Annotated in this window: 58 protein-coding genes and 1 pseudogene (2 of these 59 running past the window's edge); 28 read left to right on the top strand and 31 right to left on the bottom strand. The window is 64.9% G+C overall.

Annotated features, from left to right (window positions below):
- The 9 genes from G6N44_RS14540 to G6N44_RS14500 all read right to left on the bottom strand — a co-directional run.
- Nucleotides 1–538, bottom strand: the 5' portion of a protein-coding gene (locus G6N44_RS14540; protein ID WP_163665081.1) for an alpha/beta hydrolase. It extends 401 nt beyond the left edge of the window; 538 of the gene's 939 nt are visible here — the first part of the coding sequence; its start codon is at nt 536–538; its stop codon lies beyond the left edge, outside the window.
- Between the two features lies 1 nt (nt 539).
- A complete protein-coding gene (locus G6N44_RS14535; protein WP_163665079.1) occupies nt 540–1,403 on the bottom strand; it encodes an SDR family oxidoreductase in 864 nt (287 codons plus the stop codon).
- Nucleotides 1,400–1,891 (bottom strand): polyketide cyclase, encoded by a 492-nt coding sequence (locus G6N44_RS14530; RefSeq protein ID WP_163665077.1) that lies wholly within the window; start codon nt 1,889–1,891, stop codon nt 1,400–1,402. Before G6N44_RS14530 ends, G6N44_RS14535 begins: the two co-directional genes overlap by 4 nt.
- A 68-nt stretch (nt 1,892–1,959) precedes the next feature.
- Nucleotides 1,960–3,018, bottom strand: a complete 1,059-nt coding sequence (locus G6N44_RS14525; RefSeq protein WP_179964381.1) for an acyl-CoA dehydrogenase family protein — start codon at nt 3,016–3,018, stop codon at nt 1,960–1,962.
- Nucleotides 3,015–4,133: an acyl-CoA dehydrogenase family protein gene (locus tag G6N44_RS14520; protein WP_372508267.1), complete on the bottom strand. Its 1,119-nt coding sequence runs from the start codon at nt 4,131–4,133 to the stop codon at nt 3,015–3,017. The genes G6N44_RS14525 and G6N44_RS14520 overlap by 4 nt, the downstream gene beginning before the upstream one ends.
- Nucleotides 4,130–4,906 (bottom strand): crotonase/enoyl-CoA hydratase family protein, encoded by a 777-nt coding sequence (locus tag G6N44_RS14515; protein ID WP_163665073.1) that lies wholly within the window; start codon nt 4,904–4,906, stop codon nt 4,130–4,132. The genes G6N44_RS14520 and G6N44_RS14515 overlap by 4 nt, the downstream gene beginning before the upstream one ends.
- A complete protein-coding gene (locus tag G6N44_RS14510) occupies nt 4,903–6,342 on the bottom strand; it encodes an aldehyde dehydrogenase family protein (RefSeq protein ID WP_163665071.1) in 1,440 nt (479 codons plus the stop codon). The genes G6N44_RS14515 and G6N44_RS14510 overlap by 4 nt, the downstream gene beginning before the upstream one ends.
- 9 nt (nt 6,343–6,351) lie before the next feature.
- Nucleotides 6,352–7,485: a zinc-binding dehydrogenase gene (locus G6N44_RS14505; RefSeq protein WP_163665069.1), complete on the bottom strand. Its 1,134-nt coding sequence runs from the start codon at nt 7,483–7,485 to the stop codon at nt 6,352–6,354.
- Between the two features lie 11 nt (nt 7,486–7,496).
- On the bottom strand, nt 7,497–9,083 hold the full coding sequence (locus G6N44_RS14500) for an acyl-CoA synthetase (RefSeq protein WP_163665067.1): 1,587 nt from the start codon (nt 9,081–9,083) through the stop codon (nt 7,497–7,499).
- 103 nt (nt 9,084–9,186) lie between these two features.
- Between G6N44_RS14500 and G6N44_RS14495 the strand changes: the two genes are divergently transcribed.
- From G6N44_RS14495 to G6N44_RS14485, 3 genes are read left to right on the top strand one after another with little or no spacing between them, the layout of a single operon-like run.
- On the top strand, nt 9,187–11,112 hold the full coding sequence (locus tag G6N44_RS14495) for a flavin-containing monooxygenase (RefSeq protein ID WP_163665065.1): 1,926 nt from the start codon (nt 9,187–9,189) through the stop codon (nt 11,110–11,112).
- Nucleotides 11,109–11,996, top strand: a complete 888-nt coding sequence (locus G6N44_RS14490; protein WP_163665063.1) for an SDR family NAD(P)-dependent oxidoreductase — start codon at nt 11,109–11,111, stop codon at nt 11,994–11,996. Before G6N44_RS14495 ends, G6N44_RS14490 begins: the two co-directional genes overlap by 4 nt.
- 44 nt (nt 11,997–12,040) lie before the next feature.
- Entirely contained in the window at nt 12,041–13,303 is a 1,263-nt protein-coding gene (locus G6N44_RS14485) for an HNH endonuclease signature motif containing protein (protein ID WP_163665061.1), read from the top strand.
- A gap of 9 nt (nt 13,304–13,312) precedes the next feature.
- Here the strand turns inward: G6N44_RS14485 and G6N44_RS29775 are convergent, their stop codons facing one another.
- Nucleotides 13,313–13,909: a Dabb family protein gene (locus G6N44_RS29775; RefSeq protein ID WP_308213882.1), complete on the bottom strand. Its 597-nt coding sequence runs from the start codon at nt 13,907–13,909 to the stop codon at nt 13,313–13,315.
- A gap of 487 nt (nt 13,910–14,396) precedes the next feature.
- Between G6N44_RS29775 and G6N44_RS14475 the strand changes: the two genes are divergently transcribed.
- Nucleotides 14,397–15,602 (top strand): NADH:flavin oxidoreductase, encoded by a 1,206-nt coding sequence (locus G6N44_RS14475; RefSeq protein ID WP_163665059.1) that lies wholly within the window; start codon nt 14,397–14,399, stop codon nt 15,600–15,602.
- Here G6N44_RS14475 and G6N44_RS14470 read toward each other — a convergent pair.
- The 4 genes and pseudogenes from G6N44_RS14470 to G6N44_RS29875 all read right to left on the bottom strand — a co-directional run.
- On the bottom strand, nt 15,579–16,502 hold the full coding sequence (locus G6N44_RS14470) for a LipP1 family hormone-sensitive lipase (protein WP_163665057.1): 924 nt from the start codon (nt 16,500–16,502) through the stop codon (nt 15,579–15,581). The two genes, G6N44_RS14475 and G6N44_RS14470, sit on opposite strands and share 24 nt — an antisense overlap.
- Nucleotides 16,499–17,338, bottom strand: coding sequence for an IclR family transcriptional regulator (locus tag G6N44_RS14465; protein WP_179964380.1), 840 nt, complete (start codon nt 17,336–17,338; stop codon nt 16,499–16,501). The genes G6N44_RS14470 and G6N44_RS14465 overlap by 4 nt, the downstream gene beginning before the upstream one ends.
- A 68-nt stretch (nt 17,339–17,406) precedes the next feature.
- A complete protein-coding gene (locus G6N44_RS14460) occupies nt 17,407–18,054 on the bottom strand; it encodes an IclR family transcriptional regulator (protein WP_235682734.1) in 648 nt (215 codons plus the stop codon).
- 165 nt (nt 18,055–18,219) lie between these two features.
- Nucleotides 18,220–18,369 (bottom strand): annotated as a pseudogene (locus G6N44_RS29875) (IclR family transcriptional regulator); the annotation flags it as partial.
- A 112-nt stretch (nt 18,370–18,481) separates the two neighbouring features.
- On the opposite strand from G6N44_RS29875, the gene G6N44_RS14455 reads away from it, so the two are divergent.
- The 5 genes from G6N44_RS14455 (at nt 18,482) to G6N44_RS14435 (ending at nt 23,096) form a co-directional block, all read left to right on the top strand.
- The gene (locus G6N44_RS14455) at nt 18,482–19,681 is read left to right on the top strand and encodes a sulfotransferase family protein (protein ID WP_235683086.1); all 1,200 of its coding nucleotides are present in this window, start codon (nt 18,482–18,484) and stop codon (nt 19,679–19,681) included.
- Entirely contained in the window at nt 19,678–20,922 is a 1,245-nt protein-coding gene (locus G6N44_RS14450) for an alkyl sulfatase dimerization domain-containing protein (RefSeq protein ID WP_163665051.1), read from the top strand. The genes G6N44_RS14455 and G6N44_RS14450 overlap by 4 nt, the downstream gene beginning before the upstream one ends.
- Complete coding sequence (locus G6N44_RS14445; protein ID WP_163665049.1) at nt 20,919–21,668, top strand: SDR family NAD(P)-dependent oxidoreductase; 750 nt, start codon at nt 20,919–20,921, stop codon at nt 21,666–21,668. The genes G6N44_RS14450 and G6N44_RS14445 overlap by 4 nt, the downstream gene beginning before the upstream one ends.
- A 76-nt stretch (nt 21,669–21,744) precedes the next feature.
- Nucleotides 21,745–22,719, top strand: coding sequence for a zinc-dependent alcohol dehydrogenase (locus G6N44_RS14440; RefSeq protein ID WP_276040182.1), 975 nt, complete (start codon nt 21,745–21,747; stop codon nt 22,717–22,719).
- Nucleotides 22,719–23,096: a nuclear transport factor 2 family protein gene (locus G6N44_RS14435; RefSeq protein WP_235682733.1), complete on the top strand. Its 378-nt coding sequence runs from the start codon at nt 22,719–22,721 to the stop codon at nt 23,094–23,096. The genes G6N44_RS14440 and G6N44_RS14435 overlap by 1 nt, the downstream gene beginning before the upstream one ends.
- Nucleotides 23,097–23,186: 90 nt before the next feature.
- Here the strand turns inward: G6N44_RS14435 and G6N44_RS14430 are convergent, their stop codons facing one another.
- The 4 genes from G6N44_RS14430 to G6N44_RS14415 all read right to left on the bottom strand — a co-directional run bounded on the left by G6N44_RS14430 (nt 23,187) and on the right by G6N44_RS14415 (nt 27,919).
- On the bottom strand, nt 23,187–24,656 hold the full coding sequence (locus G6N44_RS14430) for an FAD-dependent oxidoreductase (protein WP_163665043.1): 1,470 nt from the start codon (nt 24,654–24,656) through the stop codon (nt 23,187–23,189).
- A complete protein-coding gene (gene bphC / locus G6N44_RS14425; RefSeq protein WP_163665041.1) occupies nt 24,653–25,561 on the bottom strand; it encodes a biphenyl-2,3-diol 1,2-dioxygenase in 909 nt (302 codons plus the stop codon). The genes G6N44_RS14430 and bphC overlap by 4 nt, the downstream gene beginning before the upstream one ends.
- A gap of 13 nt (nt 25,562–25,574) precedes the next feature.
- Entirely contained in the window at nt 25,575–26,756 is a 1,182-nt protein-coding gene (locus G6N44_RS14420) for an acyl-CoA dehydrogenase family protein (protein ID WP_163665039.1), read from the bottom strand.
- Nucleotides 26,757–26,854: 98 nt separating this feature from the next.
- Nucleotides 26,855–27,919 carry a ferredoxin--NADP reductase gene (locus G6N44_RS14415; RefSeq protein ID WP_163665037.1) on the bottom strand — a complete coding sequence of 355 codons (1,065 nt, stop codon included), beginning with the start codon at nt 27,917–27,919 and terminating at the stop codon, nt 26,855–26,857.
- Between the two features lie 146 nt (nt 27,920–28,065).
- Here G6N44_RS14415 and G6N44_RS14410 point away from each other — a divergent pair, with 146 nt between their 5' ends.
- From G6N44_RS14410 to G6N44_RS14390, 5 genes are read left to right on the top strand one after another with little or no spacing between them, the layout of a single operon-like run.
- Nucleotides 28,066–29,664, top strand: a complete 1,599-nt coding sequence (locus tag G6N44_RS14410; RefSeq protein WP_163665035.1) for a flavin-containing monooxygenase — start codon at nt 28,066–28,068, stop codon at nt 29,662–29,664.
- On the top strand, nt 29,664–30,467 hold the full coding sequence (locus tag G6N44_RS14405) for a mycofactocin-coupled SDR family oxidoreductase (protein ID WP_163665033.1): 804 nt from the start codon (nt 29,664–29,666) through the stop codon (nt 30,465–30,467). The genes G6N44_RS14410 and G6N44_RS14405 overlap by 1 nt, the downstream gene beginning before the upstream one ends.
- On the top strand, nt 30,464–31,297 hold the full coding sequence (locus G6N44_RS14400) for a mycofactocin-coupled SDR family oxidoreductase (protein WP_163665031.1): 834 nt from the start codon (nt 30,464–30,466) through the stop codon (nt 31,295–31,297). Before G6N44_RS14405 ends, G6N44_RS14400 begins: the two co-directional genes overlap by 4 nt.
- A gap of 21 nt (nt 31,298–31,318) precedes the next feature.
- Entirely contained in the window at nt 31,319–31,795 is a 477-nt protein-coding gene (locus G6N44_RS14395) for a nuclear transport factor 2 family protein (protein ID WP_163665029.1), read from the top strand.
- Nucleotides 31,796–31,804: 9 nt separating this feature from the next.
- Nucleotides 31,805–32,578 (top strand): hypothetical protein, encoded by a 774-nt coding sequence (locus tag G6N44_RS14390; protein WP_163665027.1) that lies wholly within the window; start codon nt 31,805–31,807, stop codon nt 32,576–32,578.
- A 10-nt stretch (nt 32,579–32,588) separates the two neighbouring features.
- Here the strand turns inward: G6N44_RS14390 and G6N44_RS14385 are convergent, their stop codons facing one another.
- On the bottom strand, nt 32,589–33,461 hold the full coding sequence (locus G6N44_RS14385) for an IclR family transcriptional regulator (protein ID WP_163665025.1): 873 nt from the start codon (nt 33,459–33,461) through the stop codon (nt 32,589–32,591).
- 118 nt (nt 33,462–33,579) lie between these two features.
- Between G6N44_RS14385 and G6N44_RS14380 the strand changes: the two genes are divergently transcribed.
- Complete coding sequence (locus tag G6N44_RS14380; protein ID WP_163665023.1) at nt 33,580–34,224, top strand: TetR/AcrR family transcriptional regulator; 645 nt, start codon at nt 33,580–33,582, stop codon at nt 34,222–34,224.
- Here the strand turns inward: G6N44_RS14380 and G6N44_RS14375 are convergent.
- Nucleotides 34,221–35,063, bottom strand: coding sequence for an alpha/beta fold hydrolase (locus G6N44_RS14375; RefSeq protein ID WP_163669948.1), 843 nt, complete (start codon nt 35,061–35,063; stop codon nt 34,221–34,223). The two genes, G6N44_RS14380 and G6N44_RS14375, sit on opposite strands and share 4 nt — an antisense overlap.
- A 264-nt stretch (nt 35,064–35,327) precedes the next feature.
- Here G6N44_RS14375 and G6N44_RS14370 point away from each other — a divergent pair, with 264 nt between their 5' ends.
- The 8 genes from G6N44_RS14370 to G6N44_RS14335 are packed head-to-tail and all read left to right on the top strand — an operon-like array spanning nt 35,328 to nt 44,504.
- Nucleotides 35,328–36,098 carry an MlaE family ABC transporter permease gene (locus G6N44_RS14370; RefSeq protein ID WP_163665020.1) on the top strand — a complete coding sequence of 257 codons (771 nt, stop codon included), beginning with the start codon at nt 35,328–35,330 and terminating at the stop codon, nt 36,096–36,098.
- Entirely contained in the window at nt 36,095–36,955 is an 861-nt protein-coding gene (locus tag G6N44_RS14365; RefSeq protein ID WP_163665018.1) for an MlaE family ABC transporter permease, read from the top strand. Before G6N44_RS14370 ends, G6N44_RS14365 begins: the two co-directional genes overlap by 4 nt.
- A 12-nt stretch (nt 36,956–36,967) precedes the next feature.
- Nucleotides 36,968–38,155 (top strand): MCE family protein, encoded by a 1,188-nt coding sequence (locus G6N44_RS14360; protein ID WP_163665016.1) that lies wholly within the window; start codon nt 36,968–36,970, stop codon nt 38,153–38,155.
- The gene (locus tag G6N44_RS14355; protein WP_163665015.1) at nt 38,152–39,183 is read left to right on the top strand and encodes an MCE family protein; all 1,032 of its coding nucleotides are present in this window, start codon (nt 38,152–38,154) and stop codon (nt 39,181–39,183) included. Before G6N44_RS14360 ends, G6N44_RS14355 begins: the two co-directional genes overlap by 4 nt.
- Nucleotides 39,183–40,265 (top strand): MCE family protein, encoded by a 1,083-nt coding sequence (locus G6N44_RS14350; protein WP_163665013.1) that lies wholly within the window; start codon nt 39,183–39,185, stop codon nt 40,263–40,265. Before G6N44_RS14355 ends, G6N44_RS14350 begins: the two co-directional genes overlap by 1 nt.
- Nucleotides 40,262–41,719 carry an MCE family protein gene (locus G6N44_RS14345; RefSeq protein WP_163665011.1) on the top strand — a complete coding sequence of 486 codons (1,458 nt, stop codon included), beginning with the start codon at nt 40,262–40,264 and terminating at the stop codon, nt 41,717–41,719. The genes G6N44_RS14350 and G6N44_RS14345 overlap by 4 nt, the downstream gene beginning before the upstream one ends.
- On the top strand, nt 41,716–42,948 hold the full coding sequence (locus tag G6N44_RS14340; RefSeq protein ID WP_163665009.1) for an MCE family protein: 1,233 nt from the start codon (nt 41,716–41,718) through the stop codon (nt 42,946–42,948). Before G6N44_RS14345 ends, G6N44_RS14340 begins: the two co-directional genes overlap by 4 nt.
- On the top strand, nt 42,948–44,504 hold the full coding sequence (locus G6N44_RS14335; protein WP_163665007.1) for an MCE family protein: 1,557 nt from the start codon (nt 42,948–42,950) through the stop codon (nt 44,502–44,504). Before G6N44_RS14340 ends, G6N44_RS14335 begins: the two co-directional genes overlap by 1 nt.
- Before the next feature lie 84 nt (nt 44,505–44,588).
- Here G6N44_RS14335 and G6N44_RS14330 read toward each other — a convergent pair whose 3' ends face one another.
- Nucleotides 44,589–45,101: an Rv2253/PknI dimerization domain-containing protein gene (locus tag G6N44_RS14330; protein ID WP_179964379.1), complete on the bottom strand. Its 513-nt coding sequence runs from the start codon at nt 45,099–45,101 to the stop codon at nt 44,589–44,591.
- A 142-nt stretch (nt 45,102–45,243) separates the two neighbouring features.
- On the opposite strand from G6N44_RS14330, the gene G6N44_RS14325 reads away from it, so the two are divergent.
- The 4 genes from G6N44_RS14325 (at nt 45,244) to G6N44_RS14310 (ending at nt 47,435) form a co-directional block, all read left to right on the top strand.
- Nucleotides 45,244–45,624 (top strand): hypothetical protein, encoded by a 381-nt coding sequence (locus G6N44_RS14325; protein ID WP_372508266.1) that lies wholly within the window; start codon nt 45,244–45,246, stop codon nt 45,622–45,624.
- Nucleotides 45,625–45,742: 118 nt separating this feature from the next.
- The gene (locus G6N44_RS14320) at nt 45,743–46,075 is read left to right on the top strand and encodes an Rv2576c family protein (RefSeq protein WP_235682732.1); all 333 of its coding nucleotides are present in this window, start codon (nt 45,743–45,745) and stop codon (nt 46,073–46,075) included.
- A gap of 104 nt (nt 46,076–46,179) precedes the next feature.
- Nucleotides 46,180–46,839: an Rv1363c family protein gene (locus tag G6N44_RS14315; protein WP_235682731.1), complete on the top strand. Its 660-nt coding sequence runs from the start codon at nt 46,180–46,182 to the stop codon at nt 46,837–46,839.
- On the top strand, nt 46,836–47,435 hold the full coding sequence (locus G6N44_RS14310) for a twin-arginine translocation pathway signal (protein WP_163665005.1): 600 nt from the start codon (nt 46,836–46,838) through the stop codon (nt 47,433–47,435). Before G6N44_RS14315 ends, G6N44_RS14310 begins: the two co-directional genes overlap by 4 nt.
- A gap of 110 nt (nt 47,436–47,545) precedes the next feature.
- Here the strand turns inward: G6N44_RS14310 and G6N44_RS14305 are convergent, their stop codons facing one another.
- Genes G6N44_RS14305 through G6N44_RS14295 form a run of 3 tightly spaced genes read right to left on the bottom strand, consistent with a single transcriptional unit; the run spans nt 47,546 to nt 49,927 of the window.
- Entirely contained in the window at nt 47,546–49,309 is a 1,764-nt protein-coding gene (locus G6N44_RS14305; RefSeq protein ID WP_163665003.1) for an HNH endonuclease signature motif containing protein, read from the bottom strand.
- A 56-nt stretch (nt 49,310–49,365) separates the two neighbouring features.
- Nucleotides 49,366–49,692 (bottom strand): hypothetical protein, encoded by a 327-nt coding sequence (locus G6N44_RS14300; protein WP_163665001.1) that lies wholly within the window; start codon nt 49,690–49,692, stop codon nt 49,366–49,368.
- 10 nt (nt 49,693–49,702) lie between these two features.
- Complete coding sequence (locus G6N44_RS14295) at nt 49,703–49,927, bottom strand: hypothetical protein (RefSeq protein ID WP_170309397.1); 225 nt, start codon at nt 49,925–49,927, stop codon at nt 49,703–49,705.
- A gap of 96 nt (nt 49,928–50,023) precedes the next feature.
- Here G6N44_RS14295 and G6N44_RS14290 point away from each other — a divergent pair, with 96 nt between their 5' ends.
- Entirely contained in the window at nt 50,024–51,271 is a 1,248-nt protein-coding gene (locus G6N44_RS14290) for a TetR/AcrR family transcriptional regulator (protein WP_163664997.1), read from the top strand.
- Here G6N44_RS14290 and G6N44_RS14285 read toward each other — a convergent pair.
- The 7 genes from G6N44_RS14285 to G6N44_RS14255 form a co-directional block, all read right to left on the bottom strand.
- Nucleotides 51,238–51,507: a DoxX-related protein gene (locus G6N44_RS14285; protein WP_163664994.1), complete on the bottom strand. Its 270-nt coding sequence runs from the start codon at nt 51,505–51,507 to the stop codon at nt 51,238–51,240. The genes G6N44_RS14290 and G6N44_RS14285 overlap by 34 nt on opposite strands.
- A gap of 16 nt (nt 51,508–51,523) precedes the next feature.
- Nucleotides 51,524–53,008 (bottom strand): flavin-containing monooxygenase, encoded by a 1,485-nt coding sequence (locus tag G6N44_RS14280; protein ID WP_163664992.1) that lies wholly within the window; start codon nt 53,006–53,008, stop codon nt 51,524–51,526.
- Nucleotides 53,009–53,062: 54 nt separating this feature from the next.
- Nucleotides 53,063–53,359: a CDGP domain-containing protein gene (locus tag G6N44_RS14275; protein ID WP_163664991.1), complete on the bottom strand. Its 297-nt coding sequence runs from the start codon at nt 53,357–53,359 to the stop codon at nt 53,063–53,065.
- 84 nt (nt 53,360–53,443) lie between these two features.
- Entirely contained in the window at nt 53,444–53,713 is a 270-nt protein-coding gene (locus G6N44_RS14270; RefSeq protein ID WP_163664989.1) for a DUF3303 domain-containing protein, read from the bottom strand.
- On the bottom strand, nt 53,710–55,089 hold the full coding sequence (locus G6N44_RS14265; protein ID WP_163664988.1) for a cytochrome P450: 1,380 nt from the start codon (nt 55,087–55,089) through the stop codon (nt 53,710–53,712). The genes G6N44_RS14270 and G6N44_RS14265 overlap by 4 nt, the downstream gene beginning before the upstream one ends.
- Before the next feature lie 46 nt (nt 55,090–55,135).
- On the bottom strand, nt 55,136–55,660 hold the full coding sequence (locus G6N44_RS14260; RefSeq protein ID WP_163664985.1) for a septum formation family protein: 525 nt from the start codon (nt 55,658–55,660) through the stop codon (nt 55,136–55,138).
- Nucleotides 55,657–55,738, bottom strand: partial view of an alpha/beta hydrolase family protein gene (locus G6N44_RS14255; protein WP_163664983.1) — the 3' end only. The gene runs 545 nt beyond the window's last position; the window shows 82 of its 627 coding nt (coding positions 546–627); its start codon lies off the right edge, out of view; it ends in the stop codon at nt 55,657–55,659. Before G6N44_RS14255 ends, G6N44_RS14260 begins: the two co-directional genes overlap by 4 nt.

The following is a 55,738-nucleotide window of genomic DNA, read 5'->3' as shown; positions in this document are numbered from 1 at the left end:
CCTGGGCGAAGATTCGTGGACCGCCATGATCGCGGGCCGCCAATGCCACTGCCGCAGCGAGCGATCCGCCGGCGCTGTCGCCGACGACCGCCAGCCGTCTCGCATCAAGGTTCAGTTCGTCGGAGTGCGCGGCGATCCATTCGGTGGCCGCGTAGGCGTCGTCGAATTGAGCCGGCGGCGGCGATTCCGGTGCGAGCCGGTATTCGACGGCCACCACCGCGGCGCCGCTGGCGTGTGCCAGTTCGCGCGCCAGCGGCTCGAACGAACGATTGGAACCCATCACGAGCCCGCCGCCATGCAGGTACACGAGCACCGGCAGCCCGGGCTCGCAGCTGGGCCGATAGAGGCGTAGCGGTATCGGACCACCCGGACCCGTGGCCGTCAGGTCTTCGATGCCCGCCATGGCCGGCATATCGGGCAGCGGTGCGGATTCGAGGCCGGCCCGCACGGACGGCAGGCCGCGGGCCCGCATGGGAGCGATCTCGCCGAACGAAGAAACTCGTGCGGCGGCGTCGGGATCCATTGGTGGATAGGTCATTTCAGGTCTGTGCCGGGTCGAAACGGCGCTCGGTCCGTAACCGGGGAGCGTCCTGGTTGCTCAACACCCGGGCCCGCTCGGCCATCGCCGAGCCGACGTAATCGGGTTGGGTGAGCAGATAGAACCGGCCATCGGCGGCCTGTTCGAATACCACCTCGGCTGCGGCCAGCGGATCCATCGCCTCGGCCTTGATGTCGAGCATGGCGGCGCGTTGTCCTTCGGCCGCAGCGGCATCGCCGGACTGGACCCCGCCAGCCGACTCGAAGATGTCGGACACCACGGCACCTGGTAGCACCGCCTGCACGTGCACATGGTGGTCATGGCCGGCGGATTGCACTTCCAGATGCAGACATTCGGTCAGGGCCAGAACGGCATGCTTGCTCATGATGTAGGGCGCCTGCAACGGGACGACGGCCACACCACCGATCGAGGACAGGTTCCATACCCAGGCTGGTGCGTCGGTGGCCATCATCTTCGGCAGGAATGCCTTGATGCCGTGGAACACTCCGCTGATGTTGATGTCGACGACACGTTGCCAGTTGTCGACCGGGGTGTCCCACAGATATCCGAACTGCTCGATGCCTGCGTTGTTCACCAACAGGCGTACGGGACCGAGGTCGCGGTAGACGTCGTCCGCCAGTGCCTGCACGGCATCGGCGTCGCGCACATCGCACACCACGTCGGTCGCCATCCCGCCGGCGGCCACAATCTCGTCTTTCAGGCCCGCGATGGCGTCGGCGTTGATGTCGACCAGCACCACCGTCATACCCAACCGGCTGGCATGTCGCGCGAGGCCGGCACCGATCCCGGCGCCGGCACCCGTGATGACGGCGACTCCGCCGGCGAAGACCTCTCGGGCTTTCACGCGGATTGGGCGCCGGCGGCCGCGGCCTTGGCGGTGTGCTCGGCGAGCGGGATCGAGTCCTCGGCGTCGAGCACGACATTCAGCGAGGTGAACACCAGACCGTCTTCCGACTGCCGGATCCCGGCATCGACGACTCCGCTGGACACCGCGAACGGAACGTTGTTGGTGATCTGGTTGACGAACAGATAGAAGCGGACGTTGGTGACCGCGCCGTCGACTCCAGTCCGGAACACGTTGGTCGCGTGATGACGGCACGGGTACGGGTTCTCGTTGCGGTGCTCGATGAGCCAGGCCAAGGTCTCGGCCTTACCGTGCAGTTCTGCAGCCAGCAGGTGCTCGAACGGGCAGGCACCGGAGTCTGAGCGGCTCAGGTACTCCATCTCGTCGGCGAGGCGGGCGCCCACTTCATCGAAGTGGCCCTGGTCGTAGTGGTACCAGAAACCGGAGATGAACTCTTGGACGTCGGGCAGGGCGATCTGGTTGCTCATGCCGGCAGTCAACCCGTGATGTGGCGCCGGTAACAGCACCGGTGACCGGTCAGCGGAACACCGAACCACTATGGGCCAGCGATCAACGACCAGAGCTGTTGTCCGCCTGCCGCAACGGCCGCCGCCGCAACTTGATCGTCCCAGAAGCGCACCGAGCCGAATTCCGAGCGCCAGGCCAGAGCTGCGCGGGTGTACTCGTGCAAACGATGCTCGTGGGTGGTGCCGATCGCGCCGTGCACCTGGTGCGCGTTGCGGGTCACGACCGAGGCGGCATGCCCAGAGCAGGATCGCGCGGTCGCGATCTGGAAGTCCAGTTGAGCTGACTGCCAGTCCGTTTCGATGGCAATGTGCAGCGCAGCCTCGGTGGCGGCTCGCGCCAGCGCCGACTCTGCAGCCGCATCCGAGATCAGGTTCTGAATCGCCTGGAACTTCGCCAGCGGGCGCCCGAACTGCACCCGTGACGCCACGTGTTCGATGGACAGTGCCACAGCACGATCGAGCGCCGCGCACACCTGGATCGCCCGTACCATCGCCGATTTGCGGCCGAGCTGGTCGACCAGTCCGGTGGGCACCGGATGGCCGGTGACTCCTGCGGTATCGACGCTGATGGTGTCCCGCGGCTCGCCGATCAGGTTGGTACCGACGGCCAGCGACAGTTCCGCGGTGTCGAGCTCGGTGAGCCGGTATTCGTCGCCGGCAGGCCAGAGCACGACGACCCGTTCCGCGTCAGCGGCCCAGGGCACAGGCGTCGTGGATTCGCCGCTGCGTGGCGCCACATACACCGTTCGCACGGCGTCATCGACGGGTCGGCCAAGGGTCTCCAACAGCCAACAGGCCAGTAAGTCGTGTTCGGCCAGTGGGATGCGGACACCGTGACGGACTGCGGCCCTGAGCAACTCGGCAGCCTCGAGCCAACCCGCACCGCTGCCACCGGATTCCTCGGCGCCGGTCAGGCGGACCAGTCCGAGGGAGTCGAGCCGCTGCCACAGTTCGCGGTCGTACTCGACGCGTTCGCCGGAGCCTCCGGTGGGTGCGGTCTGGCGGTATCCGAAGACGTTGTCGATCATGGTCGCCAGATCGGGGTCCACGGTGGACCGCGTGCTCGGGGCGAGTTCGCCGGTGTTCATCGCATACCCAATCCCCGCGCGATGACACCGCGCAGTACTTCGTTGGTTCCGCCGCGCAACGTGAAGCCGGGGCGCTGGTCCACCGCGGTGGCGACCAGACGCACCCACTCAGCGTCCCTGGCGACGTCATCTCCGGTCTGCCGGTCTGCGTAGTCGGCGATGTCGCCTTCGACCGTGGTGCCGAGGACCTTGACGACCGCTGCCGGAACATCGGGATTCTCACCGCGCTCCAGGGCGCCGGCCACCGCGGTTGACATGTGATGCAGTCCGGCGACTCGCGCCACCAGACGCCCCACCTGTTCATCTGGTGATTCGCCCTGCGCGGCAAGGTGTTCGACATGCCGCGTCAGGAGCGGGAAGGTCGACAGGAATCGTTCCGGTCCGCTCCGCTCGAAGCTCAGTTCTGAGGTGACCTGGGTCCAGCCGCGGCCGATCTCGCCGAAGACCATGGCATCGGGAACAAACACCTCGTCGAGCACGACCTCGTTGAAGTGATGGCCGCCGTTCATCGAGATGATCGGGCGGACCTGCACGCCCGGGGCGCGCAGGTCGACGATGAACTGGCTCAACCCGGCATGCCGGTGCGACGGATCGACCGGTTCGGTGCGGGCCAGCACGATGAAGGCATGAGCGCGGTGCGCCCCCGAGGTCCACACCTTGGTACCGGTGATCGACCACCCGCCATCGACCCGTACCGCACGGGTGCGGACGCTCGCCAGATCCGAGCCGGAATCCGGTTCGCTCATCCCGATTCCGAAGAAACACTCACCACGCACGATGCGAGGTAGGAACTCTGACTTCTGCTCTTCCGTACCGTATTTCAGGAGCGACGGCACGATCTGGCGATCGGCGATCCAGTGGGCGGCAACCGGGGCGCCCGCGGCCAGCAGTTCTTCGGTCACCACGAACCGTTCCTGAAACGAGCGGCCATGACCGCCGTAGTGCACGGGAACGGTCATGCCCAGCCAGCCCTGCTTCGCCAGGGATGCGGTGAAATTCTCGTCCCATCCGCACAGCCAGGCATCGACGGAAGGCTTGAATGCACCGGCGGCCAGCTGGTCGGCCAGGAAGCCACGGACTTCCCGGCGTAACTGGTCCAGGTGTGCGCCGGTCACGATGTCCGCCACTTCGCGATGCGGCGTTGGTGCTCGGCGTCGTGGTGGGCCAGCGGTTGCATCGCCGCTGCCATGGAGAGCGTGGATTCCAGGGATCCGGTCGTCGATTCCTGCAACAGGCGCTTGGCCATCCGCAGCGCGTGCGGCGGGTTGACTGCGATCCGGTCTGCCAGTGCCCGTGCTTCATTCAGGAGGTCTTCGTGGGGTACCACTCGGCTGACGAGTCCCCACTCCAACGCCGTTGCCGCGTCGATCCGTTCTCCGGTAAAGGTCAGTTCGGCGGCGCGGGCGTAGCCGATGGCGCGCGGCAGGAACCAGGTGCCGCCATCGCCCGGGATGAGGCCGAGCTGCACGAAGCTCTCGGCGAAGGATGCGCGCTCGGAGGCAATCCTGATGTCGCACATCATCGCCAGATCGCACCCGGCGCCGATGGCGGCGCCGTTGACTGCAGCGATCAGAGGGACTTCGAGCCGACCCAGGGCACGTGGGATCCGTTGGATCCCATCGATGTAGGCCCGTCGCTGGTCGATGGCCTCCAAGCCGAACATGCCCCGGCGGTCGGCCATCTCCTTGACGTTGCCGCCTGCCGAGAAGATCTTGCCCGCCCCGGTGAGGATGACCGCACCGACGGTGTTGTCGGCGTTGACCGCATCCACGTGGTCCTCGAATGCGGCGATGACGTCCTTGCCGGTGATGGCATTGCCGACGTCGGGCAGGCTGATCGTCCAGACTTGCACCGGTCCGTCGGTGTGGACGTCGAGCGGTGAGGTCACGCACGCTCCTTGAGCTGAAGGGACTTCGTCTGCAGGTATTCCTCGAAGCCGAACCGCCCCAGTTCGCGACCGATCCCGGACTTCTTGTACCCGCCGAACGGGGCGGTGGGGTTGTAGGCGCCGCCGTTGATGTCGAGCTGGCCGGTCTGCACCTGACGGGCGAAGGCGATGGCGTCTTCGTCGGTGGCGGCCCACACCGCGCCCGACAGCCCATAGGGGGTGCCGTTGGCGATGCGCAGTGCATCGTCGGAGTCGGTGAAGGGGATCACCGCGAGCACGGGACCGAACACTTCTTCCTGGCCGAGTTCGGAGTCGGGATCCACATCGGCGAAAACGGTTGGTGCCACGAAGTACCCGACGTCGCGGATCGGCTCCGCGCCGCCGGTCAGGAGCCGAGCACCGTCGCGCTGGGCGCGCTCGATGAAACCACGAACGGTGTCGAACTGCGACCGCGACGCCGACGGTCCGATCCGGGTCGCCGGTTCGCGCGGATCACCCACGGTGTAGCGGGCGACGGCGGATTCGATCAGGTCCAGCGCTTCGTCGTAGCGGCTCTGCGGCACCAGCATCCTGGTCCAGGCCATGCAGGTCTGCCCGCCGTTGAGGAAGGCATTGCCCACTCCGACCTTGACCGCGGTGGACAGATCGGCGCCGTCGAGGATCACATTGGCCGACTTGCCGCCGAGCTCGAGGGCAACCTTCTTGATCGACTGGCCGGTCAATTCTCCGACGCGCGCACCCACACCGGTGGACCCGGTGAACGAGACGAAGTCGACGTCGGGATGCGAGGCGAGACGTTCGCCGATCACCCGACCGGGGCCCGAGACGAGATTGATGGTCCCCGGTGGCAGGCCCGCCTCTTCGCAGGCTTCGACGAAGGCGAACACCGAAAGAGGGGCTTCGTTACTGGGTTTGAGGACGACGGGACATCCCGCGGCGATGGCCGGTAGCACCTTGGCGACCACCTGGTAGAGCGGGTAATTCCACGGCGTGATGGCGCCGACGACGCCGTAGGGCTCCCTCAGGACCAGCGAATTGCCGATGCGCTCTTCGAACTCGAAGGTCTCCAGCACATCGGCGAAGCCCTTGGCCACTGCCAGCGGCACCTGCGTCTGTACCGTCTGCGCGATGCGCACGGGGGCACCCATCTCGGCGGTGATGAGATCGGCGATGTCGGGTAGGCGCTTCTCCATAGCGGCGATGACCCGCTGCACCCGATCCCGGCGTTCGGTAACGGTGATGAGCGGGTCGAACGCCCGCCGGGCCGCGGCCACCGCGGCGTCGACATCGGCGGCGTCGCCGTTGGGTACGTGGCCGATCACGGCTTCGGTCGCGGGATCGACGACTTCGACAACGTCACCGCGGCCGCTCCCGGAGGGGGTGGTCCAGCTGCCGTCGATGAACAGTCTGTCGTGTTCGAAAGTGGGCACTGTCATCCTCTTTGTTTATGGTGCGATGCTGGCGCGGACGTCGCGCTTGCCGTCAGCTGCGCTGAACGCTTCGTTGATGTCGTCGAGTGAGTACGAGGCCGCGGCGAGTCGCTCGAACGGCAGGTGGTGTTGATGGCGGTCGAGGAATGTCAAGGCGCGGGACAGGACTGCCGGGTCATACAGGGAGACTCCGACCATTGTCTTGTTGGTGAAGACGAACCGTGACGGGTCGAACGCGAAGGTCTTGCCGATGTTGATGTTGCCGATCTCTACGTAGCGGCCGAACTGGGCGAGCATCTGGAGACCCTCGTCGATGGCCGACGGGTGTCCGACAACCTCGACCACCACGTCGGCGCCCTGGCCGTCGGTCAACTTGCGTACTGCTTTGGCACGGTCCTTGGGCGTGGCGACCTCGTTGAGGTCGATCACCGCGTCGGCCCCGAATGCGGTTGCCAGTTCCAGCCTTTCGGGCACGCCGTCGATGGCGATCACGTTGGCTGCCCCGCGCGCCTTGGCCACGGCCACCGCGTAGAGACCGAGTGCGCCGGCTCCCTGAACCACGACGTGCTCACCGAGCTGCAGGTCGACGCGTTCAAGTCCATACATGACCTGTGACAGCGCGCAGTTCGCGCCCGCAGCGATGTCGTCGCTCAGAGTGTCGGGAACGGTGTAGACGACTGCACCGGCAGGGAGTAGGTAATAGTCGCCGTATCCGCCGACGAAATAGGGTGGCTCGTCGGCGCGGCCCAACATCGCCATTTTCAGGTTGAAGCAGGCGTTGCGTCGCCCGGCGAGGCAGTTGCGGCAGCTGTGGCAGCAGTAGAAGTACGGGAACACCACCCGAGTGCCTTCGGTCAACGGTTTGCCGTTGGAGTCGGTGGTCACTGCGTTTCCTAGCACCTCGATGGCACCGACCATCTCGTGACCCAAGACGGTGGGTAGCTGTCCCCCCAATCCGCGGGTGGCGAACGTGCCATGCCAGGCATGGACATCTGAACCGCAGATGTTCGTCCGCAGGACCTTGATCAGAATTTCCCCCGGCCCGACGTCAGGCAGGGTGACCGTTTCGATCTGAAATGGTTTGCCGGGCTCGTCGAAGCGCGCGATGCGTCCAGTTCGAGAGGTGTTGGCCTGAGATTCGGGTTGCACAGTGTGTTCCTTCAGTTGCTGGTGGATTCGAGGCTGAACCGCTGTCGCAGATCGCGTTTGAGCAGTTTGCCGCTGGGGTTCTTGGGGAGGGAATCGACAAAGAAGATCTGTTTGGGGGTCTTGAACCCGGCGAGATGGTCACGGCAGTGACGTAGCACCTCGTCTTCGGTCACGGTGGTACCGGCGCGAGTCACCACCGCGGCGACGACGGCTTCCACCCAGATCGGGTGCGCCACCCCGAAGACTGCGGCCTCTTCAATCCCGCTGTGGCGGTATAGAACTTCTTCGACCTCGCGACTGGCGACATTCTCGCCGCCGGTTTTGATCATGTCCTTCTTGCGGTCGACCACGTGTAGCAGGCCGTGCTCGTCATAGAAGCCAAGGTCGCCGGAATGGAACCAGCCGCCGGCGAAGGCCTGGGCCGTCTTGTCCTCATCGTCGAGGTAGCCCAGCATCAGATGCGGGCTGCGGTGGGCGATTTCACCGACGGTGCCGGGCGTAACCGGCACGTCGTTGTCGTCGAGGATCACCGTTTCGACGTTGACCACGGGCCGGCCGGCCGCCCCCGCGTGGGCATCCTGCTCGGCAGGACCCAGGGCGCAGGCCAGTGGGGCCATCTCGGTCTGGCCGTAGAAGTTCCACAGGCGCAGATTGGGCAGACGCCTGCGCATCTCGTGCAGGATCTCGGTGGGCATCGGCGAGGCGCCGTAATACCCCTTGCGCAGGCTGGACAGGTCTACCTCGTCGAACACCGGACTCCGCAGCAGGCTGATCCACACTGTCGGTGGCGCAAAGTAATTGGTGACGCCGTGGCGCTCGATCGTCCGCAGCACCAGCTCCGGATCCGGCCGAGGCAGGATGATGCTGGTGGCACCCAGGTAGATGTCGGTAGCCAGGAAGTTGTCCAACTGCGCGCAGTGATACAGCGGCAGGGAGTGGATTTCGACGTCGTCGCCGGACATCGAGCCGGCCACGATGGTGCTGATGTACTGCCACATCAAGCTGCGGCTGCTGTGCATCACGCCCTTGGGCCGGGATTCGGTGCCGCTGGTGTACATGACCCGCAGCAGCTGATCGTCGTCGATCCGGCAATCGGGAACGTCCGCGGTGGTGGTGAGCCATTCGGCGAAATCAGGCCAGTCGCCTGGACGGGACTGGCCGGAGGGTACGAGTGCTGCCTTCGTCCGAACTGCCGTCCCGAGGGACATGGCCTGTTCGGCCACCGGGATCAGGTCGGCCTCGACGATGAACCCGGCGGCCTGGCTGTGGCCGAGGATGTACGAGATCTCCTCTGGCATCAGCATGAAATTGATCGGCACCAGCACCACGCCGGCGCGGGCGGTGGCGAAGGCCAACACCGCGTACTGCCAGCAGTTGCGCGACAACAACGCCACTCGGTCACCGGGAAGTAACCCGTTCTCGTGCAACGCGGCCGCGGCGCGGTCCACCAGATGATCGAACTCGGCGAAACTCAAGACGACGTCGCCGTCGATGATGGCTGTCTTGTCAGGTTGCTTACGCGCCGACCGGCGGGGGATATCTGCGAGGCTGTGGCTGCGAGCCCGGGCCATGACGGCGGCAAGGTCGTCGGAATGCATGGTCGGCAGAGTAGGCACGCTGCCGGCGGCCGCGGTGGTTCGTCTCCCGCTCAGTAGACAGGGAGGGCGCGGCGGGGGCGTCCACCCTTCGATACTCGAAACCATGACCGCTACCACTGAATCCTCGCCGCTCGCGGATCGCGCCCCGGACCCTGAGGTCTTGCGCGCCCATCTCCTGGAGGCGGACCCTGGTGTCCTGGTCGCGGTGTTGGCGCAGATGACGGGTGATCCGGCGGTCATCGATCGGTATGCATCCAAGATCGATCACGTTCCCGATCCGCCCGAGCGGGCCGGATCGACCGATCCCCAGACGGCCGAGATGCTGGCGGACGAAATCATTGCCGCGCTCGGTCGGCCGCGACCGGCTGGTGCGCTGCCGGTAGACGATCGCGAGTTCTTCGCCCGTCTGCTGCCGATTGCGCTGGGCGGTCCCGTCGACGACGAACACGTCGACCTGCTGTTGGAGCAAGGCGGATTCCGCCCATCTCATCCGACGTTGCCGCGAACCACGCCGATTCCCTCTTCCACGAACGTGGCGATCATCGGTGCCGGTATTGCAGGTATCGCGGTCGCGCTGGCCGCTGCGGAGGAGGGCGTGCAGTTCGAGATCTTCGACCGCAACGACGAAGTCGGCGGCACCTGGCTGACCACCACCTACCCGGGCATCGGCGTGGATACTCCCTCGGCGTACTACTCCCTGTCGCGCGAGGTGAACCCGGACTGGTCGAACTACTACCCGCAGGGCGCGGAATACCAGGCCTACCTTGTTTCGCTGGCCGACAAGCACGATCTGCGCCGCCACATCCGGTTCGGCACCGAGGTCGAAGCCTTGTGGTGGGACGAGGAGCGGGCGCAGTGGGAGATCCACTCCCGCTCTGCCGATGGCACCCAGAGCATCGACCATGCCACTGTCGTCGTCACCGCAGCCGGCTACTTGAACCGTCCCCGATTCCCGGAGATCAAAGGTTCAGATACCTTCGCTGGAACAAGTATCCACTCGGCGCAATGGGACCCGTCACTGGATCTGACGGGTAAGAAGATCGCGGTGATCGGTGCCGGTTGCACTGCGGTGCAGATTGTCGACGCCTGCGTCGACGAGGTCGAGAACCTGACCGTCTTCCAACGCCAACCGCACTGGGTTGCCCCCCGAAAGCGGCCTTCCGACGAGGTGCCCGAACACCGTCGCTATCTGGGGCGTGTATTGCCGTTCTATTCGATGTGGCACCGGCTCAAGTCGTACTGGGGTACCGCCGACAACAACTACCCCATCATCCTGCAGGACCCCGAATGGTCCAAGACGCACCTGTCGATTTCACCAGTCAACGATGTGCTTCTGCAGATGTGCCTGGGCTACATCGACCGGATGTTCGGTGCCGGAACAGAACTGGCGCGGAAGGTGACGCCGGATTTCGCCCCGTACGGCAAGCGGATCATCCGCGACCCAGGGGGCTACTACGCCGCGTTGACCCGCGACCACGTCGACGTCGAAGCCAGTGAACCCGCTCGGGTCAACGAGAGCGGCATTGTCACCGCCGACGGCCGTCAGATTGACCTCGATGTCATCATCTACGCCACCGGTTACCACTTGGATTTCCTGTCCACCATCGATATTCGCGGCCGCGACGGCAAGACTCTGGTCCAGGAATGGGGCGACAGCCCGCGTGCCTATCGAGGAGGTGCCGTCGCGGGGTTCCCGAATCTGTTCATCACCTCGGCGCCGAACTACAGCCCGGGCCATGGTGCAGGCGCCAATTTCTCGATGGAAGTGTTGGCGCATTACATCGTGGAGTGCCTGCAACTGATGGCTTTGCGCGGGGCGTCGACGATGGAGGTCACCCAACGTGCATACGACGAGTACGTCGCAGGGATAGACGAGGCGATGCAGCGCACGGTCTGGTGCCATACGCCCAACGCTCACACCTACTACCGCTCAGGGTCGGGCCGGGTTGTGGTGGCCACACCGTTCCGACTGGTGGATATCTGGCAGCAACACCGAGCCCCAATCGAAGAGGATTTCGTCCTCCGATGAGTCAGATACTTTCCGGAAGAACAGCGTTGGTGACCGGCAGTAGTCGCGGCATCGGGCGCGCAATCGCTCAGAGGTTGGCGGCGGAAGGCGCCACGGTCGCGGTGACCGCACGGTCCCACACTCCGACCCCGTCCACGCGCGCTGGTGTCACCGAGGCGATCCCGGGAACGATCGAGGAGACCATCGCTCTCATTGAAGACGCCGGCGGTTCGGCCTTCGGAGTGGCTGCCGATCTCGAAGATGCCACTGCGCGCGACGGATTGATCGAGGCCGTCATCGAACGCACGGGTCGGTTGGACATCCTGGTCAACAACGCCGGCTATGCCGACTATTCGGTCGTCGAGGACATGCCGGTCGAAACCTTCGACCGTACCGTGGAGCACTACCTGAAGACCCCGTTCGCGTTGACGAAAGCCGCTGTGCCCCATATGCGGGCGCACGGCGGAGGCTGGATCGTCAACATCGGTTCGGTGACCGGAGTGGCCCCGGTGCGGCCGTACCGGGACTACAACAAGACGGCGGGTGACGTGATCTATGCGTCGTGCAAGGCCGCACTGCATCGGTTCACCCAGGGGGTGGCCGCCGAACTGCTGGATGCCGACATCGCAGTGAACTGCGTCGGACCGTCGACGGCCGTGCGTACGCCTGGTGCGGCGTCGCTGATTCCGGACAGCTTTCCGACCGAACCGGTCGAATACCTGGCCGAAACGGTACTGGCGATGTGTCACCTGCCCGCCGCGGAGCGGACCGGTCTGGTGGCGTTCAGCCTGCACTATCCGTGGTCACAACAACTTCCGGTGCACTCACTCGACGGTTCCACGGTACTGCCGCCGTTGCAGCCGCCGGCCGCGGCGAATCCGAACATCCTGCCCGCGGGGGTTTGAGTCGGCCCTCAATTCCTGTCGGTGGTCGGTGCGATGATGGTGTCATGTCTTCGGCAGCAACCTCTTTGGACGCCCGGGTGTCGCCCGGTGAGCGCCTGGAGGTGTTGTTCGACGAGGTGGCCGAGCTGTGCGGTCAACGCAACGCGATCGATGCGCGCTTGGTGGAGATTGTCGCCGAACTGGAACGCGACGAGCTGTGCGGCGCCACCGGCGCCCGCTCGATTCCGGCAGTGGTGGCCTGGAAAGCTGGGGTGACCCCACGCAACGCCGAGACCATCGTCGCCGTCGCGCGTCGGCTCGAGGAGTTCCCCCGCTGCGTGCAAGGGATGCGCGAGGGCCGGCTGTCGCTGGATCAGGTCGGGGTCATCGCCGAGAAAGCCGCCGACGGATCCGATGCGCACTACGCCGAACTCGCGGCCAGCGCGACAGTCAGCCAACTGCGTACCGCGGTCAAGCTCGAACCACGTCCCGAACCCGAACCGAAACCCGAACCGCAGCGGTCGTTCACTCGAATCGAGGGTGACGGGTACACCACCTACAAGATCGTGTTACCACGAGTGGAGGCGGCGAAGTTCGAAGCCGCCCATGCATCGCACCGGGATGCGCTGGTCGCCGACTGGAAACATGACCACGACATCGACGAGGACACCGGTGCGGCGGCCTCGGTTCAGGCCCCGCCGTTCCCGACCAACGCCGACGCGTTCATGAGCCTGGTCGAGGCCGGCTGGGACTCCGGCGTGGCCCGCCGCCCGCACGGGCAGCACACCAACGTCATCGTGCATGCGAATGCCGACAAGCCATTCGCCTCACTGCATCTGGGTCCCCTGCTGACCGATGAGGAGCGCCAATACCTGCTCTGCGATGCAACATGCGAGGTGTGGTTAGAACGGCATGGCCAGCCGATAGGCGTGGGCCGTACGACACGGACCATCAGTCGACGCCTGCGTCGGGCATTGGAGCATCGCGACCGCTGCTGCGTCGTTCCCGGGTGTGGGGCCACCCGCGGCCTACATGCCCATCACGTCCGGCACTGGGAAGACGGCGGTCCCACCGAACTCGACAACCTTGTGCTGGTGTGCCCTTATCATCACCGCCTGCATCACCGGGGCGGCATCACCATCAGCGGTACCGCTCACAAGCTCGTCGTGACCGATGACCGCGGCCGCACACTGCGCGGCGGATCACTGGCCCGCCCGCCAACTTCGCGGCCACCCGACGTCCCGCCCTACCGCGGACCGACCGGGGAACGCGCAGACTGGTGGTGGTACCAACCCTTCCAACCACAACCGCCGCCCACTCTGAACTAGGCAAGCGGCTCAGGAGAGCACGGGGCTGGGTCGCTCACAGAAGCTGTGGCATACCCGGTCGCGGACGATGATGTCGGTGGTCTCGGGATCGAACCAGCGGTCGACCACCGCCCAGTGGATCGGATGCATGAGGTAGGGGCCCATCAGTCCGTCGACGTCGGTGAATTCCTGTTCGAAGACGTGGGTCCATTCGCTGGTGCCGATGGTCTGCTCGACCCTGCTGAGCTGCCACGCGGTGATGGTGGGGACGTATCGGGGCATCATCGACAGTTCACTCTCGAATGCTGCGATGGTCTCGGCCTCCACCTCGGGGGGTACACGCAGCAGAAGTGCGCGGTACACGGTGCCACTGCTGCGGCGGATCGGAGCTCCCTGGTAGGTCACTCCATTGACGCGCGAGATCGCCGGGTCCGTCAGCGCCTCGTCGAAATCGCTCTTCTCCCAGTCAGCTTCGTTCGCAAACCGCAGATGGACCAGGATGTCGCCACCATTGCGTGAACCCGGCAGTGTCGGCTCTACCAACGCCCGCAACGCTCCGCTGCGTTCGGCCGCGGCACGCAGGGCGTCCAGGACGCGGCCGCGCTCGGACTCGTCGACGTCGACCAGGCGGGTGACCCCGAATGTGGATGCACAGGTCGATGGGTCGGTCGGAGCGGGTGTGGCAGGGGCATCGACGGCCTCGGGCGCCGCCGCGACATTGCGAGTGCGTTCCACCACCAGATCGGTGATGCTGTCCCACCACCGCGCAACGGCCGGGTCGGGCCTGCCCTGCCAGGTCATCTGCCACCAGGCCTGGGGGCTGGGCAGCGTCCAGGTAATGGTGACCACATTGGATCGGTCGTCGAACCAGATGGGCGGGCTGACCAGGACATCGCGCAGGCTCATACCGCGTTCACGGGCACCCGGGGCGTATCCGGCCAGGTAGGCGTCGATGAACTTCTGGGCGCAGCCAGGCTTGGTGACAACCCTGTCGATAACGAAAACCTCGGCCATGAACCGAGATTACGATCGCCCGCATTGATGGAGGCACAGCGTTCCCGGCCATCGGGATACCACCGTTGACGACGAGGGGTGTCGGCGCGATCGTGGGGCGATGACCGATCCGTTCAGCCCGGCTCAACTGGGTCCAGTGACGCTGCGTAACCGCGTGATCAAAGCAGCCACGTCGGAAGGCCGCTCACCCGACGGACTGGTAACCGACGACCTCATCGACTTCCATCGCAGCTTCGCCGAGGGCGGGGTCGGCATGACGACGGTCGCCTACTGCTGTGTGTCTCCCCAAGGTGCGAGCGCGCCTGGCCAGATCGTCATGGACAGTAAGGCGCTGCCAGGCCTGCACCGGCTCGCCGACGTGGTGCACGGTGCGGGAGCGGCCATCTCAGCGCAACTCGGACACGCCGGGGTAGTGGCGCAGAAGAAGCTGACCGGCGTCACCGCCGTGGCGCCGAGCCGATTCGTCAACCCGACCTCCTTCGCCTATTGCCGCGAGATCACGCGGGCGGAGATCGCGAGGGTGATCGATCAGTTCGGCGACGCCGCCCAGGTGGCGGTCGATGCTGGATTCGACGCCGTGGAACTGCACTTCGGACATCTATATCTGCCCAGCTCGTTTCTGAGTCCGCTGATCAACCGTCGCAAAGACGAGTACGGCGGCGATATCGACAACCGATCGCGGTTCGTGCGGGAGATCGCAACGCGGGTGCGCGAGGTGGTGGGTGATCAGATCGCGGTGATCGCCAAGCTGGACATGGACGACGGTCTCCCGGGCAGCATCTGGATCGACGAGGCGCTGCGGACCGCCCAACTCCTCGACGCCGACGCCAACCTCGACGCGATCGAACTCACTCAGGGTTCATCGGTCTACAAACCCATGTACCTGTTCCGTGGTGACGTCCCCGTCAAGGAATTTGCGAAGGTGATGCCGCCGGCGTTGCGGCCGGCCGTCCGGCTGGTCGGCAAGCAGACGATGGGCGTCTACCCGTATCGGGACCTCTACATGTTGGAGGCCGCAAGGCAGTTCGTGCCGATCATGCGCAATACCAAACTGATCCTGCTGGGCGGCATCACCGATCGCGAACACCTCGAGACGGGCATGCGAGAGGGATTCGATTTCCTGGCCATGGGGCGGGCCTTGCTGCGTGAACCGGACCGGGTCAGGACCATGATCGCCGAACCGGCCTCACACAGCCGCTGCAACCACAACAACAAGTGCATGGTGACGGTGTTCAGCCGCACCCACTGTGTGCTCGATCCCGAGCAGCGCTACGGAGCCGTGCTAGGGACCGAGCAGGTCACCTAGGGCGTGGGCGGCCTGTCGCCTCGCCTGGTGAGCGATGTCGAGCATCGGCATCGTCATGAAACCGTGAATGCCACCGTCGAAGGCGCACCGGGTAATTGGCACTCCTGCCGCCTCCAGGGCGTCGGCATAGGCGATGCCCTCGTCGCGCAGGGGATCGTGGCCGGCGAGAACCACGACGGCCGGCGGTAAACCACCGAGGTCGCCGTGTAACGGTGAGGCGTAAGGGCTTTGCCGGTCTCCGAACTGGGGGACGTACTGGTCCCAGTACCACTGCAGTGCCGGGCGCGGATTGTAGAAGCCCCGGCCGAACAGTCGGTAGGAGTCGGTATCGAAATCTGCGGCGATCACCGGGTACAGCAGGAGTTGTGCCGCAAGGTCCGGGCCACCGCGGTCCCGGGCTATCAGCGTGGTCACCGCGGCGAGGTTGCCGCCTGCGCTGTCGCCGCCTACCGCGATGCGGGCCGGGTCGGCGCCGAACTCGAGGGCATGTTCGGCTGCCCAGCAGATCGCGGCGTAGAAGTCTTCGGCTGCGGTCGGCCACCGGTGCTCGGGAGCCAATCGGTATGCGACCGAAACCACCACGGCCGGAATGAGGTTGGCCAGGTTGCGGCACAACCCGTCGTGGCTGTCGAGATCGCAGAATACGAATCCGCCGCCGTGGGCGTACACCAGTAGGGGCAGCGGTCCGGCTGCGTCGGGACGGTACACCCGGACGTCGATGGACCCGTTGTCGATCGGCACCCGGTGGTCGACAACGGAGGCCACCGGCTCGGGCTGAGGGTTCGCGACGAAGCGCGCACGGATCTCGGCGCGGGCTTGTGCGCCCGTCATCGTGTGTACCGGCGGAAAACCTGAATCGAGCGCCTCGATCAAACCCGCGATCTGAGAGTCGAGGGTCACGCCGGAAGCAGGGTGGCCGTGGAGCGAGGGGCGGCGGTGTTGCCGACGCGCAACGGCCGAATGGGCTGCAGGGTAGGGGCGACCCGACCCGGACCGTCTTGGGCATTGCGCCAGATGCCCATAGCCGTCATGCGTACCGGCGCCGCCAGTCGCTGGTCGAAAGCCATCCGGTTCATGGGGCCGCACACCGAAACCGCGGCGACCGCAGCCCCGGCGGGCCCGATCGGGGCGGCCACACAGCCGAACCCGACCAACGATTCTTCGCGTTCGAATGCGACGCCGTGGGCGCGGACTTTCGCCAGTTCGGCGGCGAGTTGGCGTTCGTTGGAGATCGAGAATCGCGTCCGGCCTGAGGTCAGGTCGATGTCGGCCGGTTGGTTGTCGGCCAGGATCGCCTTGCCGACCGCCGTACAGTGTGCTGGCTGGCGTCCTCCGATCCGCGTGGGGATGGCTGCCACCATCTGGCCGCCGATTTTCTCCAGATACACCACGTCGGAGCCATCCAGGACAGCCAGATGGACCACCAGCCCGGTGGCCCGGTGCAGATCTCGCAGCAAGGGAATCGCGGCACGATGGATGCGGTCCTGGTGCAACGCCAGTGATCCCAATTCGACGAGTCGCATGCCCAACTCGTAGTCGCGGCCGTCGCGCCGAAGCCAACGCAGGTGAACCAGGCGCTCGAGGAGTCGGTGGGCCGACGATCGTGGCAGACCGGTCCGGCGCACGATCTCGGCCAACGTCAGTCGGCCGGATCCCTCGAAAGCATCGAGAACCAGGGAAACCCGGTCGATGACGGCGCTGGGCGTCTCGCCCGGCTTCTCCACAGCCATTGTCATGAGGGACCTCCACTGAAGGAGTCACATACCGGTGTGGCATATGACTATTAGTCATATGCCTATCACAACTATGTGTCGGCTGTCACGTTCTTGCCTGGTTGTGTGCTGGCTGGTGCGCCTTGGGTGGCCGGTGCGTGTTGCGCGACGAGCGAACTGGCATGTTCGGCAAACTCGACAACTCTGGCGCCGACGTCCCGCATCTCCTCGACAGTGAGCTGTTCGTACGGCTGTGCGGACACCGACATCACAACGTGGCCGTGCGCATCGAAGATCGGCGCAGAGATCGTGGCGAGTGGGTGCTGCGCGATCTTGTTCAGCTCACCGGGCAAGAAGTCGATGATCGTCAGATCGCCAACGGCGCCTGCCAGTCGTGCCGCCACAGGATCTGGAGCGGTGGTGCCTTCGAGTGCGAGCAGGGCCGCGAACACATTGAGGAGGGGGTCGCTGAGTCGTTCGATGCCGTAGCCGCGTTTCTGGATTTCCTTGAGAACCTTAGGAACTCGCGCTCGGAAGACGTCGTTGACAGGGCCCGCGGCAGCCATCCACTCGTCGCCCACGGCCGCCGGCGCCCAGGCCACGAACTCCCGGCCGAACGGCGCGACGAACGGTAATCGCACACCGGCTTGCACCGGCGGACGGGTCGCGCCAGGGGCGGCTGACTCGATAACCGCAAGGGAGCCGTCTCTGAGCTCGGAAATGCACGCGGCCATGCCCATGGCTGAACACAGCTTCCGCAGCGGCTCTCGCAGCAGTCGCGATAGCGGTGCGGCGGGTAGTGACGTCGAGGGAAGGCCCGCGCCCAGGCTGTATCTCCCGCTCAGTGGGTCACGCAGCACCCAGTCGCAAGAACAGAGCGTTGTCAGGATCGCATGTCCGGTCGACCGACTGATTCCCAGCTCGCGGCAGATTTCGGCCAGGGTCAGGTGGCTGCCCGCTCGGTCGGCGAGCAACTCGACGACGGCGACGACGCGGCGAGTCGGTGGTGACGGGTCTTGACCCTGTTGGTCAGGCTGGCCTAGCTTGGCGTTCATATATTCGGACACTACAACGAATATTCGTCATGACAAATCGTCACAGTGAAGGAGCAGCGTGCCGGACACTGCACTGGGCATAGAGGATCTGACGGTCCCCGTGCTCAACCCGATGCAACGAGAGGTTCTCGTACAGCTGGAGAACCTGTCGGTGGACCTCGATCCAGCCACTCTGATCGCTGAGGCGGTAGCGAAGACGGGGTTGGAAGACTTCGGGGCCACCGATTTTCATCCACGGCTCCGCGCGTACGCCGGGGCTGTCGATGCCGACAGCGGCAACACGAATCTCAACCGCCTCATCCTGCGAAACCGAATTGTTCGGTTGCTCTCGCAACGGCTGCTGTTGACAGATCTGCTGCGTCGCTACCCCGAGATCCACGGCATCGAGATCGAACGACCGATCATCGTCGTCGGTCTACCGCGCTCGGGGACAACGCATCTGGTCAATCTCATTGCGTCCGATATCAGGCGGCGTGCGTTGCCGTACTGGGAGAGTCAGGAACCCTTCCCCATGCACGGTGAAGGTCCTGACGTCAACGGAGTGGACCCGCGGTTCGCGCGCAGTGTCTCCGAGCACGAGTCGGCCATGGCCATGACTCCATTGGTGCAGAACATGCACGACCGATTTCCACAGGCGATCGAGGAAGAAGTCGAGATCCTCGATCTCGATTTCGCGAGCTATGTGCTGGAGTGGCATGGGCGGGTGCCGCAATGGCGGGACTACTACCTCGCGTTGGACCAGGACCGGCATTATGGCTATCTACGCACGGTTCTCAAGGCCCTGACATTCTTACGGGGTCCACGCCAGTGGGTGCTGAAGTCGCCGCAACACTGCGAGCAACTGGGGCCGCTGACACGAACATTTCCAGACGCCACCGTCGCATTCACCCACCGAGATCCGGTCGCAGTCATCCAATCAGCAGTCACGATGTTGGCGTATGGAGACCGGATGCGACGCAAGGAGATAGACCCAGAGGGCCTCGTGGACTACTGGATTGACCGGATCGAGAGGTTGCTGCGCGCGTGTGTGCGCGATCGGGATCTGGTTGGTCCCGACCGAAGCGTGGATATTGGCTTTCACCAGCTCAATGGAAACGAGATGCCGATTCTCGAGACGTTGTACGGCCACAACGGCACCGCCCTGACCGAAGCGGCCCGAGCGGCATTTCGCCGCTACCTCGACGACAATCCGCGAGGCAAACACGGCCGAATGCGGTATGACCTCCAACGCCACTTCGGCCGGACACCGGACGAAGTCCGGTCACGCTTCGGGTTCTACTTCGACCGATTCGATGTCCAGGAGGAAGCGTGAACAGTTATCGACCCGCGTACTTAAGCCGTCCAGGGGCCGACGACATCGTGGGTGCGGGTGCACCGGCCGACGAAGTAGGCCCTGGCATTTGGCTCTCTCAGGGTCTTTCGAACTCGTTCATGTTGACGACCGATGCCGGCCGGATCGTGCTGAACACGGGGATGGGTTTCGAGGGGCCGGTGCACCGTGCCAACTATGACGCCATCGACCCTGCGCCGATCCGCTACGTCATCCTGACCCAAGGCCATGTCGACCACGTTGGTGGCCTCGACACCGTCGCTGACTCCGATAGCGAGATCGTCGCCCAGGCCAACTGGGAAACGTGGCGGCGAGACAACGACCTGTTGGCGGAGTTCCGGGCCCGAAACTCGGCGTTCGCATGGGTCGGCAAGGTGATGGACACGATCGAGCGCAACACGCAGCGATTCGGCCCGCCGCCACCGCAGAGTGTTCCGACCCCGACGATGGTGGTCGATGACGAACTCGTCATCGAACTTGGCGGGCGCCGGTTGGAGCTTTACGCCACGCCCGGTGGTGAGACCACCGACAGCCTGGTGGTCTGGTTGCCGGAAGAAGGTGTCTGCCTGTGCGGCAATGTCTTCGGCGCGCTGTTTGGTCACATTCCGAACCTGGTGACGGTGCGTGGGGACCGCTATCGAGACGCGCTGACGGTAGTGGAGTCCATCGACCGGGTCCGCGCGCTCGGCGCGGAGACGTTGCTCACCGGTCACTTCGGGCCGATCGTCGGCAAGGAGCGGATCGAATGGGAGCTGACCCGACTACGCGATGCCGTGATGTCCATTCACGACCAGACGGTGGAAGGGATGAATGCCGGAAAGGATGTTCACACCCTGATGCGTGAGGTGGTGCTGCCGCCCGAACTGGAAGTCGGCCAGGGCTATGGCATGGTGCGCTGGAATGTGCGAGCCATCTGGGAGAACTATGCGGGCTGGTTCCACCATCGCTCGACGGGCGAACTCTATACCGAGGGTCCGGACCGAACCGAGGCGGATCTGCTCGAACTCGCCGGCGCAGCACCGGTTCTCAACCGGGCGCGGGCTCTGGTAGAGGCCGGTGAACCGGTGCGGGCCATCCAGTTGGCCGAGATTGTGAACCGAGCCGACCCCGACAACAAGGCGGCCAAACAGGTGTTGATCACCGCACACGAAGATCTGCTGTCAGCCAGCACCAATTTCTGGGAAGCCGCCTGGCTGCGCGAACAAATTAAGGAATTGTCATGACCAACCGTGTGCAGTTCGACTTCACCGGTGCGAACGCGCTGGTCACCGGCGGCACGAGTGGCATCGGCCACGCGACCGCATCGCTTCTTCGCGACAGCGGAGCGGATGTCACGATCACCGGTACCAAAGGAGGGCCGCAGGATTACGACGTCGATCTGTCGGGACTGGAGTATCGGCAGTTGGCGCTGACCGATTCAGACGGCATTGCGGCGCTGGCTGACTCGTTCTCCGATTTGGACATTCTCATCAACAACGCCGGGGCCAATTTTCCGGGCGGGCTCGACGAATCCACCCCGGAGGGGTTCGCGTTGTCGGTGGAGGTCAACCTGCTCGCCCCGTTCAAGCTGACCGAACGGTTGCACGGTGCGCTGATGGCGTCGAAGGCTCCCGGCGGCGCGAGCGTGGTCATGCTCGCATCCATGGCGGCAATCCGATCCGTGCCGGTGGTGCCCGGGTACGGATCGGCGAAGGCGGGAGTGCTCGCGCTCACCCGAAACCTGGCCGTGAAATGGGCCGCCGATGGTATCCGAGTCAACGCCGTCGTCCCCGGCGTCACTGCCACCCGCATGACCGCACCGATGGACTACGTGCCGGAGGTCAAGCAGGAACAGGTTGACCACATTCCGCTCGGACGGTTCGCCACGCCGGAGGAGATCGCCAGTCCCATCCTCTACCTGTGCAGTGGCAATGCCTCCTACAGCACCGGATCGGCGCTCGTCGTCGACGGTGGCTACAGCGTGCTCTGAGTGATTCAACGACATCGATGGGAAGGAACTTCACGTGAGAGCAGCCATCATCACCGCCCCCGACAACACCGAAATCATGGATGTGCCAACGCCTACGGTGAGTTCTCATGACGTGCTGGTGCGGATTCGAGCGTGCGGGATTTGTGGTTCCGACACGCTCTACATCTCCATTGGAGGTCTGCCGCCGCGGCACGGCTGCATGCCTATCGGTCACGAACCGGCCGGTGAGGTGGTGGAAGTCGGCAGCGATGTGAATGGGATAGCGGTCGGTAACCGTGTCGTGGTCAATCCCATGGCGGTCGCGGACGACATCATCGGCAACGGCGGTTCGGTCGGTGCGCTGGCCGACTACCTGCTCATCAAGGATGCCGTCCGCGGCCGGAGTCTGGAGGTGGTGCCCGACCACATCCCGTACGAGGTCGCGGCGCTCAACGAACCCATGGCGGTTGCCCTTCACGCGGTCAACCAGGTGGCACCTCGGACGAGCGACCAGGTGCTCGTGCTCGGCGCCGGGCCCATCGGCCTGGGCATCACGATCGCCTTGAAGTCGAGGGGAGTCAAACACGTGGTGGTGGCCGACATCCTGCCTTCCCGGCTGGAGAAGGCACTGAAGGTCGGCGCCGATGCCGTGATCAACTCGAAGGACGAGGACGTCATCGCGCGATTGGTCGAGTTGCACGGGCCAGGGGACTCGATGTGGCCCAACAGGTCTGGCACCGACGTGTTCCTGGACGCCGCCGGGGTACCGGCAGCTGTCGAGACGGCGCTGGGGGCCGCCAAGCGCGGAGCCAAGCTCGGTATCGTGGCTGTCCATAAAGAGCCCATCAGCATGGACTTCATGAATGTGATGAGTAATGAACTGACGATCATCGGATCGATGGGCTATCCCAGTGTGATCTTCGAGGTGACGAAAGACATCGTCGACAACTGGGAGAAGTACCGGGAGATCATCAGCCACACCTTCGAGTTCGATGACCTGGAAGAGGCGTTGCGGTGTGTTGCCACACCCGGTGCGGCCGACAAGGTCGTGATCACGTTGAGGGGTGAATGATGTCGTCAACCAGGGATGACCATATTGCCGACGTGATTCGTCGCTACGTCTCGCTGCTCGCGACCGGTAGCGCCGATGATCTCCTGGAACTGTTTGCCGAACACGCGACCGTGGAAGATCCGGTCGGCAGTGATGTCCGGACCGGCCGGGCGGAGATCCACGAATTCTTCTCCACCTTGGAGGCATTGGATCGCCAGACCGAACTGGTGTTGCTCCGTGTCGTCGGAAACGAGGCGGCGTTCTCGTTCACCATCAGTTTCAAGGTCGGCGACACCCCGATGCGCCTGCAACCGATCGACACGATGACATTCGACGGAGACGGCAAGATCACCTCGGTGCGAAGCTATTTCGCGCCAGCGGACCTTGTTGAGGTATAGCTGGCTTCACCGACCTGGCAACAGGTCCACACCGAATACGAAAGATCGCGAGACACGTGGAGGCGTCTCGCGATCTTTCCGTAGCTGCAGTCAGGCAGATGCCGCGGCGGCCCGTCCGGCGCGGCGACCGTAGAAACTCCCGTCGCCCAGTGACACGCCGCTGGCATAGCCCCATGCGGCGAGGCCTGCGGTACAGCGTCCGGCGGCGAACAGTCCCGGGATAGGCTCGCCGCTGACATGGAGCACCTCGGCATCGAGTGTGGTGTGCAGGCCGCCGAGCGTGAATCCGCCGGTGCTGTCGCGAAGGTCGATGGCGCCTACGGGAGACTTGATCGGCTTGAGCCACTGCGCCTTCTTGTGCAGCAGTGGATCCTCACCGCGTGCCGCGCCCTCGTTGTAGGCATCGACGGTGGCCTGCAACGAGTTCGGCGGAAGCCCGATCTCGGCCTCCAGATCCGCGACGGTGTCAGTGACCCACGTCGGCGGCCGCATCATCAACTGCGGCGAGAGCGAGGCCATCGCCTCCTCCTGGGCGTCGCCGTCGATGATGAGGTAGGCGGTGTTGTTCTGGTGGTAGAGCGTGAGCTGGCCGGCCCGGCCGGGGTAGGTGTCCTCGGCGACATACCGTTGACCCCGTTCGTTCACCAGAATCCCGCGCACCAGCTGTTGAGGGTCGATGAACAGGGCGACCTCGGTGGCGTCCATATGGGCCAGATCGGCGCCGAGCGCATGTGCCATCCGGATGGCCTGCCCGTCGTGCTGCTCGATCGCGGAGGCCGGCCGGCCGGCGATTCCTGGGGCATAACGAGCCACCATGGCCTCGTTGTAGGCGAAACTTCCGGTGGCCAGTACCACGCCTCGTCGGGCCCGGATGTCCATCGTGGTGCCGTAGCGCCGGGTCCGGATCCCGACGACTCGGCCGTCCGACTCCACGATCAAGGCCTGCACGCGCACGTCATACAGCGACCGTGTCCCGGCCGCGGTGGCTGTGTCGACCAAGCCCTTCATCAGCATGAAGCCTGCGCTGGCTTCACCCTGCTTCTTGTTCTGCATCTGGGGTACATGGCCGCGCGGAGCCGGCGCGGCGATGGTGTTGAACGGGTACGAGTCCTCCCCGCCGCTGTACATGAGCCCCTGATCGCCCATCGGCTCCCAGCCGGGCTCTCCGAAGAACTCGGCTTTGAACGGCACGCCGCAGCTCACGAGCCAGTCGAAGTGCGCGACGCTTCCCTCGCAGTAATCGGCGATGCGCTGCGAATCTGCGCCCGGGCCCATGGCAACGTCGAGGAACGCGGCCATGTTGTCGACCGAATCCTCGAAGCCGCAGGCCTTTTGGAGCGCAGTACCGCCACCGAGGTAGATGAAACCACCGGCCATAGCTGCGGCTCCGCCCCACGACCCGGTGCGTTCGAGCACCAGTACTTCGGCTCCGGCGTGTGTCGCCTCCACGGCAGCGGCGGCGCCGGCAACGCCATAGCCGGCGATGACCACGTCGGCTTCGTCGGCCCACTCGATGATCGCGCCGGCCGGGATCGGTTGGATGCCTTCGGTGAGTGTCACGGTTGCATAGCCTTCGGTAGATCGGTTACCCACTGGTGTCCCCAGTAGCTGTCCGCGGTGATTTCTTCAGCGGTGTAATAGGTTTCGTCGACGCGCATACCCTCGGTGCCGAACTCGATGTCCCAGTCGCCGGGGGCACGCACGTAGAACGACACCATCTTGTCGTTGGTGTGGCGGCCCAACGTAGAGGAAAGTTGAAAGCCCTCTGCGTTGACGCGATCCAGTGCCTGACCCACCGTATCGAGGGCGTCGACCTCGACCATGAGATGGATCAGGCCCGGATCCCGCAGATTCTGTGCGGGACAGATCGCCAGGCTGTGATGGCGCTGGTTGACACCCATGAACCGGACCCGCACCGGGCCGAACTCCGGTGGCACGGGGACGCGGAACGCACCGCGGGACTTGAAACCCAGTACTTCGGTATAGAACTGGAACAAGCCGTTCACGTCGAGCGCCGGCAGCACCACGTGTCCCAGGCCCTGCTCGCCGGTGACGAACTTCGCACCGTGTGGGGTGATGACAGGGGAGTGGTCGAGGACCGGGCCGTGGAATACCTCCAGCGCAGTGCCGGCCGGATCCTCGAAGGCGATGACCTCCTCGGCCCTCCGCGCGTCGGCTTCATCGACCGACAGCTGTTTGAACGGCACTCCTGCGGCATCGAGTGCTGCCTTGACCTGCTCAAGGTCCGCGTGGTCGCGCACTTCCCAGCCGACGGTCATGATCTTGTCGACGTCTCCGGGCACGACGATGATGCGGGCGGCACGCTCGTCCATCCGCAGGTACAACGCAGACTCGTCGGGTCCTGCGCCGGTGGCGAAGCCGAGCACGTTGAACGCGAAGTGACGCCACCGCTCGATGTCGGAGGCGGCAACGGTGACGTAGCCAAGGCTCTTGATCAGTCCCATTAGAGCTGTCCTCTCAGATCATCGCTCGCAGGGGACCCTGCGGGTCCACGCCCAGCGAACTCAGGGCCGACGCGTGATAGACCGTGCTCGGAACGTGAATCGCGTGGGCCTGGCCGACATGCACATCACGCCAATACCGTTGCAGCGGTTTGTCCATCCGCGCGGCATTGCCGCCGCAGCGGGCGAAGATCTCGTCGACGGCCGACACCGCCCGCCACACCGCCCGCACCTGGGTGCGCCGGCCCGCCGCCCGGTCTTCGAACGAGACTTCCTTGCCCGAGTCGACGATGTCGTAGATGCGGTCGGCGTTGGCCAGCAATTCCTGCCGGGCGGCGTTGATATCTGCGGCGGCCTCGCCGATCGCATACATGACGTAGGGGTCGTCCTTGATCGCCACACCGCTGGAGTTGACCCGCTCACGCTGGTAATCGAGCGCGGCGGCCAGGGCGCCCTCGGCGATGCCGATGGTCGCCGAGCTGATGCCGAGCGGGAACATCGTCGACCACGGCATCAGGTATAGCGTCTCGGTCATCCCGGCTTCGCGCTGGGCCGTGCCGTCCATGACTTTCATCGCGTCCATCGTCCGGTACGACGGTACGAACGCATCCTTGACGATGACGTCCTTCGAGCCGGTCCCGCGCAGTCCCACGACGTTCCACGAGTCTTCTACGATCTCGTAGTCCTTGCGCGGCAGGATCATGTGCAGCATCTGCGGCGGCATCAGTGGTTTGCCTTCAGGGTCGCCGAGCATCGCGCCTAGAAAGATCCAGTCGCAATGGTCGGTGCCCGAGCTGAACTGCCAGCGGCCGTTGAAGATGTAGCCGCCGTCGACGGGCGTGGCCACACCCTGCGGCGCGTAGGGAGACGCGACCCAGGTGTCGACGTCCTCGGCCCAGATCTCGGCAGCGACCTTCGGGTCGGCGTACGCGAGCTGGTACGGGTGCACGCCCACCACACCGTTGATCCATCCGGCCGAAGGGTCCAGTGCCGCGGTGGCCATCACGGTCTCGGCGAACTCGCGCGGATGGACTTCCAAGCCGCCGTGAGCCTTGGGCTGCAACAGGCGGATGTTTCCCGCCGCCTTCATCATCTTGACGGTCTCGTCGGTGAGCTTGCCGATCTTCTCGGCTTCGGCGCCCTGGTGGCGCAACTGGTCGGCGAGGTCGCGCACCCGGTCGATTACGCGCTCAGTCATGGTTCGGTCCTATCGTCGAGGGCTGTACTGATGGTGTACCGCTTTGACCCGGGCGGCGGGGGCCAATCCCGGTCAGTGGAAACGTGGGGACGGACGGCTCAGAACTCGATGTGGACGTCGTCGGAGACCGGTCGTGCCTGGCAGCCGAGGATCACCCCGTCGGCGATATCCTCGGGTTCGAGAATGTCGCAGGCGGCCATGTCCACCTCCCCGCGAACCACCGTGGCCGCGCACGATCCGCACTGTCCCTCCTTGCAGGAATACGGAACGTCGACACCCGAGCGGATCAACACGTCGACCAACGTCGCCTGGCGCGGCCACCTCAGCCGGTGACTGGTGCCGTCTAGATCGACCTGAAGGTCGGCGGCGTCATCTTCGTCGGAAACTGTTGCCGGTGCGGTGGTGTCATCGGCGAACGGGTCACCGGACAGCGACTGGAACACCTCGAGGTGAATCCGGTCCCGCTCGACACCGGCCTCGAGAAGAGTCTCCTTGATGACCGCCATGAACGGGGCCGGCCCGCAGACGAAGGCCTCGAAGCCCGTGGACCCGGCGAAAACAGTGTGGGCGAATCCGCTCAGCTGGGCGTGGGTCGGCAGGCCCTGAACCGATTCCAACCAGTGCAGCACCGTCAGTCGGCCTGCGTAGCGGGCGGCGAGTTCGCGTAGTTCGCCGGCGAAGATCACCGAGCGTTCGTCGCGGTTGGCGTAGCACAGGACCACCCGCCCGGTGCCGGCCGACAACACCGACTTCAAAATCGACATCACCGGAGTGATTCCGCTGCCCGCTGCCCACAACAGAAAGTCGGTGTCGAGACTTGCCGGGGTGAACAACCCCGAAGGCGGCAGTACCTCGAGGGTGTCGCCGACATCGACGTTGTCGCACAACCAATTCGAACCGTAGCCGTCGGCGGTGCGCTTGACCGTCACCTTGGGGGCGGGATCGGTGTGCGGTGAGCTGGCGAGTGAGTAGCACCGGGCCACTGATCCGGTCAGCTCGCTTGGCACCCGTAGCGTCAGGAATTGTCCGGGTCGATACGAAAATCGCTCCTGCTGGTCCTGCGGCACAGTGAAAACCAGAGACCGAGCGTCGGGGCTTTCATCGATGACATCGGCCACCGTGACAACGACGCTCCGTCTGGTCTGCAGGCTCGGGTCGGTCATGGGCCGAGATTCTCGCCGACGCAGCCAATGAGGCAATCCGCCGATTCCGGTGGTCGGGACGTCAGGTCTTGCGGTCCGGTGACCGGGAACTGTGGCGGTCGCGTGCGTGATCGGCGCCTACCGTTCGCCCTGTGAGCAGTGGATCGATGAGCGTCGTAGATGTTGTGGTGGTGGGCGCCGGCTTCGGTGGCCTGTACGCGTTGCACAAGTTCCGGTCGCAGGGGTTGTCGGTGCGAGTCTTCGAGGCCGCTCCGGAGGTGGGTGGCACCTGGTACTTCAACCGCTACCCGGGTGCGCGTTGTGATGTCGAGAGTGTCGACTACTGCTACTCGTTCTCCGAGGAACTCCAACAGGAATGGACGTGGACCGAGAAGTACGCCACCCAGTTCGAAATCTTGAAGTACATCAACTGGGTTGCCGACAAGCTCGATCTGCGCCGCGACATCACGTTCGAGACCAGGGTGAGTTCGGCGGTGCTCGACGAGCAGACGCTGCGCTGGACCGTCACCACCGATACCGGCGAAGCTGTTGACGCGAGGTTCGTGGTCATGGCCACCGGCCCGTTGTCGGCGGCGATGACTCCTGACTTCCCGGGTCTGGACAGCTTCGCCGGCGACGTCTACCACACCGCGCACTGGCCGCATGAGGATGTGGATTTCACCGGTAAGCGCGTCGCCGTCATCGGCACCGGATCCTCGGGGATCCAGTCCATCCCGATCATCGCCGAACAGGCCCAGCAGCTCTATGTCTTTCAACGGACGCCGAATTACAGCGTGCCGGCTGGCAACCGGCCGCTGACCGCCGACGAGATTGCCGAAACCAAGGCCAACTATGCCGAGCGGCGCCGGATGTCCTGGCGCAGTGGCGGTGGCTCGCCACATGTCGCACACCCCAAACTCACCATGGAAGCCACGCCCGAAGAGCGTCACGATGCCTTCGAAAAGCGTTGGGAACTGGGCGGAGTGCTGTTCTCGAAGACATTCGCCGATCAGATGGTCTCCCTGGAAGCCAACGAGGAGGCCCGCAAGTTCTACGAGAACAAGATCCGTGCCGTGATCGACGACCCCGCCCTGGCCGAGGCGCTGATCCCCGACGATCACCCGATCGGGACAAAGCGGATCTGCACCGACACCAACTACTTTCAGACGTTCAACCGTCCCAACGTCGAGCTCGTGAGTGTCCGTAGGACACCGATCGAATCGATCGACGAAACGGGAATCAACACGTCCGACGCGCACTATGACATCGACGCGTTGGTGCTGGCCACCGGGTTCGACGCGATGACCGGCACACTGGCCAAGATCGACATCGTCGGGCGCGGCGGCGAGAAGTTGGTTGACGACTGGGCCGACGGGCCGCGCACCTATCTCGGATTGGGTACCGACGGCTTCCCTAACCTGTTTCTGGTATCAGGCCCCGGGGCGCCGGCGGTGCTGGCGAACATGGTCTTGCATGCCGAAGCGCACGTGAACTGGATCGCCGATGCCATCGCCCATCTCGACCAGAGCGGCTACGCGGCAATCGAACCGACGCCTGATGCCGTGGACAGTTGGATCGCCGAATGTGCCGAGCGCGCCGACGCCACGCTGTTCACCAAGGCCAACTCCTGGTACATGGGCGCCAATGTGCCCGGCAAGCCTCGGATGTTCATGCTGTTCATCGGCGGCTTCGGCGTGTACCTCGATATCTGCAACGAGGCAGCGGCAGCTGGATACAAGGGATTCGATCTGCTGAAGGCGCCCTAGTGACGGACCTGGCGGGCAAAGTCGTCCTGGTCACCGGCGCCGGTGGTGGTACCGGGCGCGTGCATTGCGAACGCTTCGCCGACGCCGGGGCCGACGTCATAGCGCTCGATCGGACTGAGGTCACCGACGACCTACGAGAGACGGCCGAGCGAGTGCGGCAGCGCGGCAGGCGTTGTGCCGTCGGCGCGGCCGATATCAGTAATCTCGCTGAGGTCACGTTCGCGGTTGACTCGGGTGTGACGACATTGGGCCGCCTCGACATCATCGTCGCCAATGCGGGAATCCACACACCGAACAGGCCGGCCTGGACGATCAGCGCCCAGGAATGGCAACGCAATCTGGATGTCAATCTGACCGGCGTCTGGCACACGGTCAAGGCCGGTGTGCCCCACATCGGTTCCGAAGGCGGGACGGTGGTGATCATCAGCTCCACCAACGGTTTACGCGGCACCGCCGGCACGGCGCCCTACACCGCGAGTAAACATGCGGCGGTGGGGCTGGCCCGCACACTCGCCAATGAACTCGGGCCGCAACGTATCCGGGTGAATACCGTCCATCCCGGAGCCGTGGCCACCCCGATGGTGCGCAACCCCGACACGTATAAACGGTTGCGACCAGATCTGGACAACCCCACCGAAGCCGATGCAATCGAAGTGCTCACCGCCCAAAATCTGCTCCCGGTGCCGTGGGTGGAGCCCGTCGATGTGGCCAACGCGGCGCTTTTCCTGGCTTCCGACCAAGCTCGATACATCACCGGCACCCAGCTCGTCGTCGACGCGGGCCTGACCCAGAAGACGACATGACCGGTCGGCTGACGGGCAAGACCGCTGTGATCACCGGTGCTGCGCGCGGCATCGGCCGCGCCCAGGCAGTGCGCTTCGCCGAAGAAGGCGCTGCGATCATCGCAATCGATGTGTGCGGGCCGATCGAGTCGGTGCAGGTGCCACCCAGCGCACCGCAGGATCTCGCGGAAACAGCTCGCCTTGTCGAGCAGGCAGGCGGTCGGATCGTCACCGAGATCGTCGACGTCCGGAGCCCGGACGAACTCCATGACGTTGTCGACCGCGGCGCCACGGAGTTCGATGGGATCGATATCGTCTGCGCCACTGCCGGAATCACGTCGCGAGGTGCCGCCATCGAACTCTCCGAGGCGGCGTGGCGCACCATGCTCGACATCAACCTGACCGGGGTGTGGAACACCTGCGCTGCCACGGCGCCTCACCTGATCAAACGCGGCGCGGGCTCGATGGTTCTGATCAGTTCGATCGCGGGTCTCCGGGGACTCGCGGGCGTCGGGCACTACACCGCCGCCAAGCACGGCGTCGTCGGACTGATGCGTAGCCTTGCCCATGATTTGGCGCCCCATGGCGTGCGGGTCAACTGTGTCCACCCGACCAACGTGGACACGCCGCTGATCCAGAACGACGTCGTCCGCAGTGGGTTCCGGCCCGACCTGGACCGTCCGCCCACCCGTAACGAATTCGCCACCGCCGCCACGCAGATGAACCTGCTCGCCGTGCCATGGGTGCAGCCCGTCGACATCGCGAACGCCAGCTTGTTCCTGGCGTCGGACGAAGCCCGGTATGTCACCGCGATCAGCCTGCCGGTTGACGCCGGAAGTACCCAACGCTAGGAGGCCGACATCGAACAGCAGATGCTCGCTCGGCTACAACGCCTCGAAGATGAGCTGGCCATCACGAGACTGTTGGCCTCATACGGTCCTTCGGTAGATGCCGGCAACGCTGACAATGCGGCCGCGCTGTGGGCGGTCGACGGAACCTATGACGTCGAGGACTGGCTGATGACCGGCCGGGGCGGCGTGCATCAGATGGTCAGCTCGACCGGTCACCAGGATCTGGTGGCCGCGGGCTGTTGCCATTTTCTCGGACCGGCGGTGGTCACGGTCGATGGCGACCGCGCCGTCGCGGTGTGCGAATCGCTGGTTCTGTTGCGCGATGGCGAGTCTGGGTTTCGAGTGTGGCGGGCCACTGCCAATCACTTCGCGCTGAAACGTCTCGAAGGGCAATGGCAGATCACGACGCGCACCAGCAGATTGCTCAACGGCAAATTGTACGCGCACACTCTACTGAACCTTGGATTGGCGGGAGCGCCTGTCCCCGAGCAGATCTGAGAGGCAGCGATGTCCGCTACTGATTGCCCGCTGGTGTTCTTCTCGTTCGTCGCACTTGGTGGCGGGGGAGCCGAGGAACACCGGCGCTACAACGAATGGCATCAGTTGGACCATCGTCCCGAAAATCTCGCGCTTCCCGGAGTTGCCTGGGGTGATCGGTGGAGCCGCCCGGCCGAGTGTCGCGACGCTTCTACGGCCGAGCCTGGGCAGGCCGACACAGACTATGTCGCGATGTACTGGTTTCGGTCTCCGGTGCAAGAGTCGGTGCGAGAGTGGGAGCAGCTCGGTGCGGATTCATTTCAGTGGGGCCGCGGACCGCAGATCCCTGGCGTGCGGCGCACTGTGCTCGCATTCTTCCGACCGGTCAAGGGCTACGCCGCTGCCTCGGCGTTGGTGTCGCCCGGCGTGATCCCGTACCGGCCCAACCGCGGGCTGCACCTGACGATGACCCGGTTTGCCGAACCCTACGGCGCAGGAGCTCACGAGCATCACCGATGGGAGGACCGGGTGGCGATCCCGGCTCTGCTGGAACTGGACGGTGTGGCGGGGGCATGGACTTTCGCATTGGACCGCCACCAGGACAATGGGCTCGGCCTCCGTTCCTCGGAGGCGGCAGATCCTCCAGGCGGCCTGCGCGTCCGTCTGCTCTACCTCGATGACGATCCGGTCCGTGTCACCGGCCGGATCAGGGAACAGCTGGCCGACAAGGCACCTGAACCGGCCGCGGGAGAGTGCGTCATCGATACGCCGCTGAACACGATCATTCCTTGGCAGGACTGGTGAACATGGGTGCCTATGCGCCGCGAGGTTCTTGTCGCCTACCCCCGACGGCTGCCACTGTGGGCTCGCCGGTTCGATGGATCATGGCCGGCGTCACCACGCGATGCGCCGCTCGTGACTGGCGCGCGCCGTTGCGGGGCACATCTGAAAGGCTATGGCAGATAGCCCATGACGCGCTGTGAACAGCCGCGGCGACGGGCTCGATCCGCGTCGACCTGGCGGGCCCGCACAGCGACAGCGCAAATTGATTGCCTCCCTCGCTCACGCTGATCGGAGCGGCAACGACGGTGACTCCCCGCTCACAACCCTCGGCATCGACGGCAACCCCGCCGCGAGCGCCTACGGCGGCCAGACTTCGATCCAACTCCGCTCGATTGCGAATTCCGTACGGCGATGTCACCGCGTACCGCAACTCTGGCCAGGCTGACTCGTCCATCTGCGCCAGGAGCGCTCTGCCGGCGGCGCTCTGTTCCACGGGCTGCTTGAAACCGACCTGCCAACAACTGCCGGAGCTGGGCCACATGCCGAAGCGTTCGATGTGGAGCACGTGCGTACCCGTCAGGACGCTGAGATGCGCCGTCAGGCCGGTGCGACGGTGTAGGTCCGCCATCACCGGCAGTGCCGCTTCCGGAACTCGGCGCTGTCGCACTGCCTGGCGGCCGAATTCGAACATCTTCAGCCCCAGTGTGTATTCGGCGCCATGGCGTTCGATCCAGCCGAGCTGGACCAGTCCCTGCAGGATGCGATGAGTCGACGAGCGGGGAACGTGCGAATACCGGGTGATTTCCGCCAGGGTGAGTGTTTGGCGCGCGCCGAAGACCTCCAGAAGCGCAGCCGCCCGATTGAGCAGCGCTATGGGAGCAGCGTCGTCATCCGACGTTGGCACAAATCCCTCCATACCTGTCATACTCTGCACACGTGTCACAACGTGACAGGTGTGAGTCTAGGCACAGCGTGCCTGCGAAGTAAAGGAGACCGCGTGCCGGTGCGACGACAATCAGCGAATGCCCAAAGGTAAGGGGCCGACGCTCACCGAGCGTCGCGCTGAGGAATTGCGGCTCAACATCGCCAGGACCGCATGCGACATCTTCATCGCCGACGGCGACACCACGGCAACCGTGGAGCGCATCTGCGCCGAAGTCGGCATCGCGACGCGTACGTTCTACCGCCACTTCCCGGTAAAGGAAGACGTACTGGGGCCGTTGTTCGGGCGAAGCGAGACGAACATGCGGGATCTGTTGTCCTGTGCTGCAGCGGATTCAGACCCCGTTGATGTCCTTGTCGACATGTTCACGGTCGAGGTTCGGCATCGCCAGTCAGCCGGGGCCCAGCATCGGCAGTCGGTGGACAAGGCGCGGAAACTGATGTCCCTCGTTGCCGAGACTCCGCAGTACCGACTGCGATGGATGGAATGGAGCGAGAACCTCGCCGACGCCATCACCGAGTTTCTGGCCGGGCACTTCGACTTGAGCGACGACGTGTTCACGCGCTCATTGCCGAGCAGGCTGATCGTCCACGTCAGCAGTAACGCCTACATCTGGTGGACCGACGCCAAGGAACCGCATGAACTCGACGAGTTGATAGCGGCGCACCGGTCCGGAATCGCCATGGTGCTGGCCGGACTCCAACCGTCGGACGGAACTCGCTAGCCCCGTGCCAGGAAGTTCGTGACCACAGACTCGAAAGCGGACTTCGCCTCGATCATGGCCCAGTGCCCACAGTTGGGGAACACGTGAAGCTCGGCGTTGGGTATGGTCCGCATCGGAATCAATGCCATATCAAGCGGACTCACGCGATCATCGCGTCCCCACGTCAACAGTGTCGGTGCCGACACCTTGTGCATCCGTGCCCAGGGCATGGGCAGGTCTGACGCGGCCATCGATGCCATCATCGCTGCGAACGCCGCCTTCCCGTACATGCGGCGTGCGGCGGCCAACGTCTCCGGGTCGGTCGCCAGCGTCCAGCGCTCCTCGATGAGTTCCTCGGTGACCAACGACCGGTCGTAGACCATGGAATGAAGCCAGTCGATGAGGCGCTGCCGAGTCGGGTCTTCGGTGAATTCCTGGAGCAGACGGATTCCCTCGCTCGGGCCGGGGGAGAAGATCGTGGTACCGATCCCGCCGATCGTCACGAGGCGGCTGACCCGTTCGGGTTCGTTGATCGCCGTGTTTATGCCGACCCCGCCGCCCATGGAGTTGCCGACGATGTCCACCCGTTCGATGCCGAGGGCATCGAGGAAGGGAGTTACAGCGCCCTGGGCGGTGACCATCGGGTGCCCGCCCCAGTCATCGGAAACTCCGAATCCGGGAAATTCCAGGACCAGGCACCGGAAGCGTTCCGCGAACGTCGGTAACACCCCGCGGAAGTTGCGCCACCCGGTCACGCCGGGACCTGATCCGTGCAAGAACAGCACGGTCGGCCCCTGGCCGACGTCGTAGTACCGCAAAGTTCCTGCACTGGTGTCGATCTCACGCAGCGCATCCGTCATGCCGACACCGGTACTGGTCGCAGCAGAATTTGACACGTGTCTTCTTTCTTTTTGCTGGGCTCGTTGCATCCAGCCTCACACGCGGCCGAAAAGGTCGGCAATGGGATGTTCCGCTGACCGGTGACTAGCGGCCGCGAGGCGGTATTCCCGGTGGGTGGGACACGCGATGGTGCGCTCGGTTGTGAACTGCGATGGTTCCCGGTCGAGACGTGTTCCAGGTCATATCAGCCCCCGGATGGTCGGCACGCAGAAAAGGAGAACACGATGCTGCAGCGACAACTCGCCGGCCCACTCGAGGGGGTGGGCGGGTTGTTCGCCATGTCGATGGATGCCGCCAGATTCACGGTGCGCAGACCATTCCAATGGCGCGAATTCCTTGACCAATCCTGGTTTGTGGCGCGGGTTTCCATGGCGCCGACGCTGTTGGTCGCGATCCCTTTCACGGTCCTGGTCTCGTTCACCCTGAACATCCTGTTGCGGGAACTGGGGGCAGCCGACCTGTCCGGGGCGGGCGCGGCCTTCGGCGCCGTGACCCAGGTGGGGCCGATGGTGACCGTGTTGATCGTGGCAGGTGCCGGAGCCACGGCGATGTGCGCGGATCTGGGGTCGCGGACCGTCCGTGAAGAGATCGACGCCATGGAGGTGCTGGGCATCAACCCGATCCAGCGTCTGGTCACCCCGCGGATGCTGGCCTCGGGTCTGGTGGCGCTCCTGCTCAACAGCGTCGTGGTGATCATCGGAATCCTTGGCGGATACCTGTTCTCGGTGTTCGTCCAAGATGTCAACCCCGGCGCGTTCGCCGCAGGTATCACCCTGCTCACCGGTATTCCGGAGGTCATCATCTCCTGCGTCAAGGCGGCCCTGTTCGGCCTGATCGCCGGACTGGTCGCGTGCTACCGCGGTCTGACCGTCTCGGGTGGAGGTGCCAAAGCGGTGGGCAACGCCGTCAATGAAACGGTGGTCTACGCCTTCATGGCGTTGTTCGTCGTCAACGTGGTGGTCACCGCCATCGGCATCCAGATGACCACGCGATGACGGGGGCCACCGCTGTACTCCAGTCGGCGTACCCGCGCCTGTCCCGGGCTGTACGACGGCCGGGTGTCGCGCTGAGCGGCATCGGTGACCATGTCCTGTTCTACGGGCGGGCACTGGCAGGCATGCCCCATGCGGCCGTGCACTACCGCAAGGAAGTCGTCCGGTTGATCGCCGAGATCAGCATGGGTGCAGGGACATTGGCGATGATCGGCGGAACGGTCGTCATCGTCGGATTCCTGACCCTGGCCACTGGCGGGGTCCTGGCGATCCAGGGCTATTCCTCGCTGGGCAACATCGGCATCGAAGCGCTCACCGGATTCCTGGCGGCCTTCATCAACGTCCGGATCTCGGCGCCCATCGTCGCCGGAATCGGCCTGGCCGCCACCTTCGGCGCCGGCGTCACCGCGCAACTCGGCGCCATGCGGATCAACGAGGAGGTCGATGCCCTCGAAGCGATGGCGATCCGGCCCGTCGAGTACCTGGTGTCCAGTCGCATCGTGGCCGGAATGATCGCGATCACGCCGCTGTACTCGATCGCGGTGATCCTGTCGTTTGTGGCCAGTCAGTTCACCACCGTCGTGCTGCTCGGGCAGTCCGGTGGTCTGTACGGTCACTACTTCAGCACGTTCCTCAACCCGATCGACCTGCTCTGGTCATTCCTGCAGGCGCTGCTGATGGCGTTGGCAATTCTGCTGGTGCACACCTACTTCGGCTTCTTTGCCACCGGCGGTCCTGCCGGTGTCGGTGTCGCCGTCGGCAACGCGGTCCGGACGTCGCTGATCGTCGTCGTCTCGATCACCCTGTTGATCTCGCTGGCCGTCTACGGCTCCAACGGCAACTTCAACCTGTCCGGCTAGAGAAGGCATCTGATGTCGCGTGACGCTATACGTCTTTTGGTCGGGCTGACCACGGTCGCGGTGATCGCCGCAGTCGTCACCGGCGCGGTCGTGCTGTTCCGCGGCGGGGTCGCCCCCACCGCCTCGGTGACCGTCATCTCGCCGAGGGCCGGTCTGGTGATGAACCCCGACGCCAAGGTCAAACTGCACGGAGCGCAGGTCGGCAAGGTCGTCGCCATCGAAACTCTGCCGGACGGGCAGGCAGCGCTTCGTCTGGCGATGAATCCCGCTGATCTGCAATTGATTCCGTCCAACACCGGTGTGGAGATCGCTTCCAGCACCGTGTTCGGCGCCAAGTTCGTCCAGCTCGTGCCGCCGCCTGAGCCGTCGAAGAACTCGATGTACGCCGGCCAGGTGCTCGACGCCACGCACACCACCGTCGAGATCAACACGGTGTTCGAACAGCTGGTGTCGGTGCTGGCACAAATCCAACCGGAAAAGCTCAACGAGACACTCGGCGCGATGGCCCAGGCCATCGACGGTCGCGGCGACAAGCTCGGCCAGACGCTGGTCGATCTCGACGCCATGCTGGCCAAGTTCGCACCCAGCCTCGGCACACTGAGTCATGAAATAGACGTCGCACCAGAGGTTTTCAATGCCTACGCCGACGCCGGTCCGGATCTGATGGACACCGTCCGTAACGCGACGCAACTCAGCGACACGCTCGTCGAGCACCGAGACGATCTGGATGCGTTGTTGGTCAGCGCGATCGGACTGGCCGATGTCGGCAATGAGGTGGTCTCGACCAACAGCGCCGGGGTGACCGACGCGATGCGGCTGCTGGTGCCGACCACAAATCTGCTCAACCAGTACAACCCGGCACTCAACTGTGTGCTGAAGGGAATGGTGCCGCTGGCGATGGGACCGCCACAGCCTCTACCCGGCGTCATGCTGCTGGACTCGTTCCTGCTGGGCACCGAACGCTACCGCTACCCGGGCAACCTGCCGAAGGTTGCCGCCACCGGCGGCCCGCAGTGCCAGGGCCTGCCCGAGGTCGGCTTCGAACAACGGCCGCCGTTCGTGGTCACCGACATCGATGCCAACCCGGCGCAGTACGGAAACCAAGGAATCCTGTTGAACTCCGAGGGACTCAAGCAGGCGTTGTACGGCCCGCTCGACGGTCCGCCCCGCAACACACCTCAGATAGGACAACCGGGATGACGCGCAGCATCGGCACCGCGCTCAAGTTCGGCGTGTTCGGCGTGACGATGTTGCTCCTGACGGCAGCGCTGTTCGCGATCATGGGCCAGTACCGCACCGGATCGACCAACGGCTATTCGGCCGTGTTCAGCGACGCGTCCAGCCTGAAGGTCGGCGATTCCGTGCGGGTGGCGGGCATTCGGGTCGGCACGGTCAACGACGTTGCGCTGCAACCTGACAACACCGTGCTGGTCCACTTCGACTCGGACCGCGAAGTCGTCATGACAACCGCGACCAAGGTTGCGGTGCGCTACCTGGATCTGGTCGGCAACCGCTATCTCGAGTTGCTCGACAGTCCTGGGTCGACCAAGATTCAGCCGGCGGGTTCGCAGATCCCGCTCGAGCGGACCGAGCCGGCACTGGATCTCGACCTCCTGCTCGGTGGGCTCAAGCCCGTCATCCAGGGACTCAACGCCCAGAATGTCAATGCGCTGACGAACTCGCTGATCCAGATCCTGCAGGGCCAGGGCGGCACGGTGGAATCGCTGATGGCGCACACGACCTCGTTCACCCAGGCGCTCGCCGACAACGGGCAGACCGTGCAACAGCTGATCGACAACCTGAAAACCACCGTGGCAACGGTTGCCAAGGACGGTGACAGATTCTCGGGAGCCGTCGAGCAACTGCAACAACTCATCACCGGACTGTCGCAGGAACGCGATCCCATCGGCGAGGCGATCACCGCGCTCGACAACGGAACCGCGTCTCTGACAGACCTCATGACCCAGGCCCGGCCGCCGCTGTCAGGCACCGTCGATCAACTCACCCGGCTGGCGCCGCTGCTCTCGAACGAGGATGACATGGCGCGGATGGATCTTTCGTTGCAGAACGCACCCAAGAACTACCGCAAGCTGGTCCGTTTGGGGGCCTACGGCAGCTTCATCAATCAGTACCTGTGCGGCATGAATGTCCGGGTCACCGACCTGCAGGGGCGCACCGCGTACTTCCCGTGGATCATGCAGAACACCGGACGCTGTGGGGAGCCCTGATGCTGAAATACCGTGGATCGCACCTCATTCGGAGCGGACTCATCGGGATCGTTCTGATCGCGATGGTCATCGCCGTCGGGCTCCGTCCTCAGGCGCTGTGGTCCTGGGCCACGTCGGTGAAGTATCACGCACTGTTCGCCGAGGCCGGTGGGATCACCGCCGGTAACGACGTCAAGATCTCCGGGGTCACCAAGGGTCTCGTCACCGACGTCAGCCTGAGTCACGGCAAGGCGCTGGTGACCTTCACTCTCGACAGCAAGGTGCGCCTGGGCTCGGCCACCACCGCGCACATCCGCACCGGGACCATGCTCGGTGCCAGGATGCTCACCCTGGAACCGGCCGGCGCGGGCACAATGCGCTCCTCGGACACCATCCCCATCACCAGGACGGCGTCACCGTATTCGTTGACCAACGCCGTCGGCGACTTCACGAACAACACGGCCGGTACCGACACCGCTGCGCTCACGCAATCCCTGGATACGTTGTCGGACACCATCGATCGCATGGCGCCGCAACTGGGACCGACGTTCGAGGGTCTGTCCCGGCTGTCGGAAACCCTGAACAGTCGCAACGAGTCGCTGTCCAACCTGCTCAAGAGCGCTGCCGACGTGACCGGCATCCTCTCGAAGCGCAGCGAGCAGGTCAACACGCTGCTGCTGGACGCGAACGCGTTGACCGGGGTGCTCGACCAACGCCGGTACGCGATCGTCAACCTGCTGGCCAATACCTCGGCGCTGGCCCAGCAGCTCTCCGGACTCGTCCACGACAACGAAGAAGAGCTCGCACCCACGCTCAAGCAGCTCAACTCGGTGACGGCGATGCTGGAGAAGAACCGCGACAACATCGCGGGCGCGCTGGCGGGCCTCGCCAAATACCAGGTCACCCAGGGTGAATCGGTGAACAACGGCTGGTATTACAACGCGTTCGTCGGAAACCTGCTGCCGGCGCAGACCCTTCAGCCCTTCCTCGACTACGCCTTCGGATTCCGGCGCGGCACCAACGCCGGACAACCACCGGACAATGCCGGCCCACGTGCCGAATTCCCATGGCCCCACAACGGCATTCCTGGAGGAAGTCGATGATCGCCCGCAATCGCAAGCGGACCAGCCGCACCGTGTTGGTGCTGATCGCCGCGCTGGCACTGGCCGGCACGGTGGTGATCGTGCGGCAGACCGCCTTCAAGCCCACCACCATCACTGCGTACTTCACCTCGGCCACCGCGATCTACCCGGGCGACGAGGTCCGCGTGGCAGGCGTCAAGGTCGGCTCCATCACGAGCATCGAACCGGTCGGCGGGCAGGCGCGGATCACCCTCGCCGTCGATCACGGTGTGAAGATTCCGGCCGACGCCAAGGCGATCCTGATGGCGCAGAACCTGGTTGCCGCTCGTTATGTCCAGCTGGCCCCGGCCTACGAAGACTCCGGGCCGACCATGGCCGACGGCGCGCAGATCGGTGTCGAGCGCACCGCCGTGCCCGTCGAGTGGGACCAGGTCAAGGACCAGCTGATGCGGTTGGCGAGCGACCTGGGACCGCTGAACGGCGCGTCGGCCACCTCGCTGAGCCGGTTCGTCGACAGTGCCGCCGCCGCCATGAACGGCAACGGTGAGAAACTGCACGAGGCGATCAGCCAGTTGTCCGGTGTTGCAAAGATCCTCGGCCAGGGGAGCGGCGATCTCGTCGGCACCATCAAGAACCTGCAGATCTTCGTGACGGCACTGCGGGACAGCAATGCCCAGATCGTGGAATTCCAGGGACATCTCGCCAACGTCACCAGTGTCGTCGACGGGAGTCGCTCCGATCTGGACGGTGCGCTGACCAATCTGGCCGATGCCGTCGGCAACGTCCGGCGGTTCATCGCCGGCACGCGTGATCAGACCGCTGAGCAACTGGAGCGGTTGAACAACGTCACCCAGAATCTGGTGGACAACAAGGCCAAGCTGGAGAACGTGCTGCACGTCGCGCCCAACGCGATCGCCAACGGCTACAACATCTACAACCCCGACAGTGGGACCGCCGTCGGTGCTTTCGCGCTGTCGAACTTCGCCGATCCGGTTTCGGTGGTGTGCTCGGCGATCTCGGCGGTGAAGAACGCCACGGCGTCCGAATCCTCCAAACTGTGTGCCCAGTACCTCGGGCCTGCCCTGTCGTTGATCAACTTCAACTACCTGCCGATGCCTTTCAACGCCTACCTGCGCAAGGCGCCCAGCCCGGAGAACCTGGTGTACACCGATCCCAACCTCGCACCTGGTGGGGCCGGCGGGCGTCCCCAGCCGTACGCGGATCAGCCGCCGGCGGTGTCGGCCTACACCGGTGCCGGTGACGTGGCACCGCCGGCGGGATGGGGTGCGCCTCCGGGCCCGCCGGGCTCGTATGCACCCAACGGATTTCCCGCGAACCCGTCACCCGCGGCCTATCCCGGATCACCGATCGTCGCGGACACACCGGTGCAAGCGCCGAAGTCGTTGGGGGACATGCTCCTACCCGCCGAGATGGCTCCGGCCCCCGCACCACCCGCCCCAGGAGGCACCCCATGACCGCTCGGAGGTCACTGACGCGCCTGACCGCGGTAGCCGCCTGCGCAGCGGTGACCCTGACCGGCTGTGCGTTCCACGGACTGAATTCGCTGCCTCTGCCCGGCACGGTGGGGCGCGGGGCTGACGCCACGACCTATCATGTCGAGCTCGCCAATATCGGTACGCTGGAAGCCAATTCGCCCGTCATGATCGGCGATGTCATCGTGGGCAGCGTCTCCCGCATGGTTGTGAAGGGCTGGCACGCGGACGTGGAGGTCTCGGTCAAGCCCGACGTCGTCGTTCCGGCCAACGCGGTCGCCACCGTGGGGCAGACCAGCCTGCTGGGCTCCATGCACATCGCACTCGATCCCCCGCTGGGGCAGTCGCCGTCAGGGCGGCTGACACCGGGCGCCACCCTCGAGCTCAACCAGACTTCGACTTATCCGTCGACCGAACAGACCCTGTCGTCGCTGTCGGTCCTCGTCAACGGTGGCGGTCTGGGCAAGATCGGTGACCTGGTCACCGAATTCAACGCTGCGCTCAACGGCCGGGAAGACCAGATTCGCGATCTGCTGACCCGGCTCGACGACATCGTCGGCATGTTCGCCAACCAGCGCGACGACATCAACGCGTCGATCACGGCACTGAACCGGTTGGCGGGCACGCTGTCCGGGCAGCAGGAGGTGATCACCACGGCGCTGCAACGGATCCCTCCGGCCCTGGACGTCCTGGTGAAGGAACGCCCGCGCATCACCACGGCATTGGAGAAGTTCGGTCAGTTCAGCGACACCGCGACCAAGCTCGTCCATGCCACGCGGGACGACCTGCTGACCAACCTGCGTAACCTCGAACCCACGGTGAAGGCACTGGCCGATGTCGGCCCGAATCTGGGAACCGTGCTGGCCTACGCACCGGCGTTCCCTTACCCGCAGAATTTCATCGACCGGGCCATTCGCGGGGACTACCTCAACCAGTTCATCACCTTCGACTTCACCGTCCCGCGGCTGAAACGAGGGTTGTTCCTGGGGACCAGGTGGGGCCAGGAGGGCTTGCCGTTGACGCCGGCGCCCGGCGATCCCTGGTTCTCGAACTACACCAAGGATCCCCTGAACATGCCACTGACTCCGCCACCACCGGCAGTGGCCACGATGCCGCCGCTGGTCGACCCGGCTCCGGACGAAGGGCCGGCCGATCCGCCCGCCGTGACACCGCCATCTGACCCTGCAGCGCCGAACGGAGGTGGCAACTGATGCTTACCCGCTTTGTCCGAATTCAGCTGGTCATCTTCGCGGTGGCGTCGGTGATCGGGATGACCCTGATGGGCATCGTGTACATGCAGGCACCGACCCTGTTGGGGATCGGGCGGATGACGGTGACCCTGCAACTGCCCGGAACCGGTGGGTTGTACCAGTTCTCGAATGTCACCTACCGCGGTGTGCAGATGGGGAAGGTCACCGAGGTGCGGCCCACCCGTGACGGAGCGGTGGCGACACTGTCGCTTAACACGTCACCCAAGGTGCCCGCGGACCTGCACGCCGCAGTCCTCAGCGTGTCGGCGGTGGGCGAACAGTACGTGGATCTGCAGCCCCGCAACGACTCGGGACCATATCTCCAGGACGGTTCGGTGATCCCGGCGTCCAGCACGTCGATTCCCCAAGCCGTGGGACCGATGCTCGATCAGGTCAGTTCACTCATGGGCAGCATCCCGAAGGACAAGATCGGCCCGCTGCTCGACGAAACCTTCAAGGCGTTCAACGGGACTGGAAATGACATGGGGGCACTGCTGGACTCCTCGTCGAGACTGATCAACGAGGCGAATGCTGCCTCAGATCAGTCCCGGGCGCTCATCGACGACGGTGCGCCCTTACTCGACGGGCAGGCCGAGTCGGTCGATGCGATCCGCACCTGGGCCCGGAGCATGGCCGGGATAACCAAGCAGGTCGCCGACGACGACCAGCACGTGCGCACCTTGCTGAAGGACGGGCCGGGGACCGCCGACGAAGCATCCCGCTTGTTCAACCAAGTCAAACCCACGTTGCCTCTGTTGCTCGCCAACCTCACCAGCTTGGGTCAGGTCGGGGTGACTTATCACCCGTCGCTGGAGCAATTGCTGGTGCTGCTGCCCCCAGTCGTGGCCTCGACACAGTCCTACGGTGCGCCGAAGAACAACCCGGTTGGAATGTCGCTGGGCGACTTCACTCTCAATATCGGAGATCCGCCGGCGTGCACCGTCGGGTTCCTCCCGCCGTCGGCGTGGCGGTCTCCGGAGGACACCAGCGACATCGACACCCCCGACGGGTTGTACTGCAAACTGCCGCAGGATTCGCCGATCGGCGTGCGCGGAGCGCGCAACTACCCGTGCATGGGGAAACCCGGAAAACGCGCTCCCACTGTCGAAATCTGCGACAGCGACCGACCTTACGAGCCTTTGGCGATGCGCCAGCACCCCCTCGGCCCCTACCCGATCGATCCCAATCTGCTGGCGCAGGGGATAGCACCGGATTCCCGGGCTGATCGAGATGCCGCCATCCACGGACCGGTCGAAGGCACCCCGATGCCGCCGGCTGCCGCGCCTGCCGAAACGCCTGTCGCACCGCCGGCAGGTGAGGTGCCGCCGAGCCCGGACGCGCCGACGATGGCGCCGAGTGCCTTCACTCCCAGTGGATCTGGCGGCCCATCGGTCGCGATCGCCACTTACGACCCGAAGACGGGGCGGTACGCCACACCGGACGGCAAGGTGTACCGACAGACCGATCTGGTGCCGCAGACCGGGGACCCGACGTGGAAAGACCTGTTTACCACCTGAGTGCCCGTGAATGCGAAAGCCCCCGCAATGGAAACCATTGCGGGGGATTTGCATACCTGATCGAGTAGCTGTAAAGCTCTCTGGTCAGGCGGTTTTGACGAGCTTGAACGGCATCGTGATGAACACGACCTTGCTGGTGCCGCATGACCCGCTGACACCGGTGGTCGAGTCCTCGCCCAGCAGTGTCGTCGAGGCCGGATCATTCGCGGTGGCATCTTTGTTCGAGGTGAAGAATCGGTACACCTGCAGACCCGGGCCGGCAGTTCCGTCGCCGCACGGCTGCCAGTTGTCCACCGTCTTCTTGACGTACCAGACGCCGCCCTTCTGGTAGATCGGCGCACTCCAACCCCAATCGGTGTCGACCGTGCCGGTGCACTCGCCGGGATAACTGCACGTCGTGGAGATCGTCCAGGTGCCACGAATGCTGGCCTCGTCGTGGAAGATGTCGTTCGTTTTCGCCCACTCGCCGTTCGACGTGGCGGTGTACGTGCCGTTGAGGCCCCAACTCGGAGACGCCGCGGCGACCGGGCTGCACAAGCCGGCCACCCCAGTGGCGGTGAGCACCGCCGCCCCAATGAACGCAGTCGACACCCACATGACCAAACTCCTCTGTACGCCGGCCACCGGTGGTCGCCGCGGCAGTGTTCACTGTGCAACTTCTTCGGTCTTCTGACGGACAATGTCCCACCTAGTGGGCCGTGAGCTGGCGGCCGGATTCAGCCGTGCCACAGTGTCGTACGTGCGAATACCGGTGGTAGCCACGGCAGGACTGCTCGTTGCGGCGGCGATGGTCGCTCCGTCGCCGGCGGGCGCAGAACCTGTCGGCTGCAGTGAACCCTCATGCGTACCCGGGATCACCGGTGGCGTCGTGCTCGGCGCGCCGTGCTCGGACACCGCGTACTACGTCTTCGGCACCACTTCCTGGGGCCGGGTGGTGTTCTGCGGGTCCCCGCGCCGCTACGAGCCGCGCTACTTCCGGTCGCCGCCGCTGAAGGGCATTCGCGAGGAGAACACCCCATGCACAGGTTTCGAGAACACCGTCGCCCAGGCGACCGACGGGCTCTTCCTGAGCTGTGTGTCCACTGACGGATCGAGCAGGTGGCTTCGTGGTGACCTGTGATGCGCGGGACCGCGCGGTGTTGAAGCGTTGGCGCACAGGCACTGTCAGCGCACTTCTCGCTGTCGTCCTGGGTGCCGGTATTACCGTGGCGCCCCCGGCACACTCAGACGAGGAGCCGATGCCCCACCGCGTGACCTACACGGTCACCGCGGAGCAGCCGACGACCGTCGGCATCTATTTCCGCGAGGTCGACCCGCCGACGTGGGCCGACTATAGCCACAATCCCTACGAGTTCAGCCCTAGGGACGATATGACGTTGGAGCCCGGCAAGCCCTGGATCCGCGAGACGATGCTCGCCGACCCCATGAAATGGGCCATGGTTACCGTCACCACGGCCGGCTTGGCTCCGCAACCCAGCCAGACTCTGCGTTGTGAGCTGGCCATCGACGGGATCGTCGTCCACCGCGCTGCCGGCCCCAAAGGGGCGTTGTGCTCATTGCGGAATTGGTGATGGTGCCGATCCGTCACAACGGATTTGTCCGCTGGGTGGGACACCGCCGTCGACGCCGGTTCCGGCCGCATTAGCGTGCGGCCGAGACCAACCGGAGGTGCACTATGCGGTTACTCAGCCGCCCCGACGAGGAAACTGAGCCGACCGTGCTCGACGACGTCGACGATGCCGACTCGCCGCTGAGCGACGATGACGTCGAGTTGTCAGATCAGGCCGCTCCTTCGGACGAGGACGATACTGACAACCAGCCACTGAACTCGGACGAAAAACGCAGATGGCGACCGAAACTCGCGACGGTGCTCGCCGGTGTCGCCATCCTTGTCAGCGGAGCGTTGCTCGCAGCGAGCGGATACGTGATCTGGTTTCACCAGCAGGCCGACCGTGAGCAGCAGCGTCGCGCGGAATTCTCGGCGGCGGCGTCGCAAGCCGCGGTCACCCTGATGTCGATCGACAGCGCCAAGGCGGAGGACAACGTCAGGCAGATCGTCGACAACTCGACCGGACAGTTCAAAGAGGACATTGAATCGTCGGCCGAAGACCTGGTGAGAGCCGCGCAGGATTCGAAGGCGACGACGAAGGCCACGGCAAAGGCGACGGCTGTCCAGTCGATGGACGCGGACTCCGCAGTCGTCCTCGTCAGCACCGCAACCACGGTGAGCAACTCGGCGGGCGCCAATCAGCAGCCGCGCAACTGGCGGCTGAGCGTCACGATGGTCCGAGACGGAGAACAGCTCAAGATGTCGAAGGTGGAGTTCGTCCCGTGAGTACCAGCACAGCAGAACCCGGTGTCAGCACGGAACCTGAGGTCGAAATCCCTTCGGACGCTGAGTCAATCACCGAGGAGCCTTCACAGGTTCAGGATCGGTGGATCGATCGGGTTGCCCGGCGGTGGCGACCGATCGCGGTCGTCTGTCTACTGCTGGCCTCGGCGAGCTCAGCGGCAGCGCTCTATTTCGGTGTGTACCGCGCCGACCATGGGAGTGCCGCAGCATCTGCGACGGTGGTCGATGCAGCCTCCGAAGGTTCAGTGGCGTTGTTGTCCTATGCGCCAGACAGTTTGGATCAGGACTTCGCTACGGCGAAATCCAAACTGGCCGGTGACTTCCTGGATTACTACAGCGAGTTCGCCAACAAGTTCGTCGCGCCGGCGGCCAAGCAGAAGGACATCCGCGCCACTGCATCGGTTGTTCGCGCTGCTCCGATCACCGTGCAGTCCGACACCGCAGAGGTGTTGGTCTATCTGAACCAGGCGACAACCAGTCGCGACAACCCCGAACCGGCACAGGCCGCCAGTGCTGTGAAGGTCGGGCTCACGAAAATCGATGGGGGCTGGCTGATCTCGTCGTTCAACCCGATCTAGCGGATGTCGCGTTCGAGCTCCATCACCTGCCCACGCGCACAAGGCTGGGGCGGGCGGGATTCACTGGGCGGGTTAGGCGCGAAGTCGAAGGCCCCCAACGTAATGCCTAGCTAGGGACCGCGTGCTGCGTTGTCACTGAGGGCGTGGTTGTCGCGCAGGAGCCAGCCGGGCGGAAGCCGCGGGTCGACCGGCGCAGGTGCGGGCAATCCCGGGTCGGGCGGTGCTGGGTCCCAGAGGTGTTCGACGTTGGGTGGGATCGGGGTGGGTTGGTCGAACATCGCGCCCCACTCCGGGTCCAGCCCGGGGTCCTGCTCGTCCCACTCCGGGTCCGGCTGGAGTTCTAGTTCCCACTGCGGCTCTTGCTGGGGGTCTTGTTGTTCTAGTTCCCGCTCCCGCTCCGGCTGGAGGTCTTGCTGTAGTTCCCGCTCCGGGTCGTGGGTCAGTTCCTGCTGCGGTGCTGGCGGCTCGCGCTGTGCTTCCCGGTCCGGTTCTGGTTGGTCATGGTCGGGTGCGGTGAGCAGTAGTTCGGGTCGGTGGTGGTAGTTGATGCGGTTCTGGCCGTGGTCCAACTCTGGTGGCGGGTGCCATTCGACTTCGCCGCGGTTGTTGATGGTGGTGGTGTAGCCGCCGTCGGTGTTGACCAGGCGGTTGTCGGGGCCGCAGGCCAGGGCCATCTCATCGACATTGGTGTTGCCGCCATCGGCCCAATCGGCGACGGCGTGATGGGCCTGGCAGCCATAGGAGCCGACGGTGCAGCACGGTTTGGTGCAGCCTCCGTCACGGGCGATCAGCATGATCCGCTGCGCCGGGCTGGCGATGCGTCGGGCCCGGAAATAGTTCAGTGCCGCGCCGGTGGCTTGGTCGAACACCGCGAGGTGGTGATGGGCGTGCCCGCCCATGCGGATGACATCTTTGATGGGAAGCTTGGTGCCGCCACCGCTCACTCCGATTCCGGCACGTGATTCCAGGTCTTGCAGGGTGGTGCGGATGATGATCGACACCGGTAATCCGTTGAGCTGACCCAGATCACCACTCATCAACGCGATCCGTCCGATGACGAGCAGCGCGTCGTGCTGACGCTGAGCCAGGCTGCGGTGATCGTTGTCGATCTGGGCTTGGGTCGGCGTGCCGAAGATGCAGGGTTCCTCGTCGTCGGGGTTGCACATGCCGGGGGCGGCGAACTTGGCGAACAGGACTTCCCATACCGCGGCGGCTTCCGGGTTGAGGTTCGCTGTCAGCGCCGTCATCCCATCGCGGCCCTGCTTGCCCACCGAGGCGCCGCGCTTGCGTGCGCGTTCGGTGTCGTCGGGTTCGGGCCCGTCCTGATCGAGCAGGAACAACCGCAGCTCCGCAGTGTCTTTGAGCTCTTTGGGTCCCACCCCGACCGCGACGCGTACCAGGTCGGCTTCGAACTGGTCGCGGGTCACTTGGTCGACGAATCCCGGGAGCCCGTCGATCGCGTCGCGCAGCACCTTGACGTGGTCGGTGTTGATCAGCCCGCCCGACTGTGCGCCACTCACCCTGGGCAGGACCGGCGCCAGTGGTTCACCGGTCAACGCGCGGCGCGGCCCCAGTTGGGCGGCTTCAGCCAGACGGCGGCCGGCCTCGGTGGTGGACAGGCGCCAGCGGATGCGTAGTACCGCGTTCCAGGATTTGGCGCCCATCTCCTGGGGGGTGGTGTCGGCTTGTAGCTGGGCCAACAGTCGATGCATCACCGACGGCAGCTGACAGGTCAACGCTTCGTACTCGTCGAGCACCCCGATCAGCTCACCACGGGTCAGCGCGGCGAAGCCACAACCGGTGAACGCGTCATAAGCAGCACGTAACGCCGCTACCGCCTCAACCGCACCCGCCTCCATTAATCGAACATACATTCGACCACCGACAAGTTCGGCCGCGGCATGACCACCGCGGCATGACCACCAGGGTGTTAAGGCGTATCGCGGTTCGGCAGCAATGTCTCGTGTGCCGAAGACGTTGCAGCACGGAACAGCACCGCGATCAAGGCCAGGGCCCCGAGTGCAACGACCGGGATGGTCCATAGCTGGCGGGTCATCACGGCCGACCCGCACTTGTCCGCGTACTCCTGGCCGGCGGCGTTGGCCTGCACGAGGTGCGCGCCGAATCCGGAGCCGCAGGGGATCTGCATGCCGAACTGGTCGAAGTCGTCAAGGTAGACCGGCAGGCTCATCAGGTACAGCCCGATGGCGAGCATCAGTGCCCCGGCGATTCCGATATACACGGCGCGAAAACTCACCGTTCCCCCTTCACGTCATGCATACGTCCGCGAACAACAGCACCGGCCACGAGACGATCGCGCCCAGGAAGGACACCACCGCGTCGAGGCTGCCCATCGATCGCAGATGGTCGATGTGCGTGCCGGACCAGACGGTACCGACCAACAGATACGGCACGCCCAGGACCACGGCTACGACGATCAGTTCGCCGACGGCGACGCGGTAAGCCAGCAACGCCCGCAACCTGGCAAACACGTGACCCCCATCTGGCCTCAACGTCATCTATGTTAACGCCTATTCTCTGCGGAACTACTATTTTGACCCGACTCTTGGGTCCGTTAGGGTGACGGAATGGCGCGCATCTCGCCCCGGTCGATCGACAGCGGTGCCAGCGTGGTGCGCCGCCGTCCCAAAGACCGAAAGGCGCAGATAGCGCGGGCCTCGGCCGAGTCCTTCAGCGCGCTGGGATACCACGGCGTGAGCATGGAGGCCATCGCCTCACGGGTCGGGATCTCGGCGGCCGCGTTGTACCGGCACTATTCGAGCAAGTACGAATTGTTTCGCGACGCGGTGCTCAACCTCGGCCAGCAACTTGTCGACGGGACGGCGTTCGCGGACGACGCCGACGGCGACCCGCGGGAGCGGTTGACCCTCATTGTCGCCGCGCTCAGTGACACCGCGTTGGCTAATCGCGAATCCGGTGGGCTGTATCGGTGGGAGGCGCGTTATCTGCGCGGCGAGGACCAGAGCGCCCTGGATGCGCAGATGCGCACGGTGCACCGGCGGATTCACCGGCCGCTGATGGAATTACGGCCCGCACTCGGTTCGCGGGCCCGCTGGACCCTGTCGACAGCGGTGCTCGGCGTGATCGGCAGCGTCGTCGACCATCGGTCCAAACTGCCCGCCGGTCAGATCCGCGAAACGCTCGCCGATATCTGCGACGCCCTGTTGGCGGCCGAGTTGCCGGAGTTTCCCGGCGCGACGGACCCGGTGGTCACTCCGCCACCCGCCATGAACACGACGAAATACGAAGCGCTGCTGACCGAATCGATGCGGCTGTTCAACCAGAACGGCTACCGCGACACCACGATGGAGGACATCGCCACCGCCGTCGGTATGCCCGCCTCGGGGATCTACCGGTACTTCTCCGGCAAATCCGACATCCTGGCGGCCGGGTTCCGGCGCGCCGCCGACCGGTTGTCCGCCGACATGGCCGAGGTGCTCGGCGCGGCGACGGATCCAGAGCAGGCGCTGGGCGCCCTGATCGACGACTACGTGGCGCGATCCTTCGACCGCCCCGAACTCGACTACGTCTACTACACCGAACGTTTGAACATGACGCCCGCCGACCAGAAGATCCTGCGCGATCTGCAACGGGCGGCGGTGGAATCGTGGGTCGAGGTCGTGATGCCGGTGCGCCCGCGGTGGAGTGCCGGGCAGGCGCGCTTCGCGGTTCATGCGGCGATGGCCTTGGTGATCGACTTGGGCCGGCTCATGAACTATCGGAATTCAGAGCAGACCCGCGCCGTCGTCGCCGTCCTGATCGACCTGACCCTGCTGGGCCGTTACCGGTTGCGCACGGCGTTGCCGGCCAGATAGGCCATGTAGCCGAGCGTGCCGACGGTGGCCAGCTTGCGGGTCTTGGGCAGCAGGAGGCCCAGGCCGATCGCGGTCTCGATGCCGCCGTTTGTGTAGATGTGCTTCTGGGTGTCCTTGGGGAAGGCCGGCTTGGTGATCGACTCGAACAGCTGCGGCTTGACGAAATGTGAGACACCTGCGCCGGCCACGCTGAGGCCGATGAGTTTGACCAGCTTGGAGTTCTTGCCCTCTGTCATGTGTGATCCTCTCTGATCAGGCAAATGTGTAGTCGCTCAACGGGAATCGTGAAGCTTCCGCGACGGCCCGGCGGGTCGTCATCGGCCGGAGCAGCGTTGCCTCGCCGCTCGGATTGAAATAGTACGACCGTGCCGATGCGCAGTTGCCGAGGGTGAACAACGAGTCACCCAGCAACTCCGTCATCCGGTCCAGATAGCGGGCGTTGGCCTGTTCGGTGACCTCGAACGTCGTGGCCCTGCGGTGCCGGAGTTCGCCGAACAACCGGTCCATCAGGTGCATCTGGTACTCCATGGTGTTGAAGAAGTTCAGGCCCAGGAAAGCGTACGGACTGGCCAGGCTCAGATAGTTCGGGAAGTACGGCATCGAGACACCCTGGTAGGCCTGGAACCGGGTTTCCCGCCACCACTTTCCGAGGTTGCGGCCATCACGCCCGATCACCTCGATGGCCGGGAAGTTCGCCTCCCACAGATCGAAACCGGTGGCCAGCACCAGGGTGTCGATATCGGTCCTGGTGCCGTCTGAGTTGACGATCGCCCCCGGTTCTATCCGGTCGATTCCGCTTACCTGCAGGTGCACGTGCGATTTGGTGAACGCGCGGTAGTACCCGTTCGAGAACGTCGGGCGCTTGCAACCGAAGTCGTAGTCGGGGGTCAGCTTGCGGCGCAGCTCCGGGTCGCGGATCGAGGCGAACCGGTGCAGCTTGGCCAGGTCGGCCGCGGCGATGTTGAACCGCCGAAAGTACCGGTGCTTGAGCACGGCGGTGTCGACCATGAACGCGTAGATGGCGTCGGTGACGGTGCGCACGGCCCGCTGGGTCAGTGGCACCCGGGCGAACAGACGGCGCACCCCAGCCGAGAACTTCACATCGATCTTGGGCACGACCCAGATCGGGGTGCGCTGGTACACGGTCAGGTCCGCAGCCTTGCGGGCCAGCTCTGGAATGAGTTGCACGGCAGTGGCGCCGGTGCCGATGACTGCGATCCGACGGCCGTCGGGCCGGTAGGTGTCGTCCCAGTCGGTGGTGTGGATGACCTTCCCGGTGAAGTCGGCGATGCCGGGGATCTCAGGAGTGTGGGGCTGCGACAGGAAGCCGGTGGCGGTGAGCAGGAAGCGTGCGCTCAAGGTCTGGCCACCCGCCACCGTTACCCGCCAGAGTGAAGCCTCTTCATCCCAGTGGGCGCCGTCGACAGTGGTGTTGAACCGGATGTGGCGGCGCACGTCGTACTTGTCGGCGACGTCGTCGGCGTACCGCTTGATCTCGGTGCCGGTGGAGAACAGCCGCGACCAATTCGGGTTCGGCTCGAAGAAGTACGAGTAGGTCGTGGTCGGTACGTCGACGGCCAGGCCCGGGTAATGGTTGACGTACCAGGTGCCGCCGAGATCGTCCTCGCGATCCAGGATCACGAAGTTCTCGATACCCAGCCGTTTGAGCTGGATGGCGGCGCCGATGCCGGCGAATCCCGCGCCGACGATGACCGCCTCGTGTTCCCCCGGGCTCATGCTGCAGACAGTACCGCAGGTACCGGGTACTTTGTCGAGGGCTCAGTCGCCGAACTAGTCGCCGATGCGCGTCGGCGGGTCGGCGAACGGGAGATCGCCCGGAGCGATCTCGTGGCCGGGACCCATCACGTCGCAGCGCTTGACCGGCACCAGGTGGGAGCTGAAGCCGCTGGGCACGTAGCCCCAAGTTCCCATGCACCGCTGCCAGGTGCCGTCGGGTTGGACCGGCCCGTCGCACTTACTGATCACCGGCCCCCCGTACTGGCAGCCCGCGACGGCCGGTGGCGCTGAGGCGATCAGACCGCCGGTCATCAACGCGGCAGCGACGCCGCCGACGATATAGAACTTCATGAGACAGATGCCACCTTCCTCGGTGCCGCAAGCCTAACTGCGCGTCACCGAGGAAGGTGGCGGAACGATGGCTCCGCGTCGGGATCAGAACAGCTTGGCGATCACCTCACCGGCCTCGGCGTCCTCCACGCACGGAGTGATGTCGAAAGTGAGGAACTCGCCCCACTCCGCCACCGACTCGAAGATGGCCTTGGCATCGTCGGTTTCGACGATGGCGAAACCCTGGCCGTTCATGCCCCACCACCGGCCGAGCATCGTCGATCCTTCCGGAACCTGGCCGCCGGTCTGCTTGAACTTCTCCACCGCATCCCGGTAGTTCGCCTGCGACTGAGTCCAGTGCACGATGAATTTCATGGCGTACTCCTTCTGGTGATGCGGGCCGGGATGGGCTCGGCGGCGATGACGGTGAACGGGGTCTCCACCGGGAAGTCGTCGTGCAGGGAGGCCACCGAGACCTCACGCACGATGGTCGCCAGCGCCAGGGTGGCCTCCAGCATGGCGAAGTGATCACCGACGCAGGACCGGGGACCGCCGCCGAAAGGCAGGTACTGCCAACGGTTCCGGCCGGCTGAACGCTCCGGGCTGAAGCGGCCCGGATCGAAGGACAGCGGATCGTCCCACAGGGCCGGGTCACGGTGCATGACATAGAAGTTGACGAGTGCGATCGTGCCGGCCTCGGCGCGGTAGCCGTCGACGGTGATCTCTTCATTGAGCAGCCGTGGAGTACCGGCACCGGGCGGGCACAGCCGCAGTGCTTCGTGCAGAACCTGAACGGTATAGCCAAGGCGCGGCACATCTTCGGGCGTCAGCTTCCGCGTACCCAGCGCCGCGACCTCGTCGTACACCCGCGCCTCGATATCGGGATTGCGACCCAATGCCCACAGCGAATAACACAGGGTGGTCGAGGTGGTGTCGTGCCCGGCGAGCATGAAAAGCACCAGTTCATGGCAGATTTCATCGTCGGTCAGTTGTCGTCGGGTATCAGGGTCACGGGCCTCGATCAGGGCCTGCACCAAGGGAGCATCCCGGTCCGGATCGGCGCGCACCGCGGTGAGTATCTCGGCGGCCAGCGCATGCAGTCGCGCATTGCCCGCCCTGGCCCGGCGCTGCCCGGGGGTGGGCACCCACTGCGGGAGTTTGACGGGTCGGGTTGAGCGATCGGAGATCCACGACAGGGACGCCCGCAGTGCCGGACCCACCTCGTCGGCACGCTCATCGAGATCGAGCCCGAATACCGATCGGCCCAGAGCCCGCAACGTGAGAGCGCGGCAGGCGGAATCCAGGTCGATCGTGGCGCCGTCGTCCCAGTCGTCGGCAACCGATTGAGCGGCAGCGGCCATGTGCCCCGCATACCGTGGCACGTTCTGCTTGGTGAACATCGGCTGCAGCGTGCGCCTGCGCGGCAGCCAACGCTCATGCGGCAGATTCAGCAGGTTGCCACCCATCAGCTTGCGCAGTTCGACCATGTTGAGGGCACCGCCTCGATCGGCGACCGAATCGCGCCGCGCAAGGACGTCGCGCGCGCCCTGCGGGGAGGTGATCAGCAGGGCCGGGGGGACGAGCCACCGCGGCCCCAGCACCATACGACTGACCGGACCGCCGGCCTCGCGGAGCTGCTGATGGCCCTCGGTGAACGACCGCAGCGCCTTGAGCATTTGTCGGTAAGGCAGGGGGTTACGCGGGGCCAAGGGCAGGGTGGTTGCCACCGTCCGCGGTTGAATCTCGACCATGTGCCGAGTGTCTGCCCGCCCCCTCGGGGGCGACTAGAGTAGTGCGTTACCTGAGTTTCCCGGTTCGGGGGTTTTTGCTGGTGGCGATGCATGTCACCGTGCGGTCCCCGCGTTGCCAGGAATCCGCGGTCGGGTACAGGACAAACAGCTGGATCCCGCTTTCGCCCTTCGCGTCGGGGGAGTACTGCGCCAGCGCCGGAGCGCACTTGTCGGCATACTTCACCACCGCGGCGTCGCCCGGGAAATCCCCATCGGGCAGCGGCAGCACCGCGAACACCTCACCCTTGTGCGGCTGATCGCAGCCCACCGTCTTGACGTACAACACCCGACTGCTGTCGGGTATCTCGGTCAGACAATCGCCCGAGCGGATCTGGCTGGCCTCGGTGGCGCCGCGGTCCCGCGCCAGATAGAACACCGCGCCGGCAGCGACCACCAGTGCGACGAGCACGACGACACCCAGCAGCACCCACTTGAGCGCCGAGGATTTCGTCGGCGCCACGGAGAACTGTTCGGGGCCGGTGGAATACGGCTGCGGTGGGGGTGGCGGGTAGCCGTGGGGCGGGTAGGTCATGTTTCGACGATATCGACTGCCCGCAGCGCCGCGTCCACCGCGAGGGCGGGCACGTCCAGACGCTTGGATCCGAGGTCG

Origin of the sequence: Mycolicibacterium alvei, from assembly GCF_010727325.1 — a bacterium.
Taxonomy (GTDB): Bacteria; Actinomycetota; Actinomycetes; order Mycobacteriales; family Mycobacteriaceae; genus Mycobacterium; species Mycobacterium alvei.
This window is presented reverse-complemented; position numbering and strand designations above follow the sequence as displayed.

Excerpts from the sequence above, each read along its gene's own strand:
- G6N44_RS14530 (WP_163665077.1), bottom strand. The coding sequence starts at position 1,891 with ATGAGCAACCAGATCGCCCTGCCCGACGTCCAAGAGTTCATCTCCGGT.
- G6N44_RS14525 (WP_179964381.1), bottom strand. The coding sequence starts at position 3,018 with ATGAACACCGGCGAACTCGCCCCGAGCACGCGGTCCACCGTGGACCCC.
- G6N44_RS14510 (WP_163665071.1), bottom strand. The coding sequence starts at position 6,342 with ATGACAGTGCCCACTTTCGAACACGACAGACTGTTCATCGACGGCAGC.
- G6N44_RS14500 (WP_163665067.1), bottom strand. The coding sequence starts at position 9,083 with ATGCATTCCGACGACCTTGCCGCCGTCATGGCCCGGGCTCGCAGCCAC.
- G6N44_RS14495 (WP_163665065.1), top strand. The coding sequence starts at position 9,187 with ATGACCGCTACCACTGAATCCTCGCCGCTCGCGGATCGCGCCCCGGAC.
- G6N44_RS14490 (WP_163665063.1), top strand. The coding sequence starts at position 11,109 with ATGAGTCAGATACTTTCCGGAAGAACAGCGTTGGTGACCGGCAGTAGT.
- G6N44_RS14485 (WP_163665061.1), top strand. The coding sequence starts at position 12,041 with ATGTCTTCGGCAGCAACCTCTTTGGACGCCCGGGTGTCGCCCGGTGAG.
- G6N44_RS14475 (WP_163665059.1), top strand. The coding sequence starts at position 14,397 with ATGACCGATCCGTTCAGCCCGGCTCAACTGGGTCCAGTGACGCTGCGT.
- G6N44_RS14465 (WP_179964380.1), bottom strand. The coding sequence starts at position 17,338 with ATGACAATGGCTGTGGAGAAGCCGGGCGAGACGCCCAGCGCCGTCATC.
- G6N44_RS14460 (WP_235682734.1), bottom strand. The coding sequence starts at position 18,054 with ATGGGCATGGCCGCGTGCATTTCCGAGCTCAGAGACGGCTCCCTTGCG.
- G6N44_RS14455 (WP_235683086.1), top strand. The coding sequence starts at position 18,482 with ATGCAACGAGAGGTTCTCGTACAGCTGGAGAACCTGTCGGTGGACCTC.
- G6N44_RS14445 (WP_163665049.1), top strand. The coding sequence starts at position 20,919 with ATGACCAACCGTGTGCAGTTCGACTTCACCGGTGCGAACGCGCTGGTC.
- G6N44_RS14440 (WP_276040182.1), top strand. The coding sequence starts at position 21,745 with ATGGATGTGCCAACGCCTACGGTGAGTTCTCATGACGTGCTGGTGCGG.
- G6N44_RS14435 (WP_235682733.1), top strand. The coding sequence starts at position 22,719 with ATGTCGTCAACCAGGGATGACCATATTGCCGACGTGATTCGTCGCTAC.
- bphC (WP_163665041.1), bottom strand. The coding sequence starts at position 25,561 with ATGGGACTGATCAAGAGCCTTGGCTACGTCACCGTTGCCGCCTCCGAC.
- G6N44_RS14420 (WP_163665039.1), bottom strand. The coding sequence starts at position 26,756 with ATGACTGAGCGCGTAATCGACCGGGTGCGCGACCTCGCCGACCAGTTG.
- G6N44_RS14415 (WP_163665037.1), bottom strand. The coding sequence starts at position 27,919 with ATGACCGACCCGAGCCTGCAGACCAGACGGAGCGTCGTTGTCACGGTG.
- G6N44_RS14410 (WP_163665035.1), top strand. The coding sequence starts at position 28,066 with ATGAGCGTCGTAGATGTTGTGGTGGTGGGCGCCGGCTTCGGTGGCCTG.
- G6N44_RS14400 (WP_163665031.1), top strand. The coding sequence starts at position 30,464 with ATGACCGGTCGGCTGACGGGCAAGACCGCTGTGATCACCGGTGCTGCG.
- G6N44_RS14395 (WP_163665029.1), top strand. The coding sequence starts at position 31,319 with ATGCTCGCTCGGCTACAACGCCTCGAAGATGAGCTGGCCATCACGAGA.
- G6N44_RS14390 (WP_163665027.1), top strand. The coding sequence starts at position 31,805 with ATGTCCGCTACTGATTGCCCGCTGGTGTTCTTCTCGTTCGTCGCACTT.
- G6N44_RS14380 (WP_163665023.1), top strand. The coding sequence starts at position 33,580 with ATGCCCAAAGGTAAGGGGCCGACGCTCACCGAGCGTCGCGCTGAGGAA.
- G6N44_RS14375 (WP_163669948.1), bottom strand. The coding sequence starts at position 35,063 with ATGACGGATGCGCTGCGTGAGATCGACACCAGTGCAGGAACTTTGCGG.
- G6N44_RS14370 (WP_163665020.1), top strand. The coding sequence starts at position 35,328 with ATGCTGCAGCGACAACTCGCCGGCCCACTCGAGGGGGTGGGCGGGTTG.
- G6N44_RS14365 (WP_163665018.1), top strand. The coding sequence starts at position 36,095 with ATGACGGGGGCCACCGCTGTACTCCAGTCGGCGTACCCGCGCCTGTCC.
- G6N44_RS14360 (WP_163665016.1), top strand. The coding sequence starts at position 36,968 with ATGTCGCGTGACGCTATACGTCTTTTGGTCGGGCTGACCACGGTCGCG.
- G6N44_RS14355 (WP_163665015.1), top strand. The coding sequence starts at position 38,152 with ATGACGCGCAGCATCGGCACCGCGCTCAAGTTCGGCGTGTTCGGCGTG.
- G6N44_RS14350 (WP_163665013.1), top strand. The coding sequence starts at position 39,183 with ATGCTGAAATACCGTGGATCGCACCTCATTCGGAGCGGACTCATCGGG.
- G6N44_RS14345 (WP_163665011.1), top strand. The coding sequence starts at position 40,262 with ATGATCGCCCGCAATCGCAAGCGGACCAGCCGCACCGTGTTGGTGCTG.
- G6N44_RS14340 (WP_163665009.1), top strand. The coding sequence starts at position 41,716 with ATGACCGCTCGGAGGTCACTGACGCGCCTGACCGCGGTAGCCGCCTGC.
- G6N44_RS14335 (WP_163665007.1), top strand. The coding sequence starts at position 42,948 with ATGCTTACCCGCTTTGTCCGAATTCAGCTGGTCATCTTCGCGGTGGCG.
- G6N44_RS14330 (WP_179964379.1), bottom strand. The coding sequence starts at position 45,101 with ATGTGGGTGTCGACTGCGTTCATTGGGGCGGCGGTGCTCACCGCCACT.
- G6N44_RS14320 (WP_235682732.1), top strand. The coding sequence starts at position 45,743 with ATGCCCCACCGCGTGACCTACACGGTCACCGCGGAGCAGCCGACGACC.
- G6N44_RS14315 (WP_235682731.1), top strand. The coding sequence starts at position 46,180 with ATGCGGTTACTCAGCCGCCCCGACGAGGAAACTGAGCCGACCGTGCTC.
- G6N44_RS14305 (WP_163665003.1), bottom strand. The coding sequence starts at position 49,309 with ATGTATGTTCGATTAATGGAGGCGGGTGCGGTTGAGGCGGTAGCGGCG.
- G6N44_RS14290 (WP_163664997.1), top strand. The coding sequence starts at position 50,024 with ATGGCGCGCATCTCGCCCCGGTCGATCGACAGCGGTGCCAGCGTGGTG.
- G6N44_RS14285 (WP_163664994.1), bottom strand. The coding sequence starts at position 51,507 with ATGACAGAGGGCAAGAACTCCAAGCTGGTCAAACTCATCGGCCTCAGC.
- G6N44_RS14280 (WP_163664992.1), bottom strand. The coding sequence starts at position 53,008 with ATGAGCCCGGGGGAACACGAGGCGGTCATCGTCGGCGCGGGATTCGCC.
- G6N44_RS14275 (WP_163664991.1), bottom strand. The coding sequence starts at position 53,359 with ATGAAGTTCTATATCGTCGGCGGCGTCGCTGCCGCGTTGATGACCGGC.
- G6N44_RS14270 (WP_163664989.1), bottom strand. The coding sequence starts at position 53,713 with ATGAAATTCATCGTGCACTGGACTCAGTCGCAGGCGAACTACCGGGAT.
- G6N44_RS14265 (WP_163664988.1), bottom strand. The coding sequence starts at position 55,089 with ATGGTCGAGATTCAACCGCGGACGGTGGCAACCACCCTGCCCTTGGCC.
- G6N44_RS14260 (WP_163664985.1), bottom strand. The coding sequence starts at position 55,660 with ATGACCTACCCGCCCCACGGCTACCCGCCACCCCCACCGCAGCCGTAT.